The organism is Mycobacterium interjectum (genome assembly GCF_900078675.2).
Classification (GTDB): domain Bacteria; phylum Actinomycetota; class Actinomycetes; order Mycobacteriales; family Mycobacteriaceae; genus Mycobacterium; species Mycobacterium interjectum.
Map to the genome: position 1 here is coordinate 576122 of NZ_LT546237.1, position 50267 is coordinate 626388.

At 65.7% G+C, this 50267-nt stretch carries 32 protein-coding genes, 6 pseudogenes and 1 riboswitch; of the genes and pseudogenes, 28 read left to right on the forward strand and 10 right to left on the reverse strand.

Translation table 11 applies throughout. The annotated features are described in order from the left end of the window. From BN4348_RS59400 to lipL, 4 genes and pseudogenes are all read left to right on the forward strand, one after another. Positions 1 to 214 (forward strand): annotated as a pseudogene (locus tag BN4348_RS59400) (methylmalonyl-CoA mutase); the annotation flags it as partial. A gap of 2 nt (positions 215 to 216) precedes the next feature. Beyond that, the gene (scpA, locus tag BN4348_RS37375; protein WP_066910752.1) at positions 217 to 2472 is read left to right on the forward strand and encodes a methylmalonyl-CoA mutase; all 2256 of its coding nucleotides are present in this window, start codon (positions 217 to 219) and stop codon (positions 2470 to 2472) included. 85 nt (positions 2473 to 2557) lie between these two features. Next, the gene (gene meaB, locus BN4348_RS37380) at positions 2558 to 3535 is read left to right on the forward strand and encodes a methylmalonyl Co-A mutase-associated GTPase MeaB (protein WP_066910831.1); all 978 of its coding nucleotides are present in this window, start codon (positions 2558 to 2560) and stop codon (positions 3533 to 3535) included. Between the two features lie 70 nt (positions 3536 to 3605). Further along, positions 3606 to 4886: an esterase/beta-lactamase LipL gene (lipL, locus tag BN4348_RS37385; RefSeq protein WP_276003351.1), complete on the forward strand. Its 1281-nt coding sequence runs from the start codon at positions 3606 to 3608 to the stop codon at positions 4884 to 4886. Between the two features lie 63 nt (positions 4887 to 4949). Here the strand turns inward: lipL and BN4348_RS62130 are convergent. After that, positions 4950 to 5153: pseudogene (locus tag BN4348_RS62130) on the reverse strand (GDP-mannose 4,6-dehydratase); the annotation flags it as partial. Positions 5154 to 5840: 687 nt separating this feature from the next. Between BN4348_RS62130 and BN4348_RS62390 the strand changes: the two are divergent. The 5 genes and pseudogenes from BN4348_RS62390 to BN4348_RS37415 all read left to right on the forward strand — a co-directional run bounded on the left by BN4348_RS62390 (position 5841) and on the right by BN4348_RS37415 (position 12404). Next, a pseudogene (locus BN4348_RS62390) lies at positions 5841 to 6691 on the forward strand (class I SAM-dependent methyltransferase). 274 nt (positions 6692 to 6965) lie between these two features. Then, the gene (locus BN4348_RS37400) at positions 6966 to 8225 is read left to right on the forward strand and encodes a nucleotide sugar dehydrogenase (RefSeq protein ID WP_066910836.1); all 1260 of its coding nucleotides are present in this window, start codon (positions 6966 to 6968) and stop codon (positions 8223 to 8225) included. Beyond that, entirely contained in the window at positions 8222 to 9241 is a 1020-nt protein-coding gene (locus BN4348_RS37405; RefSeq protein WP_066910758.1) for an NAD-dependent epimerase/dehydratase family protein, read from the forward strand. The genes BN4348_RS37400 and BN4348_RS37405 overlap by 4 nt, the downstream gene beginning before the upstream one ends. Before the next feature lie 29 nt (positions 9242 to 9270). Continuing rightward, a complete protein-coding gene (locus BN4348_RS37410) occupies positions 9271 to 10773 on the forward strand; it encodes a glycosyltransferase (protein WP_066910761.1) in 1503 nt (500 codons plus the stop codon). 113 nt (positions 10774 to 10886) lie between these two features. Then, positions 10887 to 12404 (forward strand): hypothetical protein, encoded by a 1518-nt coding sequence (locus BN4348_RS37415; RefSeq protein WP_142308654.1) that lies wholly within the window; start codon positions 10887 to 10889, stop codon positions 12402 to 12404. 66 nt (positions 12405 to 12470) lie between these two features. Here the strand turns inward: BN4348_RS37415 and BN4348_RS37420 are convergent. Beyond that, positions 12471 to 12769, reverse strand: a pseudogene (locus tag BN4348_RS37420) (transposase); the annotation flags it as partial. 108 nt (positions 12770 to 12877) lie between these two features. Next, entirely contained in the window at positions 12878 to 13636 is a 759-nt protein-coding gene (locus tag BN4348_RS37425) for a TylF/MycF/NovP-related O-methyltransferase (protein WP_066910767.1), read from the reverse strand. A 311-nt stretch (positions 13637 to 13947) separates the two neighbouring features. Between BN4348_RS37425 and BN4348_RS37430 the strand changes: the two genes are divergently transcribed. The 6 genes from BN4348_RS37430 (at position 13948) to BN4348_RS37455 (ending at position 20434) form a co-directional block, all read left to right on the forward strand. Beyond that, on the forward strand, positions 13948 to 14955 hold the full coding sequence (locus tag BN4348_RS37430; protein ID WP_066910770.1) for a glycosyltransferase family 2 protein: 1008 nt from the start codon (positions 13948 to 13950) through the stop codon (positions 14953 to 14955). Between the two features lie 10 nt (positions 14956 to 14965). Next, complete coding sequence (locus BN4348_RS37435) at positions 14966 to 15478, forward strand: GtrA family protein (RefSeq protein ID WP_235852672.1); 513 nt, start codon at positions 14966 to 14968, stop codon at positions 15476 to 15478. Further along, on the forward strand, positions 15475 to 16392 hold the full coding sequence (locus tag BN4348_RS37440) for a glycosyltransferase family 2 protein (protein ID WP_084454034.1): 918 nt from the start codon (positions 15475 to 15477) through the stop codon (positions 16390 to 16392). Before BN4348_RS37435 ends, BN4348_RS37440 begins: the two co-directional genes overlap by 4 nt. A 317-nt stretch (positions 16393 to 16709) precedes the next feature. Continuing rightward, positions 16710 to 18245, forward strand: coding sequence for a glycosyltransferase family 87 protein (locus BN4348_RS37445; RefSeq protein WP_066910776.1), 1536 nt, complete (start codon positions 16710 to 16712; stop codon positions 18243 to 18245). Between the two features lie 127 nt (positions 18246 to 18372). Continuing rightward, positions 18373 to 19155: a methyltransferase domain-containing protein gene (locus tag BN4348_RS37450; RefSeq protein ID WP_160040343.1), complete on the forward strand. Its 783-nt coding sequence runs from the start codon at positions 18373 to 18375 to the stop codon at positions 19153 to 19155. 271 nt (positions 19156 to 19426) lie between these two features. Next, on the forward strand, positions 19427 to 20434 hold the full coding sequence (locus tag BN4348_RS37455; protein ID WP_066910782.1) for a rhamnan synthesis F family protein: 1008 nt from the start codon (positions 19427 to 19429) through the stop codon (positions 20432 to 20434). Here BN4348_RS37455 and BN4348_RS37460 read toward each other — a convergent pair. After that, positions 20409 to 21356, reverse strand: coding sequence for a glycosyltransferase family 2 protein (locus BN4348_RS37460; protein ID WP_066910785.1), 948 nt, complete (start codon positions 21354 to 21356; stop codon positions 20409 to 20411). The two genes, BN4348_RS37455 and BN4348_RS37460, sit on opposite strands and share 26 nt — an antisense overlap. Positions 21357 to 21594: 238 nt before the next feature. On the opposite strand from BN4348_RS37460, the gene BN4348_RS37465 reads away from it, so the two are divergent. Further along, on the forward strand, positions 21595 to 22356 hold the full coding sequence (locus BN4348_RS37465) for a GAP family protein (RefSeq protein WP_066910788.1): 762 nt from the start codon (positions 21595 to 21597) through the stop codon (positions 22354 to 22356). After that, positions 22343 to 23311 (forward strand): glycosyltransferase family 2 protein, encoded by a 969-nt coding sequence (locus tag BN4348_RS37470; protein WP_066910791.1) that lies wholly within the window; start codon positions 22343 to 22345, stop codon positions 23309 to 23311. Before BN4348_RS37465 ends, BN4348_RS37470 begins: the two co-directional genes overlap by 14 nt. On the opposite strand, the gene BN4348_RS37475 is transcribed toward BN4348_RS37470, so the two are convergent. Further along, complete coding sequence (locus BN4348_RS37475) at positions 23264 to 24604, reverse strand: hypothetical protein (protein WP_235852673.1); 1341 nt, start codon at positions 24602 to 24604, stop codon at positions 23264 to 23266. The two genes, BN4348_RS37470 and BN4348_RS37475, sit on opposite strands and share 48 nt — an antisense overlap. 124 nt (positions 24605 to 24728) lie before the next feature. Between BN4348_RS37475 and BN4348_RS37480 the strand changes: the two genes are divergently transcribed. Further along, positions 24729 to 26483, forward strand: a complete 1755-nt coding sequence (locus tag BN4348_RS37480; RefSeq protein WP_066910794.1) for an AMP-binding protein — start codon at positions 24729 to 24731, stop codon at positions 26481 to 26483. A 3-nt stretch (positions 26484 to 26486) separates the two neighbouring features. On the opposite strand, the gene BN4348_RS37485 is transcribed toward BN4348_RS37480, so the two are convergent. Beyond that, positions 26487 to 30197, reverse strand: coding sequence for an MMPL/RND family transporter (locus BN4348_RS37485; RefSeq protein WP_084454037.1), 3711 nt, complete (start codon positions 30195 to 30197; stop codon positions 26487 to 26489). A gap of 205 nt (positions 30198 to 30402) precedes the next feature. Here BN4348_RS37485 and BN4348_RS37490 point away from each other — a divergent pair, with 205 nt between their 5' ends. The 3 genes from BN4348_RS37490 to BN4348_RS37500 are packed head-to-tail and all read left to right on the forward strand — an operon-like array spanning position 30403 to position 33312. Further along, positions 30403 to 31188, forward strand: coding sequence for a phthiotriol/phenolphthiotriol dimycocerosates methyltransferase (locus BN4348_RS37490; protein ID WP_066910800.1), 786 nt, complete (start codon positions 30403 to 30405; stop codon positions 31186 to 31188). A 43-nt stretch (positions 31189 to 31231) separates the two neighbouring features. Beyond that, positions 31232 to 32479: a glycosyltransferase gene (locus BN4348_RS37495; RefSeq protein ID WP_066910803.1), complete on the forward strand. Its 1248-nt coding sequence runs from the start codon at positions 31232 to 31234 to the stop codon at positions 32477 to 32479. After that, positions 32479 to 33312, forward strand: coding sequence for a glycosyltransferase family 2 protein (locus BN4348_RS37500; protein WP_066910807.1), 834 nt, complete (start codon positions 32479 to 32481; stop codon positions 33310 to 33312). The genes BN4348_RS37495 and BN4348_RS37500 overlap by 1 nt, the downstream gene beginning before the upstream one ends. 15 nt (positions 33313 to 33327) lie before the next feature. Here the strand turns inward: BN4348_RS37500 and BN4348_RS37505 are convergent, their stop codons facing one another. The 4 genes and pseudogenes from BN4348_RS37505 to BN4348_RS62740 all read right to left on the reverse strand — a co-directional run. Then, on the reverse strand, positions 33328 to 34575 hold the full coding sequence (locus BN4348_RS37505) for a glycosyltransferase (protein ID WP_066910810.1): 1248 nt from the start codon (positions 34573 to 34575) through the stop codon (positions 33328 to 33330). A 54-nt stretch (positions 34576 to 34629) separates the two neighbouring features. After that, positions 34630 to 36075: a condensation domain-containing protein gene (locus tag BN4348_RS37510; protein ID WP_084454039.1), complete on the reverse strand. Its 1446-nt coding sequence runs from the start codon at positions 36073 to 36075 to the stop codon at positions 34630 to 34632. Positions 36076 to 36133: 58 nt separating this feature from the next. Next, positions 36134 to 40563 (reverse strand): annotated as a pseudogene (gene pks2, locus BN4348_RS37515) (sulfolipid-1 biosynthesis phthioceranic/hydroxyphthioceranic acid synthase); the annotation flags it as partial. A gap of 87 nt (positions 40564 to 40650) precedes the next feature. Next, positions 40651 to 41316 (reverse strand): annotated as a pseudogene (locus BN4348_RS62740) (beta-ketoacyl synthase N-terminal-like domain-containing protein); the annotation flags it as partial. Positions 41317 to 42136: 820 nt separating this feature from the next. On the opposite strand from BN4348_RS62740, the gene BN4348_RS37520 reads away from it, so the two are divergent. The 7 genes from BN4348_RS37520 to BN4348_RS59920 form a co-directional block, all read left to right on the forward strand. Continuing rightward, a complete protein-coding gene (locus BN4348_RS37520; protein WP_066910813.1) occupies positions 42137 to 42712 on the forward strand; it encodes a carboxymuconolactone decarboxylase family protein in 576 nt (191 codons plus the stop codon). 38 nt (positions 42713 to 42750) lie between these two features. After that, positions 42751 to 43875 carry an NAD(P)H-dependent flavin oxidoreductase gene (locus tag BN4348_RS37525; RefSeq protein WP_066910816.1) on the forward strand — a complete coding sequence of 375 codons (1125 nt, stop codon included), beginning with the start codon at positions 42751 to 42753 and terminating at the stop codon, positions 43873 to 43875. Further along, complete coding sequence (locus BN4348_RS37530; RefSeq protein WP_066910819.1) at positions 43872 to 44516, forward strand: TetR/AcrR family transcriptional regulator; 645 nt, start codon at positions 43872 to 43874, stop codon at positions 44514 to 44516. Before BN4348_RS37525 ends, BN4348_RS37530 begins: the two co-directional genes overlap by 4 nt. Positions 44517 to 44610: 94 nt before the next feature. Continuing rightward, positions 44611 to 44780: riboswitch (M-box (ykoK) riboswitch) on the forward strand. Between the two features lie 292 nt (positions 44781 to 45072). Then, positions 45073 to 45306: an Rv1535 family protein gene (locus tag BN4348_RS37535; protein ID WP_066910822.1), complete on the forward strand. Its 234-nt coding sequence runs from the start codon at positions 45073 to 45075 to the stop codon at positions 45304 to 45306. 310 nt (positions 45307 to 45616) lie between these two features. Continuing rightward, positions 45617 to 48763: an isoleucine--tRNA ligase gene (ileS, locus tag BN4348_RS37540; RefSeq protein ID WP_066910825.1), complete on the forward strand. Its 3147-nt coding sequence runs from the start codon at positions 45617 to 45619 to the stop codon at positions 48761 to 48763. Positions 48764 to 48856: 93 nt separating this feature from the next. Beyond that, on the forward strand, positions 48857 to 49720 hold the full coding sequence (locus BN4348_RS37545; protein WP_066910828.1) for a DUF559 domain-containing protein: 864 nt from the start codon (positions 48857 to 48859) through the stop codon (positions 49718 to 49720). Between the two features lie 161 nt (positions 49721 to 49881). Further along, positions 49882 to 50267: hypothetical protein (locus tag BN4348_RS59920; protein ID WP_407937896.1), on the forward strand; the 386-nt coding region annotated here is incomplete at its 3' end.

Sequence of the window (50267 nt, forward strand, 5' to 3'; positions counted from 1 at the left end):
GGCCGTGGCCGTCGTCTGCGGCACCGACAAGCGTTATCACGACGAGGCTGCGGGCGCCGTCGAGGCGGCCCGCGCCGCGGGTATCACGACGGTCTGCCTGGCCGGGCCCGAGCAAGCGCTGGGGGATGCCCAGCACCGCCCGGATGAGTATCTGACCGCGAAAATCAATGCGGTGCAAGCCTTGTCGGATCTGCTGACACGATTGGGGGCGTAGCTATGACGATGACCACACCCGCGATCGGCAACTTCTCGGACGTCCCGCTGCGCGGCGATCGCGACGTGCGGCCGCCCACCGAGGCCGCCGCGGAAGAACAGGCCGCCGCGGCCGCGTCGGCGCACGGGTACGCGCCCGAGCAGCTGCGGTGGCATACGCCCGAGGGCATCGACGTCAAGCCGGTGTACATCGCCGAAGACCGCGCCGCCGCGGCCGCCGACGGCTATCCGCTGAACAGTTTTCCCGGCGAACCGCCCTTCGTGCGCGGCCCCTATCCGACGATGTACGTCAACCAGCCCTGGACGATCCGCCAATACGCCGGGTTTTCCACCGCCGCGGACTCCAACGCGTTCTACCGGCGCAACCTCGCCGCCGGCCAGAAGGGTCTGTCGGTCGCCTTCGACCTGGCCACCCACCGCGGCTACGACTCCGACCACCCACGCGTCCAGGGTGACGTCGGGATGGCCGGTGTGGCAATCGATTCCATCCTCGACATGCGACAGCTGTTCGACGGCATCGACCTGTCCGCGGTGTCGGTGTCGATGACGATGAACGGCGCGGTGCTGCCCATCCTGGCCCTATATGTGGTGGCCGCCGAGGAGCAGGGGGTGCCGCCGGAGAAGCTGGCCGGCACCATCCAGAACGACATCCTCAAAGAGTTCATGGTGCGCAACACCTACATCTACCCGCCCAAGCCGTCGATGCGCATCATCTCCGACATCTTCGCCTACACCAGCGCCAAGATGCCGAAGTTCAACTCCATCTCGATCTCCGGTTACCACATCCAGGAGGCCGGTGCGACAGCGGATCTGGAGCTGGCCTACACGCTGGCCGACGGCGTCGACTACATCAAGGCGGGCCTGGACGCCGGCCTGGACATCGACAGGTTCGCGCCCCGGCTGTCGTTCTTCTGGGGCATCGGCATGAACTTCTTCATGGAGGTCGCCAAGCTGCGGGCCGGCCGGCTGCTGTGGAGCGAACTGGTGTCGGGCTTCGGCGCCAAGAATCCCAAATCGCTGTCGCTGCGCACACATTCGCAGACCTCGGGCTGGTCGCTGACCGCCCAGGACGCCTTCAACAACGTCGCGCGCACCTGCATCGAGGCGATGGCCGCCACCCAGGGGCACACCCAGTCGCTGCACACCAACGCCCTCGACGAGGCGTTGGCGCTGCCCACCGACTTCTCCGCCCGGATCGCGCGCAACACCCAGCTGGTGCTGGCGCAGGAGTCGGGCACCACCCGGCCCATCGACCCGTGGGGCGGTTCGTATTACGTGGAGTGGCTGACCCATCGGCTGGCGCAGGCGGCCCGCGCCCACATGGCCGAGATCGCCGAGCACGGCGGCATGGCGCAGGCCATCGACGACGGCATCCCCAAGATGCGCATCGAGGAGGCCGCCGCGCGCACCCAGGCCCGCATCGACTCGGGCCAGCAGCCGGTGATCGGGGTGAACAAGTACCGGGTCGACGAGGACCAGCAGATCGAGGTTCTCAAGGTCGAAAACAGCCGCGTGCGTGCCGAGCAGCTGGCGAAACTGCAAGAGCTGCGGGCCAACCGGGACGCCGCGGCCGTCGACGCCGCCCTGGCGGAGCTGTCCCGCGCCGCCGCCGCCACCGGCCGCGCCGGTGAGGACGGCCTGGGCAACAACCTGCTGGCGCTGGCCATCGACGCGGCCCGGGCCAAGGCGACCGTGGGCGAGATCTCCGACGCGCTGGAAAAGGTGTATGGCCGTCACCAGGCGGAGATCCGTACTATCGCCGGGGTCTACCGTCACGAAGCCGGAAAGGCCACCAACATCGCCACCGCCACCGAACTGGTCGAGAAATTTGCCGAGGCCGACGGGCGCCGGCCCAGGATTCTGGTGGCCAAGATGGGGCAGGACGGCCACGACCGCGGGCAGAAGGTGATCGCGACGGCGTTCGCCGACATCGGATTCGACGTCGACGTCGGATCGCTGTTCTCCACGCCCGAGGAGGTGGCCCGCCAGGCCGCAGACAACGACGTGCACGTCATCGGGGTGTCCTCGCTGGCCGCCGGCCACCTGACGCTGGTGCCGGCGCTGCGCGACGCGCTGGCCGAGGTCGGACGGCCCGACATCATGATCGTGGTCGGCGGCGTCATCCCGCCCGGCGACTTCGACGAGCTGTACGCCGCCGGGGCCACCGCCATCTTCCCGCCCGGCACGGTGATCGCCGACGCCGCGATCGGCTTGCTGCACAAGCTCGCCGAGCGGCTGGGGTATGACCTGGGCCAGTGACGTCGCCAATGCTTTCCGCGAACGTGATGTCATGGCGAGAATCGGCCCGATTTTTCGCCGTGACGTCACGCTCGGCGCGTGCCATATGAAGGGCTCCGTAGAGGAACTCGCCAAGGCCGTCCTCGGTGGCGACCGCGCGGCGCTGCCGCGGGCCATCACGCTGCTGGAGTCCACTCGCGCCGACCACCACGAGAAGGCGCAGCAGCTGCTGCTGGAATTGACGCCCCACGCGGGCAACGCTCACCGCGTCGGCATCACCGGGGTCCCCGGGGTGGGTAAGTCCACCAGCATCGAGGCGCTCGGCATGCACCTGATCGAGCGAGGCCACCGGGTGGCGGTGCTGGCCGTCGACCCGTCGTCGACGCGCACCGGCGGTTCGATCCTCGGCGACAAGACCCGGATGGCGCGCCTGGCGGTGCACCCCGACGCCTACATCCGCCCGTCACCGACGTCGGGCACCTTGGGCGGGGTGGCCAAGGCCACCCGGGAAGCCATCGTGCTGCTGGAGGCCGCGGGGTTCGACGTGATCCTGGTGGAGACGGTCGGCGTGGGCCAGTCCGAGGTGGCGGTGGCCAACATGGTGGACACCTTCGTGCTGTTGACGCTGGCGCGCAGCGGCGACCAGCTGCAGGGCATCAAGAAGGGCGCGCTGGAGCTGGCCGACATTGTCGTGGTCAACAAGGCCGACGGGGAGCACCTGGCCGAGGCGCGTAAGGCCGCGCGGGAGCTGTCCGCAGCGATCAGGTTGATCCATCCGGGCGAAACGCTTTGGCGGCCACCGGTTCTCACCATGAGCGCGACGGAGGGAGCCGGGTTGGCCGAGCTGTGGGAGACGATCGAGCGCCATCGCCGGGTGCTCGCCGACGCCGGGGAACTCGACGAGCGCCGGCGGGCCCAGCAAGTCGACTGGACCTGGCAGATGGTCCGCGACGCCGTGCTGGACCGGGTGCTGTCCAACCCGGCCGTGCGCAAAATCCGCGCCGACGTGGAACGCCAAGTCAAGGCGGGGGAGCTGACCCCGGCGCTGGCGGCCCGGCAAATACTTACGGCCGCGTCTTCCTAACGGAAAGGTAAATTAGCCGCCGTTTCCCCTACGGACAGTATGGAATGCAAGTAAATTCAATACTGTGACAATGGAGTCTCGGGTCGCTCGCCGCGCGGTCCCCGTCCACGATGGCCCTGACGCAGGCCACCGTGTGTCCGGTGCGGCGGACCCACATTTCGCCTGCGTCGTTCGCAGTTTCTCCACGATGTTCCCGGCCCGCCGGTTCGGTGGTGGGGCGCTGGCCGTCTACGTGGACGGTCAACCCGCCGTTGACGTGTGGACCGGCTGGGAGGACCGGGGCGGTCACGTGCCATGGTCGGCCGACACCGCCCCGATGGTGTTCTCGGCAACCAAGGGCATGGCCGCCACCGTCATCCACCGGCTCGCCGACCGCGGCCTCATCGACTACGAGGCTCCCGTCGCCGAGTACTGGCCGGAGTTCGGGGCCAACGGCAAAGCCGAACTCACCGTGCGGCAGGTGATGAGACACCACGCAGGGCTGTCGGGCCTGCGCGGCGCCACTCAGGAAGACCTGCTGGACCACGTCCTGATGGAAGAGCGGCTGGCGGCCGCGTCGCCGGGACGCCTGCTGGGCAAATCCGCGTATCACGCGCTGACCTTCGGCTGGCTGATGTCCGGGCTCGCCCGGGGCGTGACGGGCAAGGGCATGCGCACGCTGATCCGCGAGGAGCTCGCCGAGCCGTTGGGCACCGACGGAATGTATCTGGGCCGGCCGCCGGCCGAGTCCCCGACGCGGGCGGCGCAGATCATCATGCCGCAGAACCTCGTCGGCAACCCGGTCCTCACCTTCGTGACGCGCAAGGTTGCCCACGAGTTGTCCGGTGGATGGCGGTCCATGTACTTCCCGGGCTTCATCGCCGCCGCCCAGGGTGAGATCCCGTTGCTGGACGCCGAGATCCCGGCGGCCAATGGCGTGGTGACGGCCCGCGCCCTCGCGCGGATGTACGGGGCGATCGCCAACGGCGGCGAGATCGACGGCACCCAATTCCTGTCCCGTGAGCTGGTGGCCGGACTGACCGGTCGGCGGAGCCTGCGGCCGGACCGAAACCTGTTCGTGCCGTTGGCTTTCCACTTGGGCTATCACAGTCTGCCGATCGGCAACGTGATGCCAGGCTTCGGTCACGTCGGGCTGGGTGGTTCGGTCGGTTGGGCCAACCCCGCGGAGGGGGTGGCGTTCGCGCTGGTGCACAACCGGCTGCTGACACCGTTCGTGATGACCGACCACGCCGCGTTCGTCGGGATCTACAAGCTGATCCGCGACGCCGCCGCGAAGGTGCGCAAGCGCGGTTTGCAGCCGGTGACCGAGTTCGGGGCGCCGTTCTCGGAGCCCGGAGCCGTCGCCGGCTAGCGTCGCAGGCCGGCCCAGGAATCTTCCAGGCGCAAGCCGACTTTCAATTTTGCGGTAGACCTTATCGGTGGTGACGATGACGTGCGCGCGCACCCAACGGGTCGCCGCGACAGCATCGAGCACGTTGAGCGTGCCCACCGCGATGGTCTCGTACGTGTGGCGCGGGTCGCGGTACGACTTGCGGACCAGCGACTTGGCGGCCATGTGCACGACAACGTCGGGCCCTCTACTGGTGGATTGCCGCCGCGGAACCGTCAGATTTCGGATCCGAAACGCAGTATCCGTCGGCTGGTGTTGGTGACCGTTCGTAGTCTATTCGGCGCGCGGTTCGGCCGGTCGGTCTTGCCCGGCGGCGGGAGTCGCGTTTGCGCTGGTGCACAACCGGCCGCTGACGCCATTGGTGCGACCGATCACGCGCGTTCGTCGGGATCTACAAGCCGATTCACGGGGCCGCCGCGAAGGTCCGCAAGCGCGGTTTGCGGTCGTGACCGAGGTCGGGCGCCGTTCTCGGAGCACGGAGCGGTCGCCGGCTAGCTCTACTTTCCTAGGAGCTGTGTTGGCTCCGCACTTGGCACGGACACCATAGAGAGCGTGGAACCCCATCTTTGTTGCCGAAAACGACTACTTTCGAATAGAAGCAGGCTCACAGCGGAGATCGGTGACGTCACTGTCGGCGGCTCGGACCTGTAAGGTTGAGCACTCCGGGTTTCGGCGGGAGGGGTGCATTGCCAATGTTCTACGGTTGGGCGGATCCGCCGACGGCTGCTCGCAGACTTAATCTGTCGCCGTCCGGACTCGACCCGAACGTGCTGGCTCGGCGGGGCAACTCTAGGTTTTGCGCCAATGTGGTCCGGGTCCTTTCTATTCCACCATTAATCCGTTGACGCGCTCGCGCGACTTCGCGCTAATGCGAGCGCCAAAATCTTCGCGCCACAACGATCGGGCAAACCAGATATGACTCCAAAATTTACTGATCAGGTGCAATTTACTCATCACAACATCCGTCTCGACGATGGGACTTTCACTAAACCCGAATCGAAGCTATCGATGGCCGACTATCCGTATTGCATATCGGCGCGCAATATCCTGGAGGCGGTCTTCCCGGGGGATAAAACTCAACTGCGCTTGGTTGATATCGGCTGCCTCGAGGGCGGATACGCGGTTGAGTTCGCGCGCATGGGATTCAAGTCCTCGGCCTCGAGGTGCGTGAGCTAAACATAGCAGCTTGCAACTATGTCAAGTCGAAGACGAACCTGCCCAGTCTGGAGTTCATCCAAGACAATGCCTTGAACATCGCTAACCATGGGGTTTTCGACGCAGTGTTTTGTAGCGGGTTGCTTTACCATCTTGAGTACCCGATGCAATACCTCAGAACGCTGTCGTCGGTGACCCGAAAGCTTTTGATTCTGCAAACACAATTTTCTATTATCCATCCCATTGACGCAAGGCTCCGATTGAGTACGAGATTGCGACAAGCATGGGATAGATTGCTGTTAAAACGCGACCCGGTGAATTTCCTATTATCGGCGCCGGCCGAACACGAAGGTGTACCTGGCCGATGGTTTACCGAGTTCAAGGACGAGCGGTCATTCAGTCGACGCGAAACCGCACGGTGGGCTTCTTGGGACAATCGTCGGTCTTTCTGGATTCAACGTGAGCACCTGCTCCAAGCGATCAAAGACGTTGGATTCGATGTGGTGATGGAGCAGTACGACCACCTCGAACCAAGCATTGCCGAGTCCTTGCTCGGTGGTTCCTATTTCCCGCAGCTGCGGGGAATGTTTATCGGCATCAAGACGCGCTGAGGCAAGTATCGCCGGCATCCCCACCAGGTGGGGATGCGATCACACCCGCGCCATTGCGAGAGCAGGTACACAGCGTCGGCCTCGCACTTCGCGATCACCCCTACGAACGGAAAGTTTCGGCGACGTTTCCGATCTGGGCCGGATTGCTGAAAACGCTCACGTTCGGATACGCCAGCTCGTAGGCTTCACCAGAAAATAGCCATGAGCGTTGAAGGCACCGGGCATCGGGCCGAAGCTGTCGGACGATGGGGATCAAGGGGAGGCGGCGGTTCACATGGTGACCCAACCCGACAAACGAATCTGCATCATCGGGGGAGCCGGGCATGTCGGGCTTCCGCTGGCGCTGGTGCTTGCGGACGAGGGTTTCTACGTAGACATTCTGGACACCAACGTCAATGCCCTGAAAACCATCATGGCCGGCCGGATGCCCTTCGTTGAGAACGGCGCCGAAGAACTGCTCAAGCGGTTGTTGCCGACCGGGCGCATCTCGGCGACCACCGATTCGTGGGCGGTCAGGGACTCCGACATCGTGATCTGCGTCGTCGGCACGCCGGTCGACGAATACCTGACGCCGCAGGCGCACACCTTCTTTCGCATCATCGACGAGATCAGTCCGTACTTCCGCGACGGGCAGACGCTGGTCCTCCGAAGCACCGTCTACCCCGGGCTGAGCCAGCGCGTCCACGACATGTTCGCCGAGCGGGGGATCGGCGTTCACGTCACCTTCTGCCCAGAGCGCATCGCCCAGGGCCATTCGATACGCGAGCTGAGGGTGATTCCGCAGATCACCAGCGGCTTCGACGCCGAAGGGCGCCGGATCGTGCGCGAGCTGTTCTCGCAAATAACGAGCGAGATCATCGAGGTGGAACCGCAGGAGGCCGAGCTGGCCAAGCTGTTCTGCAACGCCTACCGCTACATCCAGTTCGCGGTCGCGAACCAGTTCTATCTGCTCAGCCGCGAGGCCGGACTCGACTTCGACCGCGTCCACCACGCCGCCACCTACAAGAACGCTCGCGTCGACAGCCTGCCCCGGGCCGGGCTGGCGGCGGGCCCCTGCCTGCTGAAGGACACCATGCAGCTGGCCGCGTTCAGCAACAACAACTTCATGCTGGGGCACGCGGCCATGCTGATTAACGAGGGCCAGCCGCAGTTTATCGTCAACATGCTCAAGCGCCGCGTTGACTTGCGCGACAAGACAGTTGGTCTCCTCGGCATGACGTTCAAGGCGGACTGCGACGACACGCGCGATTCGCTCAGCTTCAAACTCCGGCATCTGCTCATGCTGGAGGCCAAGAAAGTGATGCTGCACGACCCATTCCTGGAAGGCCCGGATTACTACGCGCTCGACGCCGTTCTGGGCCGTGCGGACGTCATCGTCATCGGTGTGCCCCACTCGATTTACCGAGGCCTGCAGATTCCGCGGGACAAGATCGTCGAGGACGTGTGGGGCTGCCTGGATGTCAGCGCGGCGGAAGCCGACGCGCCCAACGGGACCCCGTTGGCGACGCTGGGCGCGGGAATGCAGGCGCAGTGAAAGTTCTCGTAACGGGTAGCGCGGGGTTCATCAATGGCTACGTGGTCGACGAGCTGCTGCGCGCCGGCCACCAGGTCGTCGGAATCGACAACTACTCCAAATACGGCAAGGTCAAGAAGACCTACGACGATCACCCGCGTTACACCTTCGTCGAGGGCGACGTCAAAGACGTGGATTTGATGTTCCAGCTGATCGAGGGGTGCGACCAGCTGGTGGCCAGCGCGGCCCGCATCGGCGGCATCACGTACTTCCACGAGTACGCCTATGACCTGCTGGCCGAGAACGAACGCATCGCCGCCGCCCATTTCGACGCCGCGATCTATGCCTACCGTAAAGGATGGCTCGAGAAGATCAACGTGATCAGCTCCTCGATGGTGTTCGAAAACGCCACCGTGTTCCCGACGCCGGAGAAGCACATCACCGAGTGTCCGCCTCCGACGAGCACTTACGGCTTTCAGAAGCTGGCCTGCGAGTATTTCGCGCACGGTGCCTATGAGCAGTATGGCCTGCCGTATACGATCATCCGCCCGTTCAACTGTGTGGGTACCGGTGAGCAGCGAGCGCTCGGCGGCCGCGAAATTCCCAGCGGCAACGTCAAACTCGCGATGAGCCACGTCGTGCCCGACCTCATCCAGAAGGTGGCAAAGGGTCAGGACCCCCTACACATCCTCGGCGACGGCACCCAGGTGCGCCACTACACCTACGGCGGCGACCTGGCGCGCGGCATCCGCACCTGCATGGAGCATCCGGCCGCGCTGAACGGGGACTTCAACCTCTCGACGCCTCAAGCCACCACCGTGCTGGAGCTGGCGGAAGTGATCTGGAAAAAGATGCGCCCGGACACTCCGTTTCGCTACGAGAGCGACCCGCCTTTCGAACATGACGTCCAGCTGCGCTCGCCGGATGTCCACAAGGCGTCCGAGGTTCTCGGCTTCGAGGCGACAACCACACTCGAGTCCATGCTGGACGAGGTCATACCGTGGATTGTCAACGCCGTCGAGGCCGGGACCATCTGAAGTGCTCTGGCTGTCGCCATTGGGGTGCCATGCGCATCGCGGGTAAGCCCTACCTGCAACAGCTCTACCGCAATCGTTTCGGCCACGCTCGCGAGTCGCGGTTGGCAATTTGGGCCGTGTTGGTCCGCGACTTCTTCCAGGCATGGATCAGACGCAGCGATACGGTGGTGGACCTCGGGTGCGGCTACGGTGAGTTCCTGAATCAGGTAAGCGCCGCACGCCGAATTGGCGTCGACCTGAACCCGGACAGTGCAGGCATGCTTGAGCCCGGCATCGAGTTCCATCACCAGCGCGCCGACGACCTCGGTTTCCTCGCCGAGGCTTCCGTAGACGTGGTCTTCACCAGCAACTTGCTGGAGCACCTCCAAAGCAAGGAGGAAGTCGAGCGTACCGTCGCCGAAGTCCGCCGGGTGCTCAAACCGGGCGGCCATTTCATCGCGATGGGGCCGAATATTCGCTTCGTTGACGGCGATTATTGGGACTTCTGGGACCACACCGTTCCGATCAGCGATCGTTCACTCATCGAGTTGCTGGCGTCCTGCGACTTCGAGGTGGTGGACAGTTATGACCGCTTCCTGCCGTACACGTCGTCCTCGCCGCTGCCGCAAGCGCCCTTCTTGGTGCGGTTGTATCTGCGTTCCAGGATTGCGTGGCCAATCTTCGGAAAGCAGTTCGTGATTCGCGCTCGCAAGCCCCGAACTGGACCCGACATCGGTGACCAGCGTTTGGTAAGCGTGGTGATCCCGGTCTACAACGAGGGCGAGAACATCCAAGTCTGCGTCAGGAGACTTGCCGAGGCGTTGGCAACTATCCCCCATGAGCTTCTGGTGGTTTACGACTTCGACGAAGACAGCACCCTGCCGGCGCTCGCCGCCATGGCCGATCGGCCGACTACCGTGCGACTCGTCCGAAACTCTTTGGGCAAGGGTGTGGCCAATGCGTTGATCGCCGGGTTCGCGGCCGCACGCGGCGACGTCGTCGTCACCAGCATGGCCGACCTTTCGGACCCGCCCTCGGTAATTCCATTGATGGCAGCCAAGATCCGTGACGAGGGTGCAGACATCGTCAGCGGGTCACGCTACATGCCCGGCGGCTCTCAGACTGGCGGCCCTCGGCTGAAGACACTGATGTCGCGGACCGCCGGATTGAGCCTGCATTACATGGGCGGGGTGCCGACCCACGATGCCACCACCAACTTCCGCGCCTACAGCCGGCGGTTTCTCGAGGACGTCGCAGTCGAGAGTGTACGTGGGTTCGAGGTGGGCCTGGAGCTGACAACGAAGGCGCATCTGCTCGGCTACCGAGTTGACGAGGTCCCCAGCAGTTGGACTGACCGAACGGCTGGTACAAGTAAGTTCGACCTGGTCGGCTGGCTGCCCGCGTATCTGCACTGGTACGGGCTGGCCATGCGGGGCCCGCTGCTGCGGTGGACCGGTGGTGTGCTGACCTCGATCGGTGTGCTGCATTTCTTGCGGCGGCGCCGAAGTGATGATCTCCAGCCGGCTTTGACCACTAAACTCGATGTCGGCTAAGCGAATTCGGGCAGGCGCCGATTTTCGGCGAGAGCGTTCCACGCTTTTATGGTGGTTCAGGTTTTGGGGCGCTGCGGCGGGACGGGTGGATTACACGAAGTCTCGGAGGATTCATGACTTCATCTGACGAGGGTACCGAGACGGCCGACCTAGCTACTTCCAAACCGAACGTTTTGAAAAACTGGCTCAGGGTGCCGTTCAAACCCTTATCGGGATGGCTGGCCGGCTTGTTCGCAGTTGGGACGCTAATCCGCATCCCGCAACTGGGGCACGGGCTCCACGAGATGCACGGTTTCCGTCAGGCCCAGACGGGATATGTGGCACTGGAATACGCTCGGCACGGCATCAACCTGCTGCACACACCGCTGCCGATTTTCGGGCCAAACAGCGATGTGCCGATGGAGTTCCCGCTAGCTCAAGCGTTTGGTGCGGTCCTGATTCGTCTAGGCGTTGCGCCGGATGCGGCGATGCGGACTGTCGGGTTGGCAGGATTTCAAGCCTCTGCAATTTTGCTGTCGGTGTTAATTCTGCGCTGGCACGGGCGGCTGGCCGCAATTGTCGTACTTGCGCTGTTTGAGTTCTCGCCGTTCGGATTAGCGTGGGGCGCAGCCGCGCTCGTCGACTTTCCTTCCGTCGCGTTCTCTCTCGGCATGGTCGTCGGCCTCGACGCGTGGTTTCGCACCGCTTCGCGTGTCGGACTTTTGTTGGGCGCGATGAGCGCGTGGTTGGCCTTCCTGGTGAAAGCCACTACTCCACCGGCGTGGTGTGTGCTTCTCGCGGTCTCTGCCGCGACGGCGTACCTCATAGCGCGGTCGTGGAGCCGCATCATCGCCGGATTTCTAGTCGGCCCCATACCTGGCGCCGCGGCCGGGCTTTGGTGGGTTCGGTACGGCGACGCCGTGAAGAACCGCAATCCGTTGACGCAGTTCTTGACCAGCGCCAGTTTGAACGACTGGAATTTTGGGACGCTTGACCAGCGCCTTGACCTACGTGCCTATGAGCCAATTGTCGTACGGATCAACAGTGAAATCGCGGGGCCGTTGGCGTTAGGAATGGTTCTCGCTGTGCTCGGGATCATTCTGGCGCCGACGAGGATTGAGCGCATTCGCCGCGCTGGCTGGCTCGCCACCGCTGCGTCCGCGCCGCTGTTGTTTTTAAACCTATACCACGTGCACAGCTACTATCTGATTGCGGTCTTCCCTGCGATCATCGCCGGCGTCGGGATTGCGATAGTTGCTCTTTCTCAACGAATCCGCGCGAATACTGCATGGGTCGCGGCAGCCGGAACCGTACTGATCGTCCTGGGTTCAGCTGTCCCCCAAGACGTGATGCAATGGCTGAGATCACCAGCACCGGACCCTGGCGGCGAGCGTATACGGGCCGCGACCCACAGCAATGATTTGATCCTCGTCGTGGGGTGCGATTGGGACCCCACAACCCTGTATTTCGCTGATCGACGCGGATTAATGCTGCGCGACAACAAGCTTGACGTGTGGACCCATGCGAACGTCAACGACTATCGCTATCTGTTCAGCTGTGATCCGGCGCTACCCGTGGCCAAGTATGTCCCAGCCGGCCACACGGTGATCCCGACATCAGAGCCTGGTTTGTGGCGAATCACGAAATCTTGACTCGGCGATGGCCGAGGACTGCCAAAACCGGTCAGTCGCAGTGGAAAGGCGCGTTATTTGGGGCTTGGTGGGGCGTCGTTGACGCTTCTTGACGATCTGCGGCTCGGAGCCGCTGTTGGTGTCGCGCGGTACTTCGATCTCGACTGGGCCGACCTCGATGAGCACCGCCTTTGCCCGGGTGCCGTTGCGGGAGTTCCCGCTGCCGCGGCCGGCGGGGTCGTGCTTGCCGGAACCCAGGTGCTCGGTCATCTCGGCATCCGGCGCGGTCTCGAGCAGGGTTCGTGGCCAACTGATTCAGCAGCCCATTCGGGCCGACCACCTCGTACGCCTCGGTCCTTCGCTTGGGCCAGCAGCTGCTCAGCCAGGGGTACGGAAACAAACAAGCTAGACGAGCGCACTATCGACTCTGTCTGCGCGAACTCCTCGGTCGCGCACCACGAACCGTCGGTGTAGCACCGGCGGCCCGTCCAGCGTTAACGTCGCGACGATTCCGGCGGTTTGATGAGGATAGCTTGTCCTCCGGTCGCCAGCCGCAGAATCTGCAGCCCTCTTTCTTCGGCAAAACGGTCGTAACCGATCTTCTGCTGGTAGTGACGTGGCCATCCGTAGTCGTCCATGACGACGATGCCGAAGGGCGAAATCTTGGGCCAGAAATACTCAAGCGCCGCGATTTCCGGGGCCATGCAATTCATGTCGAGATGCAGGTAGGCGATTTTTTCGCTGGTGACGTCTCCAAGCGTATCGGGAACCGGGCCGCGAACCAGCCGGACGAAATCCATGCCGGCGAAGTTCTTTTTCACCTGCTCGAAGCAGTCGGAGTAATCCATGTAGCCGGCGTGCGACGCCTCCTCCGGCGTCAGCTTGGACCGGTCAAATCCCTTGAACGTATCCAGGAGCCAGAAGCGCTTGCCGAGGCGGATGAAGTTGGTATGCGTGATGACCGCCATCGCCGTTCCACCGCGGTCGACCCCGCATTCGACGAAGTCACCTTCGATCGCGGAGGCGTGGTTGGCGGCCCAGCACAGAACATGGATGCGCCAGCGGACATTCCACCTGCCGAACGACCCGGTGGACTTTGCGGCCGCGTAGACACGCTTGAAGTGTTCTGTGTTGCGGAAGTCCGCATTGGTTGTTGTGAAGAGCCCGTCTTCGTAAAAGCTCGTCCGCAACCGCCGCACCATGAAGAGGCTGTTGGCGATCGGGTGTGGCAGGTTTTGGATGAAGCTTCGCACTGATCTCCCTTGACCTTGTGCCCAGCTCGCCAAGACGTGGGCGGCTACCGGGCGGCCGGGCAACAGAATGCGACGATACTTGACTCTCGGGAGGTTGGCGTGGGAACAGGCCGCCCGGAGCGCCGTGGCGACCAAATCGACTCGGGAAACGCCGCCGTGTCCGGCGTCGCAGAGGCGATCGAAGCATCCTCCCTGCTCAGAACGGCACCGCTGCGCCTGTCCGTGACCGTGTTGTTACCGTCCGTTGAAATCGGCGCGCGAGAATCTCGAAAGTCGCACGCCAAGCGAACCTGAGATTTACATTAACGCCCATGACTGTGTTGGTTCGTCCGGCAGTCTCGGTGGTGGCACCGTGCTACGACGAAGAGGACGTGCTGCCGCTGTTTCTGCGCCGGGTCGGGGGTGTGTTGGATTCATTGGGCGGGAGCGGCGAGTTGGTCCTGGTCGATGATGGTTCGAGCGATCGGACCTGGGAAATTATCGAAAAGGCGGCCGTCGAAGATTCCCGGGTCGTCGGGGTCCGGCTGATGCGCAACCATGGGCATCAGCTCGCGCTCACTGCGGGGCTGAGCGTGTGCCGCGGCGACCGTGTGTTGGTCATCGACGCCGACCTGCAGGATCCGCCCGAGCTGTTGCCCGACATGATGGCGTTGATGGACGAGGGTGCCGACGTCGTCTATGGACAGCGCCGCCGGCGTGAAGGCGATGGAATGCTCAAGCGGGCGACCGCTGCAATCTTCTACCGGGTTATCGGCCGCATGACTGACGTTGAAATACCCTGCGACACAGGCGATTTTCGCTTGATTTCGCGTCGTGTGCTGGACCTTCTGATCGCGATGCCTGAACGTCACCGGTTCGTCCGGGGAATGGTGTCGTGGATCGGCGGCAAGCAGGTGCCGCTGGTCTATGATCGTGACGCGCGGGCGGCGGGTGAGAGTAAGTATCCATTCGCAAAGATGGTGCGATTCGCAGCTGACGCCATCACGTCGTTTTCGATGGTCCCGCTCAGGTTGTCGGTGATACTGGGCTGGGTGATGGCGGCCATTGGTTTCGCCGCCGCCATCAACTCGATCCGCGGCGCCCTCCTTGGTCAGACGGTTCCCGGTTGGAGTTCGCTGATGGCCGCGATCGGCCTGCTGACGGGTGTGCAATTTTTGATGCTCGGCATCATTGGAGCCTATCTGGGGCGCATGTATGACCAGAGCAAGGGACGGCCGCTGTTTCTGATCCGCGACATGGTGGGGGGCGTCGACGGCTCCGTCGCCGCCGCGGACCGAGCGGGCGCTATGTACGCCGGGCCGCCCAAGCCGTCCGCGTAGGCGGGGCCCGATGAGCCTCGACGCCTTCGCAGGGGACGGGGAGCAGATTCGTCCGCCAGCGGGAATGACCGGTGTTCCCGGCCCGCTGTTTCGGTTGATTCGCGATCAGCGGGTCGCTTTCCTCCTCGTCGGTGGCATGAACACCGCAATCGGAGCGGTTTGGTTCATATTGTTCTTGTGGCTCTTCCCTCGGGGAGCAGCCGGATATCTGAGTGCACTGGTATGCGCACACATTGCTGCCGTGCTATGCGCCTTCGTCCTCTATCGCAAGTTCGTCTTTCGGGTAACCGGTCATGTGGTTCGCGATCTAGCCAGGTTCGAGGTGGTCAATCTGTCGACTCTGGGCTTCAATTTCGTGACGCTGCCGGTGCTGGTGGAGGTCTTGGGCTGGCCGGTGTTGGCCTCGCAGTTCGCGATCGCTGGCGTGACCGTGGTGTACAGCTGGTTTGCTCACCGCGGATTCTCGTTCCGCCGCAGCCCCGCTGAGCTCGGCCTGACTGAGCAACTGCAAGGCGATTCGTGACGCCACGGGTATCGGTTGTCGTTCCTTCGTACAACAGTGTCGCCTTCATCGACGCCACCATGCGTTCGATTTTGACCCAGAGCTTCACCGATTTCGAGTTGGTGGTGTCTGACCACAGCTCGAATGACGGCACCTGGGAAGTGTTGCAGCAATTTACCGCCGACCACCGGGTTCGGTTGAGCCGGTTGGCTTCTGGTGGCGGTGGGCCAGCGAATTTCAATGCCGTCACTAATCTGGCGACGGGCAATTTCATCAAACTGGTCTGTGGCGATGATTTGCTCTCGCCGGACAGCCTGGCCGAACAGGTGGCGGCGTTGGACGCGCACCCGGCGGCAGTGATGGCCGCCAGCCCGAGGGACGTCATCGATGCTGCGGGAACGACGGTGCTGCGCAACCGTGGCTTGGCCGGGCTCCGCGGTGAGGTCGATGGCGCCGAGGCTATCCGGCGGACTGTGGTGGCCGGGACGAACATCTTCGGCGAGCCGGCGTCGGTGTTGTTTCGGCGTGCGACATTGGCCGATGCGGGCGGCTGGGACGGTCGCTACCCCTACCTGATTGACCAGGCGACCTACTTCGCGGTGCTGCTGCGCGGAACACTCGTCGCGGTGCCCCGCTCACTCGCGGCATTCCGGGTCAGCCAATCTCAATGGAGTGTGCACTTAGTGCGTGCGCAGGCTGAGCAGACCATCGGCTTCACCCGCGAGTTCGCTGCCGCGCACCCCGGTCTAATTGGTCGGCGCCACCTTCTCGTCGGCGAGATGAGGGCTCATGTGAATGCCGTCGGTCGCCGCGCGGTTTACCGCTGGCTCGGACGGCGGATGCGCCACATCGGCAATGACAACGACGACTGCGGCGCTAGATCCGTGAACGCGGGCGTCGACGAGGTCGGCAAGGCAGACAAGCCTCGGCGTTGACGCCAGTTTCGCTTTCTCCCCCCACTGTCAGCGAAGGGGCTGGTGGTGCGCTAACGCGCTTGCCGACCGCGGCCCAAAGCAGTAGCGATCGTGGAGGCGTACAACAACTTTCACCATCACCTTAGCCTGCGGCAGCGCGATAACCGGATCCGAAGCAGCGCTCGTGAGTTGAGGGCCAGATTTTGTCCCGGACGCCGGTCGAATCCTTCATATGCCGATCGTCTTGGATGGGATCGGGTTAAACTTCCGAGCGGCTGAGCTGGGGGCGGAAGCGGAATCTGCTCCGCCGTCGGCTGGAGGAGACCCAAGGAGATTCAGTGAAACGACTCCTCGATGTGATGCGGGGTGCGGTCTCGCCGGCTCGGGAACTGATTGCGGCGGTTGCGGGTCAGTCCGAACGCACCATCTTGCTCGGCGCTGTCCTGCTGGCGTCGGCGGTCTCGCTCGCGACGGGTGTTGTTCTCGCGCAGTACTACTCGGTCGACGTGCTTTCCTCCCTGATCAACTTCGTCCCAGAGGACTGCTACCTCGATTGGCCCATGAAGGTGGGTCGGCACTGCTTCAGCGACTATTCGATAACGATGAGCCTTGGGATGGCGCCTGACCCCTGGAAGCCCTACCCGTTGTACATTCCGCCTGACTTCAAGCCGGCTACCAGCAACTACTTGCCGGCCGGGATGGTGCCGCCGGTCATCTTCGGGTATTTGGGTAAATGGCTGGGCGCGCCGCGACTCGGATTGTTCGGCTACCTGCTCGTATTGACGGTCGCGGTCTTTACGCCCGCCGTATGGGCGGCTCGCGGTGCGCGGGGCCTAGAACGGGTACTGGTTTTCGTGGCGTGCGGCGCTGCAGCCATTCCGGCGTGGGTCGTAATCGATCGAGGCAACGTGGTGGGGTTCGTAGCGCCGATCGCGTTGGCTTTCCTGGTCGCGCTCTGCCGACAGCGATGGGGCCTGGTCGCGGTCATGGTGGTCCTGGCCGCGCTGGTGAAGCCACAGTTCGGCGTGCTGGCTGTCGCGCTTTTCGCGGCCCGGCGATGGCGGTTGGGTGGCATCGCGCTCGCCGGGATCGCGGTCTCCAATCTGGCCGCGTACCTGCTGTGGCCGCGTGACTTTCCGGAGACAATATTGCGGTCCATCCGCAACAGCCTCGGTTACGGTAGCGCTGTTCGCCAGGCGCTTGTCGCGAACTCCAACGTGTCCTTCGGGAAGGCGTTCCTGATGGTCCCCGACGGCATCAAGGCCCGTGAAACCGGCGGCACGGTACCGGAGGGCTTCCTTGCCGGTCCGCGATCGATGATCGGGTATGTCGTCGTCGTCGTGGTCGTCGTGTCGGTTTTGGCACTTGGGCGGCGCATCCCTCCTGTCATGGTGGGCATCGTCCTGGTGGCCACGGCTTCCCTCTTCCCAGCCCTGACCAACCCCTACTACTTGATCTTCGTTTTGCCAGTTGCCGCGCTGGTGGTCCGGGATCCGGGCGGACCGCCGGGAACCGGGATTTTCGACGGGCCCGCGACTGATGGTGGCCATCGTCGTGTAGTCGGTATTTGCGTCAGTCTGGCGGCGGCACTTTGCATCGCGCAGATCGCGCTGCCTGGCCCGCCGCGGCTGGTCCCGGATAATTTTGGACCGATACGGGCCCACGTTGTGACGCTAGTTGTCAGCAGCACGGTGTTCCTCGCGCCGCTCCTCTGGCTGGTTACATGCGCGGTGATTATTGTCTCGTACGCGCGGCGTCCGGCTCCCTTGCGCCGCGCCGACGACCCGGCTCGGGAGGCTCCGCCGGATGACCCTCGCGGCACCTCGGGTACATCGAAGTCAATCACAGGATCCTCGTCACCATGGCCGGCGTAAATGGGAAGCTTTGCGTAACCCGGAGACCTCGGGGGCGAAGTCCGGCGCCCTTTCCCCGAGGCGGGCAGAGCATGCAGGGGAACGAATCCGATCGTTCGAATTGAAGAGGAAGAAGATGCCGCGGACAGTGAGCGAATATTTCACGTCAAAATCAATGATTGACCTCTATTTCAACTTGAGGTTTGTCTCACTGCGATTTCCGGGCCGCCGCCAATATTACTCGTCCGTCCGCGACAAATATGGGATCGAGTTGGGCGGTCCGAGCGCGCTTTTCAAAACTGTGCTGCCCCTCTATCAAATCGTTCGAGGTCTCGATGGCGTCAACTTTTCTAGAGATACCATCTGGGAAGGAAATATCAACCCCGGAAATAACTTTAATTTTTACCACAAGAAGTCTGGGCGCCAATTCATTGCCGATGCCACAGATCTGAGCGAAATCACCGCCGCACGCTATGACTTCCTCCTGTCTTCGAACTGCCTGGAACACGTCGCGAATCCCATCAAGGCTCTCAACGAATGGAAGCGAGTAATTAAGGCTGGGGGAGTGATGATACTTGTTCTGCCTAACAAAGAGAGCAACTTCGACCATCGACGCCCAGTCACGAAATTCGAGCATCTGTTGGAGGACTTCAACCGCGACACAGGCGAGGACGATCTCACCCATCTAGATGAAATCCTGGCGCTTCACGACCTAAGCATGGATCCGCCGGCGGGCGACTTAGAGCAATTTAGGCAACGAAGCCTGCAGAATTTTCGCAACCGAACTCTTCATCATCATGTGTTTGACGTGTCGCTGATAGAAGAAGTTCTGAACCACGTTGGATTTGAGGTTGCGGACATGACGACCACCAAAACCGACTTCTTCGCGCTCGCAACCAAAAATCCTGCGGTCGGCCTCCGTGCCGAATAATCATGCATCGAACGGCCGCCGGCGACGGCAGCGGTCGGCCCGGGCAGGAATCGCCCCGGGTCCGCTATGACGTCGACGTGCCACAAACCGAGCCCTGCGCGCCCAATGCCGGGGCAACAGGACTGGACGAAGTCGCGACAGGACCGTGGCGACGACGAAGCGACACGACCCACCCCGAAACACGATCAGCGAAGCACCTCCTCCCGTCCTAACATGCAAAAATGGTGAGGCACGCCCAATTCCGCGTCGGTGACGCGCTGGACGCTGCGAGGTGACCTCGAAGCTGGCGAGCAGGCTGCGCGCCGAGTCCGACCGCGCCCGCCGCTACGTGGCCGCCCTGCCGTACCGCTTCCATGGCAACGCCCTACGCTTCGTCCGCCAAACGCATCAGGAGCTTCCAGCGCAGCCTCCGCCCGGTCGCGGCACGCTCGTCCTGTTCGCACACTTCGACCCGCAGGGCGTCGTCGACCCCTACGTCGTCCATTATCTGAAGGCGCTGTACCAGCTGGGCGCGACGATCCTGTTCGTCTCCGGCTCGCCACGACTCAGTCCGGAATCCGTTGCCCGCATCCGCTCCGTATCCGCGGGCATCTACACGCGGCGCACGCTATGCATGGACTTCGGCTCCTGGCACCTCGCGTGGGCCATCCTCAGACAGCGCGGCTGGTCGCTCGATCAGTTCGACCGCCTGGTCCTCGCCAACGACAGCGTGTTCGGTCCGCTTTTTCCGATCGAGGAGATGTGGAGCGCGTTTCACGGCGCCGACATGTACGGCGCGATCGAAAGCGCGGAGTTCGGCGTCCACCTGCAGTCGTTTTTCCTCGCGTGGGACCTCAATTCGCGGACCCGTCCCTTCCTCGAGGACTTCTGGAACGGCTTTACCTACATCGTCGACAAGGTCAACATCGTCGACCAATACGAGATCGGCCTGTCTAGGCGCGCTCGTGATGCGGGGCTCAGCATGAAACCCTTCGTGTCCGTCGCCGCCATCCGGGCGACTTATGCGCGTTCAGCGGATCATCAGTGGGCCCGCAAGTTCTCCGGCGAACCGTTCAACCACACCCTGTACTACTGGGACGGCCTGATCGAGCACCTCCGATTTCCCTTTCTCAAGGCGAGTTTGCCGCGATACAACGACCCTTGGCACGACTCCATGGCGCGGTTGCGCGACTTCATCGAGCAGCGCACCGACTATCCCTACGAGCTCATCCAGGCGAACCTGGACCGGCTCGGTTGCGGACCGTCGACCTGGGTCAGGCCACCGGTGGCACCGGCGTAGCCAGCTCGTCGAGCCGCCGTCGGGCATGAGCGAACTCGCTCACCGGGGCCTTAGCCAAGCTCTTCAAGCGTGTCCGGCGCTCTGGTCCAAACACCAGCACGCGGAAAGGCAAAACCAGCCACGTCAATGACCACTTGGCTCTGGCAATGATCCGGATTGAGGTGGGCGACGCCGGATCGACGATGAGCCACGTGAGGATCCGTAGCTGGTCCAGCCAATTGCGCCCCGCTCTGACGATGTGCATCGATTCGTTGGACGCCGTGTGAGTCCGCACCGAGAGTTCCTGCGGCACGAAACAGACCGTCGATCGGACCATCAGGCGATACCAAAAATCGAGGTCGACGAGCTGATAGATGTCGCCCCGAAAACCGCCGGCATCGAGGGCAAGCTGGCGGCGGAACATCACGCACGTTGGTTCGCCAATCCAATTGCCCGCGCCGGCGCGCACCAGCTGCTGCGCGACCAGCCAGGGCCCGCTGTTGCGCTCGCGCAGCCGCCAAAAGTGCTTGTGCGCGGGACCCACTCGGCGCCGCCACGGGAGATTGTCGTCCTGCACCACACGCCGGGGAGCGAACGCCATCCCCACCGCGGGGTCGTCGAAGCAAGGCGTGAGGGCCTTCAGGGCTCCCGGGAGCAACCAGTCATCGCCATGGACGAACTGGATGCACGTGCCCCGCGCGAGCTCAAGACACTTGTTGTGGTTTCCGTTCAGGCCGAGGCGAGACTCGTTGCGCACCAGCCGGTCTCCGGGCCGCAGCATCGTTGTGGCGATCGTGGCGCAATCGTCGGACGAATCGTCGTCGACAACCACGATCTCGAAGTCGACGCCCTCCTGCTCCAGGATGCTGCGCAGGCAGCGCGCGATGGTGGCGCTGTTGTTGTACATCGGCACGCACACCGAGACAGTGGGATTGGCTGCCATGCCCCCTCCATCGACGAACAGCGCGCGAAATCGGCTTGAGCATAGCCCCCGGTGAATCCCGACCTCGCCGAGTTGCGGAGCGGATCGTCAGGCCCGAAAATGACGGTTGTCAGGACCGTCATGCCTGGCCGGCTGCGGCACTGTGGGCGTTCCGAATCCGTCATAGAGGCATACGCCTGACGAACGAATTCGCCAGTTACGCCACGAGATACGGCCCGGCAAGGTAGCGTCCCCACTGATGTGGACTTTCGTGCTGATATGCGGGTTCGGGATGGCGATTGACCCCGTCCGGCTGGGGCTGGCGGTCGTCTTGTTGACGCGCCGGCGGCCGATGCTGAACCTGTTCGCCTTCTGGCTCGGCGGCATAGTCGCGGGCGTCGGCGTTGCCGTCGGCGTCCTGTTGCTGATGCGGGAGGCGGCGCTGGTGGCCATCCGCAATGTGGGAACGGCGATTTCGCAGGTCAGGTCCGCAATATTCTTCCTCGAGGGCGCGCGTCTTCAGATCACCCTCGGCGTGCTCGCGCTGGTCGTCCTCGCCGTCATGACCGCCCGGGCGAAGGCTGCGGCCCAGGTGCCCGCGACGGCGGCTCCGGCGGGCGGCGGCGCATCGGACACCCTGGTGGAGGAGCGTCAGCGCAGCGTATTCCAGCGATTGGGCGCGCGCACCCATGAAATGCTCAACACCGACGTGGTATGGCCGGCCTTCGTGGTGGGTCTCGCCTCGTCATTTCCGCCGTACGAGGGCGTGGTTTTACTCGCCTTCATCATGGCCTCGGGAGCGGCCATCACCACGCAGTTCGTCGCGTTCATCCTGTTCACCCTCATGGTGCTCGCTGTCATCGAGATTCCGCTCGTCGCCTACCTGGCCAAGCCCGAGCAAACCCTCAGCTTGATGCTGCGCCTGCAAGACTGGCTGCGGACATACCGTCAGCAAATCATGCAGGTCAGTTTCGGCGGCACCGGGCTCATACTGCTGACCCAGGGTCTTGTCGCTCTCTGACGGTCCCCCGGCCACCCCGCTCGTTTCGGTCTGCGTGCCGCTGTACAACAACGCCGGCACGATCGAGCGCTGCCTGCGCAGCATCCTTGAGCAGGACGGCGTCGACTTCGAGATCGTGGTCGTCGATGACGATTCGACCGACGACGGCGCCGCGATCGCCTCCGCGCTGCTGCGGCCCGGGGACCGGCTGGTGAAGAATCAACCCCGCCTCGGCCTGAACGGGAACCACAACAAATGCCTGGAGCTGGCGCGCGGCACGTGCGTCCAGTTCGTGCACGGCGATGACTGGCTGCTTCCGGGCGCCCTGGCGACGCTCACCCCGTACTTCGACGACCCGACCGTGGGGCTGGCGTTCGCGCCGCGGCGGGTGGTGGGTGACGACGAGCGCTGGCAGCGCCGGTACGGCAAAATGCACACGCACTTTCGCAACCTGCGGGAACGCAATGACGGGCCGTCGTTGGTGCGCCAGGTCGCGTTGCGCGGCGCCAAAGAGAACTGGGTCGGGGAGCCGACCTGCGTGATGTTTCGTCGCCGGCTGGCGCTGGAGGCGGGGGGCCTCCGCAACGACATCTACCAGCTGGTCGACGCGGAATTCTGGTTGCGCCTGATGCTGCGATCGACCGTCTGCTTCGTGCCCCGGGAGTTGTCGGTGCGCAGCCACATGAAGGGGACGGAAACGACGCACGTGATGACCAGCCGACGCTACCTGCTCGACCAGTTGCGCATCCTCAGTTGGCTGGCCGTCGATCCGGTGTCACCGCGCTCCATCCGGATCCTGGCGCGGCTCTGGTGGTTTCCGGCATGGCTGGCGCTGGTCGTGGAAATCGCAAGCTTTGGGCCGCAGCGGCGGTTGCACCTGAAGACCTTAATGCGGGCGCCCTTTCGCGAGTTTCCGCGCGCCCGGAGGCTAGCCGAAAATCTCGGCGGTCAGCCCGAACTCGCCGAACGTGCGTGAGACGTCCTCGCGCAGCGCGTCCTGAGAGTTCGTCCGGCCCGGGAGGTAGGCGTTGACCGCGACGAAAATCTTCCCCACGCCGCGCCCGGAAGCCAGAAACAGCTGGCCACCGACGCGATCGAGGGCGCGCCTGCTGATGCCGGGTTCGATCAACCTTCCGGACGCGTAATCGGCGTCGGTGCCATCCGGGCGCATCACCTCGGGGGGCATGTCTCCGATATTGGAGCAACCGATGGGGAGGGCGGCCGCGCCGAGCCCCATTCCCGCCGCCCTGCGTGCCACCCACTTTGGGGTCAGCGAGGTCAGGGGCAGCGGCCCCAAGAGCTCCTCGGTGATCCCGGCCAGGTCGGCAAACGCTTGCTTGAACTTGAGACGAGCTTCTCCCAGGTCCGAGGGCAGCCGCGTCGGGTCGAGCGAAACGGTGGGGAACACCACCGCGTTGCCACGCGTATCGTCCTGGGTGCGATCGCTGATCGGGAACGACAGGGTGACCGTTCCATCGTCGCAAACGCGGCCCATTCGCACGCCCAGCCTGCCTGCGAATCCGGCGAGAAGCGTGAAGCTGTTTCCGCCAACGCTTTTCGCGCACGCATCCCATTCCGCCAGGTCGAGGAAGGCGATCAGTGAGGGCACCACGACGGGCGGCTGGTTGTCGCCAGCTCGCCGCGGCGCCGGCGGTGCCGACCTCATCGAGGCGAAGACGTCCCTGCCCCGGTGCCGCGCGACGCGCACCGTGGCCGCGAGCGCCCGCGCCAGTTCCGGTGCCGAGGCGATGGTTTCACGGGCGTCCTGCACCATGGCCCGCCGGCGGGCGCGCGAGCGGGGATAGGGGTAACCGAGGTAACGGGTCCTTCCGTTCGCCGCATCCGCCAGCGCCCGCAGGATCCCGAGTCCGTCGACCAGCGTGTGCGACGTCGTCAGGCAGACCGCTGCCCCGCCGTCGTCCAGGGGGAGCACCCCGATGTGCCGGCCGGGCCCGTATTCGGGATCCAGCGGCAGGCAGGCCCGCTCATAAAGCCAGCCGTTCAGAGTTGCACGGGGGCGCGGTGTTTGGGCGACCTCGATGTCGTCCGGCCCCCTGGACACGACCCAGCGATCGCGCGCGAAAGGCAGCGGGGACGGTTCGACCAGCCGCCCCAACAGCCCGTATCCGAGATTGCGGTGGAAACGGCGCAAACCGTCAAGATCTACCGGCCGGTTGTAGATCCAGATGAACTGCACCAGCGCCCCGTAGCCAAGCGCCCGCAGACCCAGGTAGGACGCCTGGTCCATGTGTGCGAGTCGGTTGTCCACCGCGATCACGCTAGTTTATGTGTGCCGGCAGGGCGGGTCGCCGCGGCCTGAAGGGCGTGTTGTTACGGTTGTAACCTGGCCGTTCCTGGCCAGAAACGCTCTCGACGAAGGTAGTGTGTTGCCCGTGGTTCAGTCTTCGATCCCTGCCGTGCTGCGCGAGCGCGCGAGCCTGCAGCCCAACGACGCGGCGTTCACATTCCTTGACTACGAGCAGGATTGGGACGGCGTCGCACACACCCTGACGTGGTCGGAGTTGTACAAGCGCGTGGTCAACCTGGGCGAGCAGCTCAGGGCGGGCGCAACGACCGGTGATCGGGCGCTCATCCTGGCCCCGCAAGGGCTCGACTACGTCCTGGGCTTTCTCGGTGCCCTGCAGGCCGGCCTTGTCGCGGTTCCGCTTTCGGTCCCCTATGGCGGGGCGCACGACGAACGCACCATCTCCGTGCTGGCCGACACGTCGCCCACCGTCGTCCTCACCACGTCCGCGGTCACAGAGCTGGTCAGCGCTTCCGTGCAGTCGCAACAGGACGCATCCGCACCGACGATCGTCGAAGTCGATTTGCTGGACCTCGAGACGCGGCAGCGGCCGGCCGGCCCGCGACCCCGCGCCGGCACCAATGACGGGTCGGACTTCATCTACTTGCAGTACACCTCCGGGTCCACCCGCACGCCCGCCGGTGTCATGGTGTCCAACAAGAACGTCTTCGCCAATTTCGAGCAGATCATGGGTGACTTCTTTGCGCCCGAGGGCGGGATCGCCCCGCCCGACACCACGGTGGTGTCCTGGCTGCCGCTCTACCACGACATGGGCCTGCTGCTGGGGATCCTGATGCCGATCCTGGCCGGCGTACCGACGGTGTTGTCCAGCCCGGTGGGATTCCTGCAGCGGCCGGCCCGCTGGATGCACATGCTGGCCCAGAGCAGCTGCGCGATTTCGGCGGGGCCGAACTTCGCCTACGAGCTCGCGGTGCGCAAGACCTCCGACCACGACATGGCCGGGGTCGACCTCGGTGGTGTGCACACCGTCCTCAACGGCAGCGAGCGCGTGCAGCCCGCGACCCTCAAGCGATTCGCGGACCGGTTCGCCCGCTTCAACTTCGACACCCGGGCGCTGCGGCCTTGCTACGGCATGGCGGAAGCCACGGTATACATCGCGACCCGTCGGGTGGGGGACCCACCCGAGATCGGCCACTTCGATGCCGAGAAACTGCCTGGCGGCGAGGCGGAGCGGTGCGAAACCGGAAGCGGCACACCGTTGGTCAGTTATGGCGACCCGAAGTCGATGCAGATCCGCATCGTCGATCCCGACACGGGCCGGGAGTGTCCGGAGGGAAAGGTCGGCGAGATCTGGGTGCACGGCGAGAACGTCGCCGCCGGCTACTGGCAGAAAGCCGAGGAGACGGAGCGCACGTTCGGGGCGAAGATCGTCGAGCCATCGCAAGGGACACCCGAAGGACCGTGGCTGCGGACCGGGGACTCGGGCTTCTTTTCCGAGGGCGAGCTGTTCATCATCGGCCGCATCAAGGACCTGTTGATCGTCTACGGGCGCAACCACTCGCCCGACGACATCGAGGCGACGATCCAGGAGATCACCGCGGGGCGGTGCGCGGCGATCGCGGTTCCCGACAAGGGCGTCGAAAAGCTGGTCGCGATCATCGAGATGAAGAAGCGCGGCGACTCCGAAGAGGAGGCCGTTGACCGGCTGCGCGGCGTGAAACGCGAAGTCACCTCGGCGATTTCGAAGTCCCACGGGCTGAAGGTGGCGGATCTGGTGCTGGTGTCGCCCGGCTCGATTCCGATCACCACCAGCGGCAAGATCAGGCGACACCAGTGCGTCGAGCTCTACCGGCAAGATGAGTTCGTCCGGCTGGACGCGTAGCCGCTAGACGGGCGGGTGTTTGCCGCGCCCGTGGCCATTGGCGGCCCGGGGTGCCGGGGTACTCGCACCGAACAGCGGCAGTGAATTATCGGCGTCGTCCGCGACGGACTGTTCGCCGTGACCGTTGCCGTTCGAATGCCCATTTCCGTTGGCGCCCACGGTGATCGGCCGAGGCGACAGGAAGTCCTGCCCGAATAGCGGTAACGAGTGACCGAGGTCGAGATCGGCGTCACGCGTGCCACTGCCATTGGCGGGCGACGGGGGGTCCGGCGCCGCGTCGCGGAGATCGTCGATCACGTGATCGGGCATGCCGCTCAGGTCGAACAGCGGGAGCGCGTGCTCGGGCGCACGCCGGCTGGACCGTGGGCCATTCGTGGCTTTAGCGATTCCGGTCGACCGCGGCCGCCGCGACTTGGTCCGCGATTTGTGGGCGGGCGGGACGAGCTTCAGGCGGACCAGCAGGTCGTCCGGAATCAGCGGCGGGGCGGCCCCATTCGCCCCCGCGGAAGCCGTTGCCGGGGCCAGAGCCTCACGGTTGGGAATCACTTTCATCCGGACCAGCTGGTCGGTCAACTGTTCCAGTTGTTGCTGCTTGCGCTGGTGGGCCGCGTAAACCTGGGCCGGGCTCTTGCCGAGATGCGATGGCCACCAGTTCTTCTGGCCGATCAGCGCGGCCACGGCCGGCACGGTGATCGTGCGCACCAGGAAGGTGTCGATCAAAATGCCCATCCCGAGGATGAAGCCGGCCTCGGCCATGGTGTAGATGCTGGCGGTCATCAACCCGAACATCGAGGCGGCGAAGATCAGGCCGGCCGAGGTGATCACGCCACCGGTCGAACCGACCGTGCGAATAACACCGATCCGCACGCCGTGCGGTGACTCGTCGCGGATGCGCGAGATGAGCAGCATGTTGTAATCCGCGCCGACCGCGACGAGCAGGATGAACGACAGTCCGGGCAGGCTCCAGTGCAGGTTCTGCCCGAGCATCATCTGGAAAACCAGGACGCCGAGACCCATTGCGGACAAATAGGAAAGCAGCACCGAACCGATGAGGTACAGCGGCGCAATCACCGCCCGCAACAAGCCGACCAGGATCAGGAACACGATGAGGATGGTCGCGAAGACGATAAAACCGATGTCGTCGTTGTAGTAGTTGCGCGTGTCGTCAAGCCCACTGGGCAAACCCGCCACCGCAACCTTGGCGTCCGACAGTTCGGTGTTCGGCTGCGCCGACTGGGCGGCCTTGATGATCTTCGGGATCTGATCCATGGCCTCGGTGGAGAAGGGGTTGATGGCGCTTTGGATGAGGTACCGGGCCGCGTGCCCGTCGGGGGAGAGGAAGATCGCGGCGCCCTTCTTGAACTCGTCCCTCGTCATGATCTGCGGAGGGATGTTGAAGCCGGCCATCGACGCCTTGTTGTCGGTGTCGTGCTTCATGCTCAGCAGGAATTGCGATGCCTCGCCGAGGCCGCTGCCGATGTTCCTGGTCTGATCGACCAGTTCCTTCACGCCGCCGGCGATCGCGCGGCTGCCGTCGGCGAGCGCATTGGCGCCCTGTTCGGCCTGCCCCATCGTGGTTTGCAGGTTCTTGATCGTCTTCATGGCGCTGGAGGCCTGGGTCAGCGTTTGCTGAACCTTGTCGAGCGTCTGCCCGACGGTCTGCGCTTGCCCCGCCGATTGCAAGTTGTGGGCCATGATCTTGATCGAGTTGAGGGTGCCGTCGTTGTTGGCCTGCACCATGGCGGCCAGGCTCGCACGGGAATTCACGCAGCCCGGGTCGGCATTGCAATCCGGGCTGTTGTTGAGGGCGACGAGCATCGGGCCGGCCCAGGCGGCAATGTTTTCGGCGTTCACGGTGGACATGCTGAGGTTGTCGCCGAGTTTCTTCATCTGCCCCGTCATCGAGGCGCCCTGGTCGAGCGCGTTGATGGTGCGATCGCCGCCCGCCAGCTGCTCCATGGCCGTCAGCGCCGCGACGGCCGGCCCGAGGCTGGTCACGGCCCCGTTGACCTGATCGCGCAGCTGGGCCAGGGCGTCGGCCAACTGGTTGGAGCCGTTCACCAGCCGGTCCAGATCGTTGCCGTGCTCCTGAATCTGGGTGGAGCCCTCGGAGAGCTTATTGCCGACCTCTCCGGCCTGGAACGAGATCTTCGTCTGCTCCAGCGGTTCCCCATTGGGCCGGGTCAGGCCCCGCACCATGGTGATGCCGGGCAACTGGCTCACCCGGCTGGCCATCTGCTCCAGGTCGGCGAGGGCGGACGGCGTCCGCAAGTCGTGGGACGGCGACTTGATGAATAGCACCATGGGCGTGAGCGCGTTCGCCGGGAAATGGGCGTTCATCGCGTCGTATCCCTTGGAGCTGTCGGTGTCCGCGGGCATCGTTTTGAGGTCGTCGTAGTTGAAGCGCATCACGCTCGTGCAACTGGCCAAAGCGATGAGCACGATCAGGCTTCCGATCAAATGGATCTTGGGCCGGCGCACGACGCGCGTTCCGATGATCCGCCAGGTACGGGTGGTCCGGTCGCGTCCGGGCTTGATCCAGCCGCGTCGGCCCGCGAGGATCATCAGGGCGGGCAGCAGGGTGACCGCGGACAGCAATGCCACGACGACCGAAATCGAAATAGCCGGCCCGACGGCCGAGAACACTTGCAGCTTGGTGAAAGCCATCGCCAGGAAGGCGACCGCGACGGTGGCTGCCGATGCCGTGATGACCTTGCCGATCGACATCAACGCCATCTTGACCGCTTGATCGGAGTCATGGCCGTTGCGCAAATAGTCGTGATAGCGGCTGATCAGGAAGACGGCGTAGTCCGTTCCCGCTCCGACCATGACCGCCGTCATCAAAACGAGGCTCTGCAAGATCACCGGCAGGCCGAACTGGGTGCTCAGCCCGGACAAGATGCCCTGCGATGCCGCGATGGATGCGCCGATGTTGAGCAGCGGCAGCACCATGGTGACCACGTTGCGATAGATCATGAACAGGATGATTAGGACGGCGACCACAGTGCCGATCTCGATGAAGTGCGCGTCTTCCATCGCAATTTCGGTGGCGTCGGCGAGGGTGGCCAGCGGCCCGCTGACGTAGGCGGTCAGCGACGTTCCCGCGGTGACCTGTTTGGCGATGTCCTTGACGTGGTGGTAGCCCGCGATCGTCGTGGGCGCGGTGGCCGCACCGGGGAAAGACACCGGCAGAATGAACGCCTTGCCGTCCTTAGATGCCAGGACCTCGCGCATCTGCGGGGTGGTCAGGAAATCCTGCACCGTCATGGTGTCGGCTTTGTCCTGGTGCAGCTTGTCCACCAGCTTGGCGTAGACGGCCTCGTCGGCGGGTGAAATCCCGTTCTCGTCGGTCAGCAGGATCATCAGGAGCGATCCGCCACCGCCCAGCGGGTTATCGCCACCCCCGTCCCCGGCGGCGTCCCCGCCTTTTTTGGCGTCTCCGGGGCCCTTGGCGGCCGCGGAGGACTTCCCGGGCGTGGCGAAGGCCTCGGCCATTTCCTGGTTGATGAGCACCGTCGGGGCGTTGTCCGGCAGGGGCTTTTGCTCGTGCCTGCCGGCCTCTACCATCAGCGGCGGAAAGACCAGCCACAGGATGGCGGCGACCGCGATCCAGCCGGCGATGACAAGCAGCGGCCACCGCACGACGATGTCGCCTATGCGGTCGAAGATTCCCCCAGGCTTGGCTGCCTCGCCCGTGCCAGTCCGGCTCGACACCCGATTAACCCTACAATCAAGCCCGCCGTCGCGCGGAGTAATCAAGATCTACGCGGCGACCGTGATCCCGCCGTGATCTTGACAGTGAACCTGCTGGTCAGTGCCCTGGAATCCGGTGCGCGAGCGCCCCCAAAGTCCCCGTCGGCGACGAGGTCGAGGCGCCGATCCGGCGTGGGGCGCCGCGGATCCGTGTAACACTCTCCCCATGGCCATCGGTTACCGCCTGCAATCCAACCCGCTCGTCGGCAAGCTCACCACGAAGTACTTTCTGCCCCTTGGCACCCGCCAGGTCGGCGACGACGTGGTTTTCTTCAATTTCGGCTACGAGGAAGACCCGCCGATGGGCCTGGCGCTGGCGGCGTCCGACGAGCCCAACCGGTACTGCATCCAGCTCTACCACGTGACCGCCTCGCAGGTTGATCTCAGCGGCAAGAGGGTGCTGGAGGTCAGCTGCGGGGCCGGCGGGGGAGCGTCATACATCATGCGCAACCTGGGACCGGCCTCCTACACGGGGCTGGACCTCAACCCCGCCAGCATCGACAAGTGCCGGGAACGCCACCAGTTGTCGGGCCTGGATTTCGTGCAGGGCGATGCCCAAAACCTGCCCTTCCCCGACGAATCCTTCGATGCGGTGATCAACGTCGAGGCTTCGCATCAGTATCCGGACTTCGCCGGCTTCCTGGAGGAAGTGGCACGCGTGCTGCGCCCCGGCGGGCATTTCCTGTATACCGATTCCCGCCGCGCTCCCGTCATCGCCGAATGGGAAGCGGCGCTGGCCGGCGCGCCGCTGCGGAAGGTCTCGGAACGGGACATCGACAAAGAGGCCAAGCGCGGGCTGGACGCCAATACGCGACGCACCCAGCAGCAGATCAGCGGCCGCCTGCCGGGATTCATGAACTCCCTGATCCGTTACGGCGTGGGCGTTTTGGACTGGGAGCTGCGCCGCTCCGGCGGGTTCTGTTACCGCGTCTACCACTTCGCCAAGGATTGATGCGGGTTCAGCGCGCACCGCAAGCAGAAGGCCGAACTCCGCTATGAAGTTTGCCTTGGCAAGCTATGGAACTCGCGGCGACATCGAGCCCCTCGCGGCCGTCGGCCGCGAGCTGCGGCGCCGTGGCCATGATGTCCGGGTTGCGGTGCCGCCCAACCTGATCGGTTTCGTGGAATCGGCCGGGCTGTCCGCGGTGGCCTACGGGCAGCGGGATTCGCAGCAGCAGCTCGACGAGGATTTCCTGCACAACTCGTGGAAGCTCACCAATCCGGTCAAGTTGGCGCGCGAGGCCATGGAGCCCGTCAGGGCGGGGTTCGAAGAACTGGGCGCCGCGCTCACGCCCCTTGCGGACGGGGTCGACCTGCTGCTGACGGGCCAGCTCTACCAGGAAATCGCCGCCAACGTCGCGGAGTACCACGATATTCCGTTGGCGGCATTGCATTTCTACCCGATGCGGCCCAACGGTCACATCGCGTTCCCGGCGCGCTTGCCCGCGCCGTTGGTGCGCTCGACGATGCAGACCCTCGACTGGTTGTACTGGCGGTTCACCAGGGGCGCCGAGGACGCGCAGCGCCGAAAGCTAGGACTGCCGAATGCCACTTGCCCTGCGCCGCAACGGATGTCCGAGCGGAACGCGCTGGAGATCCAGGCCTACGACGGGCTGTGCTTCCCCGGGTTGTCCGCGGAGTGGGGCGCTCGGCGGCCTTTCGTCGGGGCGCTGACGATGGAGTGGCCCACCGACGCCGACGACGAGGTCGTGTCGTGGACCGCCGCAGGGACGCCGCCGATCTACTTCGGGTTCGGCAGCATGCCCGTCGGGTCACTCAAGGATCTGGTCACCATGATCGGCGGGGCCTGCGCCGAGTTGGGCGAACGGGCACTGATCTGCTCACGGGCACCCGACACCGGCGTGCCCGATTTCGACCATGTGAAGGTTGTGACGGCGGTGAATCATGCCGCGATCTTTCCCACCTGTCGTGCCGTCGTCCACCACGGCGGGTCGGGCACCACCGCCGCCGGCTTGCGGGCCGGCGTCCCGGCGCTGATTTTGTGGATCACCTCCGATCAGCCGATCTGGGCCGCCCAGATCAAGCAGTTGAAGGTCGGCTCGGCCCGCCGATTCTCCAGCACGAATCGCCAGACGCTGGCCGGCGACCTCAGGTCGGTCCTCGAGCCGGCGTATGCCGGCCGGGCACGTGAGATGGCCGCACAGATGACCAAGCCGGCCGAGAGCGTCGCGACCGCTGCCGATCTGCTGGAAAAAGCCGCTCGACGGGAGGGTTTCGGGTGATGTCGGAACGGACCTCGGGGCCGAGCGGATCGCGGTACGCTCCGGTGGTGTCCTTACTGATCACCGTGCCGGTTTACGGGCAGCACGAGTACACACACGCGCTATTAGCCGACCTGGAGCAGCAGGGCGCCGACTATCTGATCGTCGACAATCGCGGCGACTACCCCAAGATCGGTGACGAGCGCGTCATCACACCCGGCGAAAATCTCGGTTGGGCCGGCGGCAGCGAACTCGGATTCCGAACTGCGTTCGCGGAGGGTTACTCCCACGCGATGACGCTCAACAACGACACCCGGCTCTCCCGCGGATTCGTCGCCGCGCTGCTCGATCCGCGCCTGCCCGCCGACGTCGGAATGGTCGGCCCGATGTTCAACATCGGCTTCCCCTACGCGGTGGCCGGCGATGTACCGGACGCGGCAAGCTACGTGCCGCGGCCTCTGTATCGGGTGGTGCCCGCCATCGAGGGGACGGCGCTGGTGATGTCCCGGGAGTGCTGGGATGCCGTCGGCGGAATGGACCTGGACACCTTCGGGCGCTACGGCTGGGGGCTCGATCTAGACCTCGCGTTGCGGGCGCGCAAGGCCGGATTCGGTTTGTACACAACGGAGATGGCCTACGTCAACCATTTCGGGCGCAGGACCGCGAACGCCCACTTCGGTAGCCGCAGGTACCACTGGGGCTCGAGCTGGGCGATGATTCAAGGCTTGCGCAAGACGCACGGCTGGCCCGCTGCCATGGGAATCCTGCGCGAGATGGGGGCCGCACATCGCCGCAAGTGGTACAAGTCCTTCCCGCTTGTCCAGCACGACTCGGCCGCCAGCCGGCAGCCTTAGAGCCCGGGAACGAATTCAGACGCCGACGCGGACCGTCTGCTCCAACAGATCTGCGGCGGCGGTGACACCGACGGCGGGCGTGGTCATTTTCGGGGCGATCTCGCGGGCCCGTGCCACGCAGTCCGGCGCCAGGATCTTGCGGAGCTGCCTGACCAACGATCTCCGGGTGATGTTCGAAAGTTTTTTGGCGGAGCCGACTTTGAGGCGTTTGACCTGAGTCGCCCAGATGAACTGGTCGGCCACGTCCCACAGGATCAACGTCGGCAGCCCGGCCCGCAGGCTTGCGGCCGTCGTGCCGGCTCCGCCATGGTGGACCGCCGCGCGGCAGGTGGGCAGGATCGTGGAGTAGTTGAGGTGCCCGACCAGCTTCACGTCGGAACGGGAAGCGGTGTCCGTACCCTCGGCGCCGGAATAGATCAAGGCGCGTTCGCCTAGCTCGGCGCAGGCGTCGGCGATCATCGCCACCGTCTCGGCGGGGGACTGGACCGGCGTGCTGCCGAAACCGAAGTAGATCGGCGGTTTTCCCGCGGCGATCCAGGACGCGACCTCGTCATCGGTGTCGGCCCCCAACTCCAGCGTCAACGAACCGACGAAGGGGCGCTTGCCATTCCATTCCGCGGCAAGACCGGGGAACAAAGCCTGGTCGTAGGCCTGCAGCTCGAGCGTTCCGCTCTCGGCCATCCGCCGCCAGGCGGAAACCGACGTCGGGGGCAGGCCCAGTTCCCGGCGCTGCGCGGCCTCGTTCGCCTTGGTGATGTGCGAATACAGCCACCAGCCCGCCGTCAAGGTCGCACGGACCACGGGCGCCGGCGACGGCAGGAACGGAACACCGAGCTGACCGTTGACCCGCACCGGGAAGTGATGCAGCCCCGCGACCGGAATGTCGTAGTACTCCGCGACATTGGCCACCACCCCGTGGTAGGTCTGGCCCGTCACCAACAGGTCGGCCCCGTCGGCCAGCGAGACCAGGGTGCGGCTCATCTCGGCCCAGCCCTCGACGAAAAGCTCCTTGAGGTCGCGCATGAAGTTGGCCGGATTCTGGACCCTGAAGGCGTTGTGGGTGAAATCCGCGACGGCCACGACCTGCTCTCGCGTGTCCGGACCGTAGGAGACGGCGGGCACGCCGGCGGCCTCGACGAACTCAACCAGGTTGGGCGGCACCGCCATTCGCACATCGTGTCCCCGGCGCCGCAGCTCCGCACCGACCGTGGCGCCGGGCTCGATATCGCCGCGGGTCCCGTGGGCCGCCAGAACAAACTTCATCGACGGAGCTCAGCCTTTCACTTCACCCCGCTCGGGGCTGAAGCGCTTTGGAGCCTACCTGGCTACGCGAACCGGAACGGCGGCCAGCTTGCCCGCAACGACCCGCTCGAAGACCGATTTCATGGCCTCCGTGTAGCGCGTGACGGACTCGCGGGCAACCGGGTTGTTCGGGTAGGACACCATGATGGAGACCTCGTCGAACAACCGGAACACCGTCGAGTACATGTAGGCCGGGCTGCGGCCATCGGTGAACGCGGTCGCGTTCACGCCGTCCAGGGCGGTGGCGACGATGGCGGACAGGGGAGGAAGGCCCGCGTCCATGTAGCTCATCATGGTGAACTGGGGCCCGTGCCGGCGCAGCCAGGGCGCCAATTCGAGCACCTTGTCGAACGGCACATTGGCCAGGTCCATGTTCGCGTCGAACGAGGCCTGCGCCGCGCGGGCGGTCTCCTCGAACGAGTTCGGGTCGACCGGGACCGTGAACGGCACCACGCCGGTGAACCAGCCCACCGTCATGAAGTCCGCCGGGCTCTTCCGCTTGTCGGTCGGAGTGAGCCCGTAATACGTTTCCGCGCCGGTCAATTCGTATTGAGCGAGCGCCGCGCAGGCGAACAGACCGCCGCTGAACCGGGCACCCGCCTGCTGGCAGAGGGCCTCGAACTGAGCCGTTTCCTCCGGGCCCAGCAGCCGCTCGACGTGGGTGTCGCCGCCGCACGGGATCGATTGGTCACCCAGCGGCAGGGGGAAGTCCGGCAGGGTTCCGCCGTTGGCCTCGGCGAACTCGATCCACTTCTTCACCTCCGGGGACTCCAGCGTCATCCCCGACACGCAGGCGTGCTCGCGCATGCAGAAGTCGTCATAGCTGGCCGCCGGGGGCAGCGTGACGGGCGCCTTACCCTCCAGGAGGGCGTTGTAGTTCATCACGATCTCGACGTACAGCCCGGCGATCAACATCGGGTCGCAGTGCAGGTGGTCGACGACCGCGTACAGCGCGAAACGGTCCTCGTACTGGATGATGCCGAACCGGAAGCAGTCCCACTGCAGCGGGTCGGGAGTCGCCAGCACGTGGTCGCGCCATTCCTGCTGGGTCAGCACGCCATACTCCTTCGCGACGAACTGGATGTCGCGCGGATTCTTCAGGGTGTGCCGGACGATGTTCTTCTCATCCTGATATTCGAACCAGCTGTGGTAGGTCGCGTGGCGGCGCAGATGCGCGTTGATGACGTACGTCATCGCCCGAATGTCGCACCGGCCGGGCACCTCCCAGGAACCCATGACCGCCCGTGAGTAGTCGAGCCCGCGGTCCCGGAACTCCACGAAGCCCCGAAGATGGCCCGCCTGCATGGAGCTGGGCGGCACCGGGCTGACGGGTGCCTGCCGAGCCTTCGCGGCGCAGCCGGGTGTGGGTTCCCACGTTACGACGGGGCCCGGCTCCGGGTTCCAGTCGTAGGCGTTGCCAACTCGCAGGCTGTCGTGCTCAGAGCCTCCACCTATGAACACGTTTTCCCTCCTTTAGTACCGGCCTAGCAGTGCAGTCGACTTTGACGTAGGACCTCTCTCACGCGGGTGCCGCAGCGTTTTCCTCCTGTGGCGCCAGCTTGTGGAACAGGTGATCCGCCAAACCCCGCACCGTCGTGATGTCGGCAGAGGTGATGCGTACCCCCGTTTGGGCTTCGATGTGAGTCCGCAATTCGAGATTGCCCAGCGAGTCCAGGCCGTACTCGGAAAGCGGGTGGTCCACATCGATGTTGCGACGCAGGATCAGCCCGATCTGCTCGGAGAGCAGGCGCCGCAGCCGGGTCGGCCACTCGTCGAGCGGCAGGTCGGCCAGCTCGGCGCGCAGTTTGCTTGAACCCGAACGCTTTTCGCCCGCGGACTTGAACATCTCGAGGAACTTGCTGCGTTCCGCGAAGGACGCGATCCACGGTGTGCCGATCAGCGGGCTGTAGCCCGTGTACGCGCGGTCGTGGCGCAGCAGCGCCTCGAATGCGTAGGCACCCTCGTCGGGAGCGATCGCTGCGCCGCTGCCTTCCGCGAAGTCCGCACCGCGGCCGATCTCGCCCCAGGCGCCCCAGGCGATCGCCGTGGCCGGCAGGCCGTGGGCGCGTCGCCAGTGGGTGAAGGCGTCCAGCCAGCTGTTGGCCGCGGCGTAGGCGCCCTGGCCCGGCGAGCCGAGCAGGGCGGCCGCCGAGGAGAACGAGCAGAACCAGTCCAGGTCCGCAGATGCGGTGGCCTCGTGCAGGTTCCACGCGCCGTACACCTTGGGTGCCCAGTCGCGGTCGATCAACTCGTCGGTGATGTTGGTCAAGGTGGCGTCCTCGACCACCGCGGCCGCGTGCAGCACGCCCCGCAACGGCAGCCCGGTGGCCGTCGCCGTGGCCACCAGCCGCTGTGCGACGTCGGCCTGGGCGATGTCACCGCACTCCACGATCACGTCAGAACCTATCGCCCGGACGAGCTCGATCGTTTCAAGCGCCTTCTGCGAAGGCTCGGAGCGGGAGGTCAGCACGATCCGGCCCGCGCCGGCCGCGGCCATCTTCTCGGCCAGGAACAGGCCCAAGCCACCGAGGCCGCCGGTGATGATGTAGGAGCCGTCCTTGCGGAAGACCGGCGCCTGCTCCGGCGGCAGCACCACGCTGCTGCGCCCGGCCTGCGGGATGTCGAGGATGAGCTTGCCGGTGTGTTCGGCCGCGCTCATCACGCGAATCGCGGTGGCCGCCTCGGCGAGCGGGTAGTGCGTGCTCTCGGGCATCGGCAGCACGCCCTCGGCGGTCAACCGGTAGACGTTGCTCAGGATCTCGCTGACTTGCTGCGGGTGGCTGACGGACATCAGGCCCAGGTCGACGCCCCAGAACGCGAGGTTGCGACGGAACGGGAAGAGGCCCAGCTTGGTGTCCCCGTAGATGTCGCGCTTGCCGATCTCGACGAACCGCCCGCCCAGTGCCAGCAGTTTGATCCCGGCGAGTTGCGCCGCGCCCGTGACCGAGTTGAGCACGATGTCCACGCCGTAGCCGTCGGTGTCGCGACGGATCTGGTCCGCGAAGTCGACGGTCCGCGAGTCGTAGACGTGCTCGATTCCCATGTCGCGCAACAGCTGTCGACGCGCCTCGTTGCCGGCGGTGGCGAAGATCTCGGCACCCGCGGCGCGGGCGATGGCGATCGCCGCCTGCCCCACACCGCCGGTCCCGGAGTGGATCAGCACCTTGTCACCGGCCTTGATGCGGGCCAGGTCGTTCAGGCCGTACCAGGCGGTGGCGTGCGCGGTGGTGACCGCGGCCGCCTGCGCGTCGGTGAGTCCATCCGGCAGCGTCGTGGCCAGGCGCGCGTCGCAGGTGACGAACGTGGCCCAGCAGCCGTTGGGGGACATGCCGCCGACGTGGTCGCCGACCTTGTGGTTGGTGACATCGGGTCCCACGGCCGTGACCACACCGGCGAAGTCGGTGCCGAGCGCGGGCAGGATGTTGTCCAGGCTCTGGTAGCGGCCGAACGCGTTCAGCACATCCGCGAAGTTGATGCTCGACGCGGTGACCGCGACCTCGATCTGACCGGGGCCGGGCGGAACCCGGTCGAACGCCGCGAACTCCATCGTCTGCAGGTCACCCGGTGTGCGGATCTGCATCCGCATCCCGTCGCTCTGGTGATCCGCGATGGTGGATTGCCGCTCTTCCGGACGCAGGGGAGTGGGGCACAGGCGCGCGATGTACCACTCGTCGTTGCGCCAGGCCGTCTCGTCCTCTCCGGGCCCCGTCGTCAGCAGCTGGCGCACCACCTGCTCGGCGCTGGTCTGCTCGTCGACGTCGATGTGGGTGGTGTGCAGGTGCGGGTGCTCGGAGCCGATCACCCGCAGCAGCCCGCGCACCCCGCCCTGGTCGAGGTTCGGGACGTCCTCCGACAACACCTTCTGGGCGTTGCGGGTCACCACGAACAACCGCGGCGACTCGCCCTGCAGCTCCGGAAGCTCGCGGGCGATGCGGACCAGGTGGTGAACGTAGTCACCGCCGCGCACGGCGCTTTCGTCGTCCGGGCTGCCGTTCTTCGGCTCGGTGAGCACCACCACGCCGGCGTAGCCGCCCTTTTCGACCTCATCGCGGAGCCGCTCGGCGATCGCCGAGTGGTCGGCCCGCGCGGGCCAGGACAGCGTGGTGCAGTCCGCCTCGTGCAGCTTCATCGCGTCGGTAAACGCCGTCGCCACGAGGTCGGCGGCGTCGGAGGTGCTGACCAGCAGCCAGGCGCCGGTCTCGGTGGCGGGCACGTCGGGCAGCTGCCGCTGCTGCCATTCCACGGTCAGCAACCGCTCGGCCATCACGCGGGCCCGCTCGCCGCTCGGCGAGACGCCCGTGCCCATCTGCAGCCCGCGCACGGTCAGCAGCACGGCGCCGTGCTTGTCCAGGATGTCCAGGTCGGCCTCGACGGACCCGCCCGTGGCCGCGGTCACCCGCGAGTAGCAGTAGCGGGCCGAGCTGACGGAGCCGTGGACCCGCAGCTCGCGAACGCCCAGTGGCAAGAGCAGGCCGCCCAGGCTGGCGTTGGCGACGCTCGGGTGCGCGGCGACCGACTGGAAGCACGCGTCGAGCAGCGCGGGGTGCACGCCGTAGTTGGTTTGTTGCGTCCGGATCACGCTGGGCAGCCCGATCTCGGCCAGCACCGTGGTGCCGGTGCCCTCGGCGGTGTGCGCGGCGGCCAGCCCGGTGAAGGCGGGGCCGTACTGAATGCCGCACAGGTCCATCGCGTCGCGAAGGTCGCCGCCCTCCAGGCGGCTCGGGTGCGCGGCCAGCAGCTCGTCGATGTCCACCGCGGCGGGCCGTGCGGCATCGCCCGAGTCGTCGACGTCCACCAGCACCGCGGAGGCCCGCCGTGCCTGCACGCCGTCCTCGTTGGTCTCCACGGCGAAGGAGAGCGCGCCCGGCACCTCCGCGGTCGCGGTGAGGCTGATCTGCGTCTCCTCGTCGAGCATCAGCATCTGCTCGAAGCGGACGTCGCGCACCGCGGATGCGTCACCGAAGACGGTGCGCGCCGCGGCCAGCGCCATCTCGCAGTAGGCCGCGCCCGGCAGCGTCGCCGTGCCGTGGACCTGGTGGTCGGCCAGCCACGGCAGCGTCGCGGTGCCGATGTCGGCCTGCCACACGTGGCGTTCCGGCTCCTCGGGCAGGCGCACGTGCTGGCCCATCAGCGGGTGCACCGCGACGCTGGAAGCCAGCGCGCGGGAGCTGTGACCCTCGCGGCTCAACAGCAGCGAGCGGTGCGTCCACGCGGCCAGCGGGGCGTCCATCAGGTGCCCGCCGGGGTAGAGCACGGAGAAATCGACCGTGGCGCCCGTGGCGTACAGGTCGCCCAACAACCCGAGCATCCCATGGGGCAGCGGCTGATCGCGCCGCATCGCGGCGAGCGCTGCCACCGTCATGTCCAGGCTGCGGGCGGTCTGGTCGACCGCGTGGGTCAGCAGCGGGTGCGGCGACAACTCAGCGAACACCCGGTAGCCGTCTTCCAGCGCNCCGGGGCCTGCTCGACGATCGCGTGCACGTTGGTACCGGAGATGCCGTAGGCCGACACCGCCGCGCGCCGCGGCTGCCCGCCGCTCAGCGGCCACGGCGTATTCTCTTGCGGCACAAACAATCCGGTGTCGATCCGGGCCATCTCGTCCGGCAGCGCTTCGAAGTGCAGGTTCTTGGGGACCACGCCGTGCTGGACGGACAGGACCGCCTTCATCACGCCGAGCGCACCAGCGGCCGCCTGGAGGTGCCCGAAGTTGGTCTTCGACGCGCCCAGCACGCACGGGTTGCCGATGCCGTAGACCTCGGCGAGGCTGCCGTATTCGATCGGGTCGCCGACGGGGGTTCCCGTGCCGTGCGCCTCGACCATGCCGACGGTGCCGGCGTCCACGCCCGACGCCGCCAGCGCGGCGCGGTACACCGCGGCCTGCGCCTCGCCCGACGGCATCGCGATGTTCATGGTGTGGCCGTCCTGGTTGGCGGCTGTGCCCCGGATCACACCGAGGATCCGGTCGCCGTCCCGCTGCGCATCCGTGAGGCGCTTGAGCAACAGCACCACGCAGCCCTCGCCGGAGACGAAGCCGTCGGCCTTGGCGTCGAACGCGTAGCAGTGCCCGGTGCCCGACAGCATGCCCCCCGCCGATGCGGAGGCGGACCGGCGCGGTTCCATCATCACGTTGACGCCGCCGGCGAACGCGAGCTTGCTCTCGCCGTCGTTCAGGCTGCGGCAGGCCTGGTGAATCGCGAACAGGCCGGACGAGCAGGCGGTGTCGATCGTGACCGCGGGGCCGTGCAGGCCGAGCGCGTAGGAGATCCGCCCCGATGCCATGCAGGAGATGGTGCCGGGGTTTCCGTAGGGTCCGTCGAAGGCGTCGGTGGCGGCGTGAACGAATTGGTAGTCGCCATAGTTCAATCCGACGAAAACGCCCGTTTCCCCGGCGATGGTGTCCTTGGTGAGGCCGGCGTGTTCCATGGCCTCCCACGCGGTTTCCATGAGCAACCGGTGCTGCGGGTCCATGGCCGTGGCTTCTTTTTCGGTGATGCCGAAGAACTCGGGGTCGAAGTCGCCCACGTTGTCCAGGAAGGAGCCCCACTTGCACACGGAGCGGCCCGGCACGCCCGGCTCGGGGTCGTAGTAGTAGTCGACATCCCAGCGTTCGCCCGGGATTTCCTTGACAAAGTCCTCACCGCGCAGCAACGCTTCCCAAAAGAGGTCAGGGGAGTTGATGCCCCCCGGCAGCCGGCACGCCATCCCGATGACGGCGACCGGAGTCACGACTGCCTTATCCACTGTCCTTCACCTCTCCTTGCCTATCCACAAGTTCCTATCACTGCTGCTCGCTCTTATCTCAGCTTCGAGAAATCTCGCCGAATTTTTTTGCGCGAGCGACTAACTCCGCGAGCAACACACAAACAACCCACCGACCCCCGCTATCGAAGCCCGCCGTAAGAACGTGGCGCGATCAGCAGCGTAGCGGCTCGGTCCCAACCGCGTGGAAAAATCGTGCGAACGTACAAAAATTTAACAACGCCCGAACCATCGTCGCTGACAGGAAGCTTGGGTCACAGGGTGGTCACATACTTTTCGCACGATTATCGGGCGTAGCCCTGGACTCGAGTCGCTGCCAGAGGTGCTGTGCCGCAACTGCTCCGGCGACGTGGCGTGCCGGGGTGGCAAACATGACCACGGGCGTTTTCGACCGGCGCTGCGGTTCGGGGCAGCACGAACCGGCCCGCCCCAGGGCGGGCGAGGCAGTTACCAAATTGGACGCGCCGGTGCACTGCATCGGTGATCCGTAATCCCGCCATGGTAGGGGTTATTGAGAAGCCCCGCAGGCAAATCGCTGAAATCTTTAAGATTGCAAGTCAAGTGGGGATTAAAAGGTCGCCGATTCATGCTTTGTGGCGATATGCCCGGGCGAGCGAGGCGGTCGTGGACGGCCTGGGCTGGGTTTTCGGCCTTGGCGCTGCTGGCTTTTCGCCGGCACCTCGGGCCCACCTGCGCCCCGCGCCGATGGCTACGATGGCCGGTGAATGTGAGGTGTCTCACCAGTACACGGAGTGTTCACGCGATGACCCCACCCAGCGGGCAAGCCCGGGTCCCTCGACTGCCGGTTGACGAGGCCAAAGCCGCCGCCGACGAGGCCGCGGTGCCCGACTACATGGCCGAGCTCAGCATCTTCCAGGTGTTGCTGAACCATCCGACGTTGGCGCGCGCCCTCAACGACCTGCTCGCCACCATGCTGTGGCACGGCGCCCTCGACCCGCGGCTGCGGGAGCTGGTCATCATGCGGATCGGCTGGCTCACCGCGTGCGATTACGAGTGGACGCAGCACTGGAGGGTCGCGACCGGACTGGGCGTGAGCCCCGACGACATGCTCGGCGTGCGCGATTGGCAGGGGTATGGCGGCTTCGGGCCCACCGAGCGGGCGGTGCTGGCGGCCACCGACGACGTGGTGCGCGACGGCGCGGTAAGCGCGGCGAGTTGGGCCGCGTGCTCACACGAATTACGGGGTGACACAACGGTTCTCATTGAGCTTGTCACCGCCATCGGCGCGTGGCGAATGGTCGCGTCGATCCTGCACAGCCTCCAGGTCCCGTTGGAGGAGGGCGTGTCCAGCTGGCCGCCGGACGGCCGGTCGCCTTAACGATTGACTTATCAGTCAGTAACTCATAACGTCGGGCGATGCGAACCAGGGTCGCCGAGATGCTCGGCGTTGAGTTTCCGATCTGCGCCTTCAGCCATTGCCGCGATGTGGTGGCCGCGGTAACCAACGCGGGCGGGTTCGGAGTCCTCGGCGCCGTCGCGCACAGTCCGCAGCGTCTGCAGAACGAGCTGACCTGGATCGAGGAGCAGACGGGCGGCAAGCCGTACGGTGTGGACCTGCTATTGCCGCCCAAATACGTCGGCGCCGAGCAGGGCGGGATCGACGCCAAACAAACCCGGGAGCTGCTTCCCGAGGAGCACCGCGCGTTCGTCGAGGACATCCTGGCCCGCTACGGCGTCGCGGCGCCCACCGACGAGCCCAGGGCGCCATCCGGCGGCCTCAACATCTCACCCAAGGGCTACGAGCCGCTGCTCGAGGTGGCCTTCGCCCACAACATCCGGCTGATCGCCAGCGCGCTCGGGCCGCCCCCCGCCGACCTCGTCGAGCGCGCCCACCAACACGGCGTCCTGGTGGCCGCGCTGGCCGGCACCACCGAGCACGCGCGGCGGCACGCGGCCGCGGGTGTGGATCTGGTCGTCGCGCAGGGCACCGAGGCCGGCGGCCACACCGGCGAGGTGGCGACCATGGTCCTGGTGCCCGAGGTGGTGGATGCGGTGGCGCCGGTGCCCGTGCTCGCCGCCGGCGGCATCGCCCGCGGTCGCCAGGTTGCCGCGGCGCTGGCTTTGGGCGCCGAGGGGGTGTGGTGCGGGTCGGTGTGGCTGACCACCGAAGAGGCCGAAACGGTCCCCGTCGTCAAGGAGAAGTTCTTGGCGGCCAGTTCCTCGGACACCGTGCGGTCCCGCTCGATGACCGGCAAGCCGGCCCGGATGCTGCGCACCGCCTGGACCGACGAGTGGGCCCGCCCGGACACGCCCGACCCCCTCGGCATGCCGCTGCAGACCGCGCTGGTCACCGGCGCGCAGGTGCGCATCAACCAGGCGGCCACCCACCCGGGCACCGAGGCGCGCCAGCTGGCGACCTACTTCGTCGGCCAGGTGGTCGGCTCGCTCGACAAGGTCCGCCCGGTGCGCTCGGTGGTGCTCGACATGGTGGAGGAGTTCATCGACACGATCGGCCGGCTCGACGGCCTGGTCGATACGTGACCAGCGCGACCCGGCGGCGCCGCGCGGTCAGCGACGAGGACAAGTCGCAGCGGCGCGACCAGATCGTGGCGGCCGCCAAAGAAGTCTTTGCGCGCAAGGGTTTTCACGCCACGACGATCGCCGACATCGCCAAGCGGGCCGGCCTGGCGTACGGCTCGGTCTACTGGTACTTCGACTCCAAGGACGCGCTGTTCCATGCCCTTATGGCTGCCGAGGAGGGCGCGCTGCGCGACCACGTCGGTTCGGCGCTGGCCGCGCTTCCGGTGGCGGCGGCGGACGTCGGGCACGAGGAGCCGCTTGGCGTCGCCGTACGCGCGACGCTGGAGTTCTTCGAGTCCGACAAGGCCACCGTCAAGCTGCTGCTCCGCGACCCGTACGCGATGGGCGAGCGATTCGAGAAGCACCTCGGCGGGATCTACGAGCGGTTCATCGACGACATCGAAACTTTCATCGTCGCGGCGCAGGAGCGCGGCGAGGTGGTGGCCGCGCCGCCGCGCATGGTGGCGTACACGCTGGCGGCGCTCGTCGGGCAGCTGGCGCACCGGCGACTGAGCACCGACGACGACGTCACGGCGGCCGAGGTCGCCGACTTCGTCGTGGCGCTGGTGCTGGACGGGCTGCGTCCGCGCGATGCTGGCTGAAGCCTGTGTGCGCGCGTAATAAACGCATAAAGATTGGGTGACACAGCGCCAGGGCGTTTGACCGTGTCGTGCCCGTCGTGCATTATCGGTCGCGTATGCACCTCGTTAGGTGAGGCGTCTACACGAATACAGGCCACTGACCCCGAACGTCCAAAGACGCCCCGGGTCAGGACAGCTCCTCCCGGCTTAAGGGTTGAGCCCAGGTGGCTTCCGGAATATCGGACACGTCGTGTAGTGCCAAAGCTCTGACGAGAGGGGTGCGGATCTCCGGCAATCGCCGGTTTTTCCACTCCTTTTGGGTGCGCGTAGATCGTGCGACAACCGCACGCGTCGTGGCGTCGAGGAGGTGAGGGACGTATGAGTTCCAGCGACAGTCCGGGCCGAAGTCCGAACTGTGTTTCGTCCCGATCCGTTCTCCGGCGCGACGTTCGCGGCTAGCAATTGGCTTCGCGGCCAAGCGTTCTGGGGTTCGGAACCACGACGGGACGGGACACGTCAGTCCATTCAGTCCTCTTTGATTCCCGACATCGCTCTTGATTCCGGCTAGGAGACGATCATGACCGCAGTTCTGCACGACGAAGTGGTGACGGTAGCGCCCGCCCGCACGCTGAGGGTGGTGCGCGACGCGAACCCGGCCCCCACCCCCAAGAAAGCGGCGCGCTCGGTCGAGCGCCGGACCATCGTCATCAGCGACCCGGTGGTGGACGGCGCCGCTCACCTGCTGAGCATCGGCCTGCGGCACGTGTACGCGGCGCTGTGGCGCGTGGGTGTGCTCGACGTCCGTGCCTGAGAAAGTGGGCAGTGGGCAATCGGGGCTCCAAGGGGCTACCCGGCCGCAGGTCGTTTCCTGAGGCCAGGTAGCCCCTTGGGGTGCGGCAGTTGAGTAGAATCGACGCAATGGCATCGATCCGGCGATCACCGGGGAGCCTTCGGAAGAACGGCCGGCGCGGCTCAGTAGAACCGAACGGGTAGGCCCGTCACAGCCTGCATCGAGCGGTCGCGCGCAAGCGCGGCAAGCGGGGTGGTACCGCGGCGCTCGCGCACCGTGCGCGTCGTCGTCCCCGGCCTGAGCAGGACGGCCACAGGAGACGACACAGATCGTGACCGAGAACGCTGACGTCAAGGCCTACCCGAAGCTGGCCGGCGGGGCGCCGGACTTCCCGGCTCTCGAGCTCGAGGTCCTCGACTACTGGGCCCGCGACGACACCTTCCGGGCCAGCATCGCGCGCCGCGACGGCGCCCCGGAGTACGTGTTCTACGACGGGCCGCCGTTCGCCAACGGGTTGCCCCACTATGGGCACCTGCTCACCGGGTATGTGAAGGACATCGTCCCGCGCTACCGCACCATGCGCGGATACAAGGTCGACCGCCGGTTCGGCTGGGACACCCACGGGCTGCCCGCCGAGTTGGAAGTCGAGCGCCAGCTCGGCATCAACGACAAGTCGCAGATCGACGACATGGGCATCGCGGCGTTCAACGAGGCCTGCCGCGAATCGGTGTTGCGCTACACCGACGAGTGGCGGGCGTACGTCACGCGCCAGGCGCGCTGGGTCGACTTCGACAACGACTACAAGACGCTGGATCCCAGCTACATGGAGTCGGTGATCTGGGCGTTCAAACAGCTGTGGGACAAGGGCCTGGCATACGAGGGCTATCGGGTGCTGCCCTATTGCTGGCGCGACGAAACCCCGTTGTCCAACCACGAATTGCGGATGGACGACGACGTCTACCAGAGCCGCCAGGACCCGGCTCTGACGGTCGGATTCAAGGTGGCCGGGGGTGAGCTGGACGGCGCCTATCTGTTGGTGTGGACGACGACGCCGTGGACCCTGCCGTCGAACCTCGCGGTGGCCGTGCACCCGGACGTGACCTACGTGCAGGTCCTTGCGGGGGATCGGCGGTACGTGCTGGCCGAGGCCCGGCTGGGCGCCTATGCCCGAGAGCTGGGTGAGGAGCCCGCGGTGCTGGGCACGTATCGGGGCGCGGACCTAATGGGCACGCGCTATCTGCCGCCCTTCCCGTATTTCCTGGACACGGCCAACGCTTTTCGGGTGCTGCCCGGCGATTTCGTCACCACCGAGGACGGCACCGGCATCGTGCACATGGCGCCGGCCTACGGCGAGGACGACATGGCCGTCTGCGAGGCGGCCGGCATCGCCCCGGTCACCCCGGTGGATTCCAAGGGCCGCTTCGACGTGACCGTCCCGGATTACCTGGGGCAGCGCGTCTTTGACGCCAACCCGAACATCATCCGCGATTTGAAGAACGGCAGCGGCCCGGTGGCCGCGAACGGCGCGGTGCTGGTCCGCCACGAGACCTACGAGCACCCCTACCCGCACTGCTGGCGGTGCCGCAACCCGCTGATCTACCGGGCGGTGTCGTCGTGGTTCGTCGCGGTCACCGAATTCCGGGACCGCATGGTGGAGCTAAACCAGCAGATCACCTGGTACCCCGAACACGTCAAGGACGGCCAGTTCGGCAAGTGGCTGCAGGGCGCGCGCGACTGGTCAATCTCGCGAAACCGGTACTGGGGCACGCCCATTCCGGTGTGGAAATCGGATGACCCCGCGCACCCGAGGATCGACGTCTACGGCAGCCTGGACGAGCTGGAGCGCGATTTCGGCGTGCGGCCCACCAATTTGCACCGGCCCTACATCGACGAGCTCACCCGGCCCAACCCCGACGACCCCACCGGGCGCAGCACGATGCGGCGCATCCCCGACGTGCTCGACGTGTGGTTCGACTCGGGCTCGATGCCCTATGCGCAGGTGCACTACCCGTTCGAGAACGCGGAGTGGTTCGCGGGTGGGGCGGCGGGAGAGGACGCGCACTATCCAGGCGACTTCATCGTCGAGTACATCGGCCAGACCCGCGGCTGGTTCTACACGCTGCACGTGCTCGCCACCGCGCTGTTCGACCGTCCGGCGTTCAAAACCTGTGTGGCACACGGGATTGTGCTGGGTTCCGACGGCCAGAAGATGAGCAAGTCGCTGCGCAACTACCCCGACGTGTCCGAGGTGTTCGACCGTGACGGTTCCGACGCCATGCGGTGGTTTTTGATGGCCTCGCCGATCCTGCGCGGCGGAAACCTGATCGTCACCGAGCAGGGCATCCGCGAGGGCGTGCGGCAGGTGCAGCTGCCGTTGTGGAACGCCTACAGCTTCTTGGCTTTGTATGCGCCGAAAGTCGGCATCTGGCGCACCGATTCGGCCAACGTGCTGGACCGCTACATCCTGGCCAAGCTGGCGGAGCTGCGCGAGGACCTCACCGAGTCGATGGAGACCTGCGACATCTCAGGGGCCTGTGAGCAGCTTCGCCAGTTCACCGAGGCGCTCACGAATTGGTATGTGCGGCGGTCGCGTTCGCGGTTCTGGGCGGAGGACGCCGAGGCCATCGACACCCTGCACACCGTGCTGGAGGTGACCGCTCGTCTCGCCGCGCCGCTGTTGCCGTCGGTCGCCGAAATCATCTGGCGGGGATTGACCTTCGGGCGCTCGGTGCACCTGACCGACTGGCCCGAGCCGGAGGCCGTACCGGCGGATCCGGATCTGGTCGCCGCGATGGACCAGGTGCGGGAAGTTTGCTCGGCCGCGTCGTCGCTGCGCAAGGCCAAGAAGCTGCGGGTGCGCCTGCCGCTGCCGAAACTGACCGTGGCGGTGGACAATCCGGCGCGGCTGGAGCCGTTTGTCGATCTCATCGCCGACGAGCTCAACGTCAAGCGAGTCGAGCTCACCGACGCGATCGACACCTACGGCCGGTTCGAGCTCACCGTCAATGCGCGGGTGGCGGGACCGCGGCTGGGCAAGGACGTGCAGGCCGCCATCAAGGCGGTCAAGGCCGGCGAGGGCGTCGTCAACCCCGACGGCACCCTGAGCGCGGGGCCGGCGGTGCTGCAGCCCGACGAGTACAGCTCCCGGCTGGTGGCCGCGGACCCGGACTACACCGCGGCGCTGCCCGACGGGTCGGGTCTGGTGGTGCTGGACGGCACGGTGACCCCCGAGCTGGAGGCCGAGGGCTGGGCCAAGGACCGGATCCGCGAGCTGCAGGAGCTGCGCAAGTCGACCGGGCTGGACGTGTCCGACCGCATCCGCGTGGTGATGTCGGTGCCCGCCGAGCGGGTCGGCTGGGCGCAGGCGCACCGCGACCTTATCGCGGGGGAGATACTCGCCACCACCTTCGAGTTCGGCGAGCCCGCCGACGGCGCCGAGATCGGCGACGGCGTGCGGGTGGCGATCGTTAAGGCCTGACCGCGAAAGTGCAACTGGCGGCGCGTTTCCCGAGTAGTGGCGTCGGCAGTTGCACTTTCGTGCGCTGTCGGAGGGCCGTGGCAGTCTGCGGCCATGGGGAAGGGAACACCATTCGTCGGCACGCACGCGATCGACGCAGGCACATCCACCGAACGTGAGCTGCGGCGGTCGTGCACGCGGATTTATCGCAATGTCTACCAACGACGTGACAGCGGCCTGACCGCGAAAGATCGGGCGGTGGCCGCCTGGCTGTGGTCGGGGAAGAAGGCGGTTGTCGCCGGGAACTCCGCGGCCGCACTGCTCGGCGCGGAGTGGATCGATCCCCATGCGCCCGCGGAACTCATCAGCAGTCGCAAGCGTCCGCCGCCGCTGATCATCACCCGGAACGAGTCGCTGTTGCCCGGGGAGGCCACCGCGGTAAATGGTGTCGCGGTCACGACGCCGGCCCGCACCGCGTTCGACTTGGGACGCCGTCCCGGTCTGGCTCCCGCCGTCGTCGCTGTCGATGCGTTGGCGAGGGCCACCGGCCTGGCGGTTGACGGGGTGCAACCGCTGGTTGAGGTGCACCGCGGCGCACGCGGTGTGAAGCAGCTGCGACAAGTGCTCGATCTCGTCGATGCGGGCGCAGCATCGCCACAAGAGACTCGGACCAGGCTCGCCATCGTCGCCGCAGGGTTGCCCAGACCGCGGACGCAGATCGCGGTGTGCAACGAGTGGGGTGCCGTGCTGGCGCGCATAGACATGGGGTGGGAGCAGTGGCGCGTCGGTGTGGAATACGACGGTGCGCAGCACTGGACCGGCCCGCGCATTCGCGCTAACGACATCGACCGCGCCGCGGAGTTGGAGCGAAGGGGCTGGCGCATCGTTCGGGTGAGTGCCGACTTGTTGCGTAATCGGCCGGACATCGTCATAGCCCGGATCCGCGCTGCTTTGGCGGCCGCGGGCTATCCCTCCTGACCGCGAAAGTGCAGCTAGCAACCCATTTCTCGAGTGAGGGCATCGGTAGGGCACTTTCGCGGCAAAAAGTTCCGAAAAAACTGTCCGAGTCATCGGAGGTGGCTGCTCCTACCTGTGACGGCGGCCCAACGGGGGTCGCGACCACAGTTAAGGAACACACCATGAGCACCATCGAAGACTTCCAGTCGACGACCTTCGCGGCCATCCCGCACGAGGACCTCACCGTCGCCGAGGCGTGGGCGTCGAGCTCCCTGGGCGACCCCGCGATCGAGGACGGATCGCTGTCCACTCCCGCGGCATTTGAGGACTTTCCGCCCACGACCGTGACCGCGAAGCCGCGCTCCTGGGGCACGAACATGTTGGTGGCGGGGGCCGTGGTCGCGGCGCTCGGTGCGGTCGCCGGCGTCGGCCTGATGCTCCTCGATGGGTCGGACAAGGAGCAGAAGCCGGCCGTCGTGGTGCCGAATTCCGCCGTCAGCCCGGCGTCGCCCCAGGCCCCCAGCGCGGTTGCGCCGGCGGCCGTGGCGCCGGCTCCGCCCTCGGCGGC

Coding starts and splice junctions, on each gene's coding strand:
- scpA (WP_066910752.1), top strand. CDS start 217: ATGACGATGACCACACCCGCGATCGGCAACTTCTCGGACGTCCCGCTG.
- meaB (WP_066910831.1), top strand. CDS start 2,558: ATGAAGGGCTCCGTAGAGGAACTCGCCAAGGCCGTCCTCGGTGGCGAC.
- lipL (WP_276003351.1), top strand. CDS start 3,606: ATGGAGTCTCGGGTCGCTCGCCGCGCGGTCCCCGTCCACGATGGCCCT.
- BN4348_RS37400 (WP_066910836.1), top strand. CDS start 6,966: ATGGTGACCCAACCCGACAAACGAATCTGCATCATCGGGGGAGCCGGG.
- BN4348_RS37410 (WP_066910761.1), top strand. CDS start 9,271: ATGCGCATCGCGGGTAAGCCCTACCTGCAACAGCTCTACCGCAATCGT.
- BN4348_RS37415 (WP_142308654.1), top strand. CDS start 10,887: ATGACTTCATCTGACGAGGGTACCGAGACGGCCGACCTAGCTACTTCC.
- BN4348_RS37430 (WP_066910770.1), top strand. CDS start 13,948: ATGACTGTGTTGGTTCGTCCGGCAGTCTCGGTGGTGGCACCGTGCTAC.
- BN4348_RS37435 (WP_235852672.1), top strand. CDS start 14,966: ATGAGCCTCGACGCCTTCGCAGGGGACGGGGAGCAGATTCGTCCGCCA.
- BN4348_RS37460 (WP_066910785.1), bottom strand. CDS start 21,356: ATGGCAGCCAATCCCACTGTCTCGGTGTGCGTGCCGATGTACAACAAC.
- BN4348_RS37465 (WP_066910788.1), top strand. CDS start 21,595: ATGTGGACTTTCGTGCTGATATGCGGGTTCGGGATGGCGATTGACCCC.
- BN4348_RS37490 (WP_066910800.1), top strand. CDS start 30,403: ATGGCCATCGGTTACCGCCTGCAATCCAACCCGCTCGTCGGCAAGCTC.
- BN4348_RS37495 (WP_066910803.1), top strand. CDS start 31,232: ATGAAGTTTGCCTTGGCAAGCTATGGAACTCGCGGCGACATCGAGCCC.
- BN4348_RS37500 (WP_066910807.1), top strand. CDS start 32,479: ATGTCGGAACGGACCTCGGGGCCGAGCGGATCGCGGTACGCTCCGGTG.
- BN4348_RS37505 (WP_066910810.1), bottom strand. CDS start 34,575: ATGAAGTTTGTTCTGGCGGCCCACGGGACCCGCGGCGATATCGAGCCC.
- BN4348_RS37520 (WP_066910813.1), top strand. CDS start 42,137: ATGACCCCACCCAGCGGGCAAGCCCGGGTCCCTCGACTGCCGGTTGAC.
- BN4348_RS37525 (WP_066910816.1), top strand. CDS start 42,751: ATGCGAACCAGGGTCGCCGAGATGCTCGGCGTTGAGTTTCCGATCTGC.
- BN4348_RS37535 (WP_066910822.1), top strand. CDS start 45,073: ATGACCGCAGTTCTGCACGACGAAGTGGTGACGGTAGCGCCCGCCCGC.
- BN4348_RS37545 (WP_066910828.1), top strand. CDS start 48,857: ATGGGGAAGGGAACACCATTCGTCGGCACGCACGCGATCGACGCAGGC.